We start from the raw sequence: 55,409 nt of genomic DNA, 5'->3' as shown, positions 1-55,409 counted from the left end.
TCGTCGATCCTCTCCGGGCCCGCCGCTGCGCCCACGGGCCACCCGGCCAGTGTGACGGGTGCCGATAAAACGGCGGCTAAGCAACGGAAAGGCGATGCCTCACATCTTGACAGCATAATTGCGGCTGGTTAGCCTCGAAATTGATTGATGCGATTCCACGTCCCGGAAGGTGTTTCAGCATGCCCGAAAAAAGCCAGCAGGAAAGGAATAAGGAAATCCTTGTCCGCTCGCTGGACATTCTCCGCGGAAAGGCCGACCCGGAGATGGCCAAGAGCCTTTACACGGCGGACTACGACGACCACAGCGGCGCCCCGCAGCGCGGCCCGGACCGGGTCCTGGCGGTGGGCGAGGCGGCGCGTACGGCCTTCCCCGACCTCGACTACGACATCGAGGAGATCATCGCCGAGGGCGACATCGTCGCCTGGCGGATGGTGATGAAGGGGACGCACGAGGGTCCGCTGCCGGGATCCGGGCTGCCCGGCACCGGCAAGCGCGTCAACGTCCGGCAGCAGCACATGGTCCGTTTCGAGGGCGAGCGGATCGCCGAGCACTGGGCGATCCGCGACGACCTGGGAATGATGCAGCAGCTGGGCGTCATCCCCGCCCCCGGCGGCCCGCCTCCAGGCAGATAGCCCCACGGCCGTCCCACGTCGACCTGCGGCGTGCCGCCCTCATGAGGCCGGTGGAAAGGGCGCCACGCCGCAGGTGCGCGGACGTTCACCGGGCTTGCCAGCGTGGGCGGCGCGCGTAGCGGGGCAGCCACACCCTCGCGTAGAGCAGGCGCACCGGCGGCGGGACGCGGCGGAGCACGGCGGCGCGGTCGGCCGGCAGCGCGTCGCCGAGCAGCCAGGGGAAGAACTCCGGCGCCGACTTCAGCGCCGCGAGCCCGTTGCCCCGCATGTCGGCCAGGCACCTCTCCCACGCGGCCGCCGGCATCGCCGCCCGTACCAGCGGCAGCGCGTCCCGCTCCTCGTGGTCGAGGTGCCCGCCGACCTCGCCGGCGAACGCGTGCGCGGCCTTCGCCAGTGCGTCGCCGTCCCCGCCGTCCCCGCCGGACGGGCCGGACGGGTTCGCGAGCGCGGCGTCCACATCGGCGATCAGCGGGTCAATGCGGGCGTGCTCGTCCTCCATCGCGGCCAGCACGGCCAGGTCGTCGGGACGGTCCCGCAGGCCGGCGCGCATCCGCGGCCACATGTGCCGGTCCTCGCCGTCGTGGTGGCTGCCCAGCATCGCCTTCAGCGTGCCCCAGCCGAGGAGCATCGCCTCGTGGCCGCGCGCGTCGCCGGGGCGCAGCCGCTCGGCCGCCCGCGCCAGGTGGTCCAGGTCGCGCCGTAGCGCGTTGTGCGTGGCCTGCATCAGGGCCATGTCGTAGTCGGCGGGCATTTCGGTCCCCCTCAGTACTGGCAGTTGGTGATCAGCGTGTGCGCCGCGGCCAGATAACGGTCGTCCGGATTGAGCGCGTGCTCGCGCAGGCACGCCTCCGTGAGCTTGATGGCGTGCTCCTCGCCGAGGTCGACCGCGTCGGCGGCCAGCGCGCCGCCCGGCGGAGGCCGGTACCCCTCGGCCGCCGCCGGCCCCACGCCCGGCATCGAGGGGACGGCCTTCCACACGGCGGTGGCCACGGTGGCGACGGCCCGGTAGGAGCTCAGCGCGAGATCGTCCGGCAGGACCGGCAGCACCAGGCGCAGCGCGGCGGGCGCCGTGATCGCGTGCACCTGCGGGACGGGCGGGTGCGGCGCGAGCCGGGCGTAGGTGCCGGCGTGCAGGGCGGTGAGTTCGCTCAGCGCGGCCGGGACCTCCGCGGCCGTGGCGACCGAGGGCCCCTCGGCCCGCAGCTTCCGCGGCACCGGTGTGTGCCGCGCCGCCCAGTACGCCATCCCGCGCGCGAGCTCGTTGAGCTGGAGTTCGCTCGGTTCCTTGACGGTGCTCAGCGTCCGCACCGCGTGCGCGGTGCGGATCAGGCCGTGGGTGAACGCCGACAGCGCCCCCTCCATCAGCGACGGCCACCAGCTCACCAGCACCTCGCGCCACGGCCGCTCGCTGAGCCGCCACTCGAAGTACTGGACCCAGTCGGCGACCCGGCGGTAGTCGCCGAGCGCCACCCGGCGCGCCTCCACCGGATCCTCCGGAAGCAGCACGCCCGCGGCGGGCGGCACGTGGTGGCCGCGCCGCCGCTCGTTGGTCTCGATCCAGCGCGGGATGACGTCGTGGCATCCGAGGACCGCGAGCGTCTCGGCGACCATGGGCGCGTGGACGGCGAAGTCGGGGCCGAACTCGAACCCCGTCTCCCAGAGCCGGTCGAGCGCGTCGTTCACGGAGTCGGCATAGCGCTCTGCGCTGGAACCGGCGGGACGCTCGGCGCCGGAGTCGAAGTCGGAGTCGGTACGGCGCTCCGTGCCGGGGTCGGTGCAGCGTTCGAGGCCGGACCTCATTCGGCTCTCCTTCCCTCCGCCAGGACCATCGCCCCGTACATCTGGAAGCCGCCCTGGGTGTCGCGCAGGGAGGCCTCCTCGCGCATGGAGCGGGCGCGGTCGGCCGGGACGACGCCGAGTTCGCCGGCGCGGCGCAGCGCGTCCATCAGGCCGGTGAGCCCGTCGGCCTCCGCGACGGTCCGCAGGACGACGGGCATGACGGTGACGCGGACGTCCCGCAGCCCGACCGCGCCCAGCAGGCCGTGCAGCCGCCGCCCGATCCACGGGTTGCGGATGTTGTTGAACCACCAGGTGAGGACGGTGCGCGCCGCCTCCCGGTCGGTGAGGTCCGGGGCCCACATACCGTGGTCGGGGTCGGCGATGAGGACGCGCCCGCCCGGTTTGACGACGCGCAGCATCTCCCGGACGGCGCCCGCCGGGTCGTCCAGGTGCTGGACCATCCGCTCCGACCGGACCGCGTCGAAGTCGCCGTCGGGGAACGGCAGCGAGTACGCGTCGGCGACGTGGAACAGGGCGTCCACGCCGGCCACCCGGCTCCGGCGGACGGCGCCCGTGACGGCCTCCTCCTGCACGTCGACGCCGACGGCCACGCCGCTCGGGCCGACCCGCCGGGCGATCTCCAGGACGTCGGTTCCGTTGCCGCACCCGATGTCCAGGACCCGGTCGCCCGGCCCGCACGCGAGCCGGCGCAGGATCGCGGCCTTGACGGCCTCCAGTGAGCCGGCCGCCTCGTCCAGGTACTCCTCGGCGGGCCGGCCGAGCAGCGTCGTGGTGTTGCCCGGTTCACCGCCGTTGTTCTCGGTCATGGTCGGTCAAGCCCCCTTCTCCGGCTGGAGCTCACGCTCCGGCACCGGGCCCGGCGCGCTTCGCCGGGCCAGGCCGCTCGGCCACCAGACGCGGTCACCGATGTCGTAGGTGAGCGCGGGAACCAGCAGCGAGCGGACGATCAAGGTGTCGATCAGCACCCCGAACGCGATCACGAATCCCTGCTCGGCGAAGCCGACGACGGGCAGGGTCACCAGGACGCTGAACGTGGCCGCCAGCACGATTCCGGCGGAGGTGATCACACCGCCGGTGCTGGTCAGGGCCTTGAGGGTGCCTTCGCGTGTGCCGTGCGCCCGGGTCTCCTCGCGGACGCGGCTGGTGAGGAAGATGTTGTAGTCGACCCCGAGCGCCACGAGGAACACGAAGCAGAGCAGGGGGAGCTGCGCGTCCTGGCCCGTCCAGTCGAAGCCGTACTCGAACACGAGCGTCGAGATGCCCAGCGTCGCGCCGAACGACAGCGCCACCGTCAGGATCAGCAGGACCGACAGCGTGATCGCGCGCAGCAGGCAGAACAGCACCAGGAGGATGACCACCAGGACGAGCGGGATGATCAGCCACGCGTCCCGCACGTTGGTGTTGAGCTGGTCGAGCCCGATCGCGGCGGGCCCGCCGACCTGCGCGTCGGCGCCGGCGACCGCGTGCACCCGGTCGCGGAGCGTCTCGACGGCCTGCCGTTCCCCGGAGGTACCGGGCTCGGCCTTCAGCGTGACCGCCAGCTGCACCTTCCCGCCGACGCGTCCGACCTCCTCGGCGGTGCCGGCGCCGGCCGCGAGCGCCGCCGCCTTCACCTCCTCCGCCCGGTCCGCGTTGGCGATGAGCGTCGCGGGGTTGCTGTTGCCGGCGGGGAAGTGGGCCGAGATCAGGCTCTCCCCGTGCTCGGATTCGGAGGTCGTGGTGAACATCGTCTGCTGCGGGACGTTGAAGGCGAGCAGCCCCAGGATTCCCGCCGCCAGCACGAGGGAGGTCAGCGTCCAGACGCGGCGCGGCCGGGACGAGACGAGGGCGGCGGTGCGGGTCCAGATGCCGAGGACGCGCTTGGTGTCGCCGAGGTGCGGGACCTTGGGCCAGAACACCCAGCGGCCCAGGATGACCAGCAGCGCGGGCAGCAGCGTCAGCATGGCGAGCACGGCGGAGACGACCGCGATGATCCCGACGGGTGCGAGCGCGAGGGTGGCGTTCAGGTCGGCGACGCCGAGGCACAGCAGCCCGAGGCCGACCGTCCCGCCGGAGGCGATGATCGTGCCGGAGGAGCGGCGCAGGGTCTCGGCCATCGCCTCGTGCCGGTCCTCGTGCCTGCCGAGTTCCTCCCGGTATCTGGCGATCAGCAGCAGGGCGTAGTCGGTGCCCGCGCCGTAGATGAGGATGCTCAGCACACCGGTCGACATCGAGTTGATGACCAGGTCGGTGTTCTTGATCAGGCCGTAGATGAACGCGCTGCCGAGCTGGTTGGCGACCCCGACCGACACGAGCGGCACCAGGAACAGGAACGGGCTGCGGTAGATGACCAGCAGCAGGACGGCGACCACGATGACCGGGATGACGACGAGCGTGAACTCCATGTCCCTGAAGATCAGGAACTGGTCGGCGTCGCGGCCGGCGGGTCCGGTCACCTTGATGTCGAGTCCGGCGGCCGGCTCGCCCAGCTGCTCCCGCATCGCGTCGACCGAGTCGAGGATGTAGGCGCCCTCCTGCTTGTTCTCCGGCGCCACGAGCGGGATCTGGTAGAACAGCGCCTCACCGTCGCGGGCCGTGGCGAGCTGCTCCGGCTTGACCTCCGGGGTGTACGTGCGCATCAGCGCCTGCTGGTCGGCGGCGGCGCGCTGCCGGTCGGCGTCGGTCAGCCCGCCGTCACGCTCGTACACGATGATGGCCGGGTTGACCCTGCCCTGCGGGAACTTCTGCTGCGCTTCGAGGACGGCGGTGGACTCGGCGCTCTTGGGCAGGTAGCCGAGCCGGTCGTTGTTGACGGCGTCGAACAGCTGCCCGGCGAACGGCGCCGCGGCCATCAGGATGATGATCCAGGCCACCAGCACGAGCCATTTGGCCCGCCGGCCCGCTGGAAACGCCAGATATCGAGACATCCCTACCTCCGAAGACGACGCCGAACGAGATCATATACATGGCTATTATTGTCATGACTATCGTCGAATGGGAAGGGCCCGAGGTCTGGACGGGACCCGCGGTGGCACGGCACCCGCGGCGACGCCCGTCGCGGCTGCGGTTCAGTCCGGTTCGGTCCAGTTCAGCCCCAGACCAGCGCCGCGCCGAGGATGGCGACGCCGAATCCGGCCAGCGCGAAGAGCGTCCGCACACGGTTGGCGGCGGCCCACCTCGCCCGGACGCCCTGCCAGCCGTCCGGCGGGGCCTCGGCGTCCCAGCGGTCGACGACGCGGTTGAACCGGACGTTCCACCGCTCCGACACCACCGCGACCCCGACGATGCACAGCCCCGCGAGCGCGATCGCGACCCGCGGCCACAGCCCGCCGGCCACGGCCACCAGCAGCACGCAGACCGCCAGCGCGACCTTGTTCACCCTCGGCATCAGCGGGTCGAACCGCCGGTCCAGCAGCCGGTGCACCTGCACGTAGCGCTCACCCGGCAGCGCACCCACCGCCGGGACGATCGCCACCTCCACCGCGAACAGCACCCCGGCCAGGGTCCCCGACAGCAGCAGGAACACCGCGAGGAGGACATCGAGGAGCACGCCGCCGGCCATCAGAACCGCACGTCCATCATCTGCTGGTAGCTCTGCTTGCGGCCCACCCTGTCGAAGAAGGCGCGCATGAACAGGTCGCGGCCCGCGCACACCGGACGGCTGCGCCAGCGCCCCATCGCACCGATCGTCCACGCGGTCTGCACCATGCCGGCCACCCGCTCATGGCGCAGTTCCTCGTAGGCGGCCACCGCGGCGGGCACGTCGTCGTGCTCGGACAGCATCCGGACCAGGCCGACCGCGTCCTCGATGGCCTGCCCGGCGCCCTGGCTCAGGTTCAGCGTCATCGGGTGCGCGGCGTCGCCCACCAGCACCACCCGGCCGCGGCCCCACCCGCCGCAGCGGTCCGGCGGACGGTCGAAGATGCCGATCGGGAGGATCGCCTCCTCCGCCGTGGACGCGATGATGCGGGGGACGGGGTCCGGCCAGTCGCGGTACGCCTCCGCCATCACCTCGCGCCGGCTCTTCGCCAGCATGTCGAACGAGGCGCCGGCGCTGTCGGCGGTGATGGCGTCCCAGTACACCTCGTCCTCGTTCAGCCGCATGTACAGGAAGCGCAGCCCTCCCCTGCCCCAGAGGTTGAAGAACGTCCCGGTCGGGACGACGTCCTCGCCCGGCAGCCGGGTGATCGCCTGCCAGGCCGTGTAGCCGGCGTACCGCAGCGGAAGGTCGTGGCCCTTGCGGAGGTCGTCGCGGACGGTGGAGCGGACGCCGTCCGCGCCGATCAGCACGTCGGCGCGCAGTTCGGCGCCGTCGTCGAGGCGCACCGTGACACCGTCGCCGTCCTGGGTGAAACCGGCGCAGCGGGTCCCCAGCCGGACGCAGTCGCCCGCCGCCTCCATCAGCACCGTGTTCAGCGCCGACCGCCGCAGCCCGAGGGCGGGCGCACCGTGCCGCCCGGCCTCGGACGCGACGTCCCAGCGGGCGAGCCGCCGGTCCCGGTCGGAACGGAACTCGTGGTGGACGATCTCGACCCCGGCCTCGGCGACCGGCTCGTCGAGCTTCAGTTCGCGCAGGGCGAGCAGCGCGTTGTGCCAGAGCATGAACCCGCCGCCGGTCAGCAGCCGGTCCGGGGTCGAGCGGCGTTCCAGGACGACGGTGTCGATCCCCGCCCGGCGCAGCGCGATCGCGGTCGTCAGACCGCCGATGCCCGCGCCGGCGACGATCGCGTTCCGCACGGCGGCCATGCCGGTCCCTCCCTGTTCGGTGTCGGGTGTCAGGTGACCCTGTGGTGGTGGTGACCCTGGTGACGCTCGGTCACAGGTTGTCGAGCCGCGCGCGGACCTCGTAGATGCGCCGCTCCACGCCGCCGTCCCCCCAGTACGGGAGCATTGGCGCAGCCATCTGCAGGTGCTCGGGAGCGTCCTCCCACGCCCGGAACTTCTCCTCGCTCTCCCACTCCGCGAGCAGGATGTAGCTGTCGCCGTCGCGGAGCAGCTCGTCGTCGAGGTGGCCCGGCGTGCCGCGCACGGTCGCGGTCACCGTGCGGTACGCCTCCTCGAACAGCTCCCTGTCCTCCGCACGCGGGGTCGCTCTGACCAGGACCCGTACGGTCATCGCCGTCGCCTTCCTCTCCGGTCGCAATGGTTCTCCTGCCGCAATGCCTGTCCTGCCGCAGTGCCTGTCCTGCCGCAATGCCTGTGGTGCCGCAGTGCCCGTCTCGCCGCAGTGATCAGATTCGCCGGGTGCCCGGCCGTGCTCAGGCGCGGGCGATGATCTCCAGTACCTGCTTGCTCGCCGACTCGCGGAGCGGCTCGAACGCGGCGGACATCGCGCGCCGGCCCGCGCTCCGCTCGAACGCCCGCAGGGCGTCGCGGCTCTCCCAGTCGCCGGTGATGACGTACAGCCGGCGCTGCTCGGCGTCGCACATCATGGCCTGGCCGAGGCTGCCCTGGACAGGGGCGGCCATCGCGTTCCTCCAGACCTCCTCGAAGGTGCTCTCGCAGCCTTCGCGCACCATCATCGTGAGCACGGCGCGAATCATGGTTCTCCCTTCTCCGGCGGGACGACGCCGTCGAAACGACCCGTGTAATTCGGTTGGCGCGGAATCGGCGTCCCAGGTCATCGGTCCCACGCGCCCCACTGGGGCAGGTCGCGCCCGTCCGCGGCGAGGATCGCCTGATGCAGCGACTGCAGATCGGGACCGGGCTCGACGCCGAGTTCGGTGACGAAGTCGCGGCGGAGCTCGCGGAACACCTGCAGCGCGTCCCCGCGCCGTCCCGCCTCGCTCAGCGCGACCATCAGCTGGTAGTGGATCCGCTCGCGAAGCGGATGGTCCGCCGCGAGAGCGCGCAGGTCGGAGACGACGTCGGCGTTGCCGCCGAGCCGGGTCTCCAGCTCCAGACGCCGCTCGAGCGCGGTGACGCGGGACTCGTCGAGGCGGGCCGCGACCCCCTCCAGCAGCGGAGACGACCGGACGTCCGCCAGGGCCGGGCCCCGCCACAGGGCGGTGGCGCTCCGGTAGTGCCGCAGCGCGTCCGCGAGCTCACCGGCGTCCCGCGCGGCCCGGCCGAGATCGCACAGCCGGCGGAACCGGGACAGGTCGAGGTCGGCGCCGCCGATCTCCAGCCGGTACCCCGGCGACCGCGTCACGATCGCCGGCCGCGCGCCGGGGGCGGCGCCCAGGCCCGCGAGGACCTGGCGCAGCTGCGTCATGTAGACGCGCAGCGCCTTGAGCGCCGTCCGCGGCGGGCGGTCGCCCCACAGCTCGGCGATGAGCGCGTCCGTCGAGACGACGGTGTCCCGGCGGGCCAGCAGGATCGCCAGCAGCACCCTCGGCTTGTGCGCGCGCGGCGTCCGGACGCGCTGCCCTTCGTAGATCTCCAGCGGGCCGAGCACCGCGAACCGCGGCCCCGCCGGGATCAGCGGACCTCGCGCCGGCGGTACCGTATCCGCGCCCACACCGGCGTCCGCGGGGGAGACGGCGGGTGGTTCGGTGATGGCGGCTGAGGTTCTCATCGTTTCCGCCCCCTGCTTCGCCGATGCCGGCCCGGCTCAGTGCCCGGCCGGATGGGTCTCGACGGAAAGCTCCGAGACGCAGCGCATCAGGGCGTTGCGGAAGTTCTCCTGGAACTCCTCGGGCGACGAGGCCGCCTTCCGGTCCGTGAGGTAGGGCGCCAGCTTCTCCTCCAGGTTGTGGACGCCCTGCTGGCGCGCCATGTGCTTGGCGATCGCGATGAAGTCGCCCTCGTAATGGATGATGCGCACCATGAACTCGTCCTTGACGAAGACCGCGGTGCCGAGCAGCCGGCCGACGTCCTCGCCCTTGTCATCGCGCATGTCCGGGGTGTCCACCCGCTGGAAACCCTCGAAAATCTCCGCCAGGGCGTCCTCGCTGCCCACCTTGACCCGGTAGCGGATCGCTGCGTACGGCATCGGAACCTCCAATGTCCGAGGTGTTCTGTCGGTCTTCATCGCACACGGGCCCGCTTGAGGCTCGCTGGACGGGCGGGCACGTCCCGGCGGGGTCAGCCGCGGCCGACGTGCTCGGCCAGGACGGCCAGGTCCCGGTCGCCGTCGCCGCGCTCGACGGCACGCGCGACGATCTCCAGGACGCGTTCGGCCAGCGGGAGCTCCGCCCCGGCGCCGTCCGCCAGCTCGATCGCGTACCGCAGGTCCTTGGCCATGAGGCTGCTGCGGAACGCCGCGGGGGTGTAGCGGCGCTCCCGCATGATGGCGGCGCGGAACGTCATCACCATCGAGCTGACCCCGCTGCCGCCGATGCAGTCGAGGATCTCGTCGCGGTCCAGCCCGCCGCTCTCGCCGAGCGACACCGCCTCCGCCAGCGCCGCGATCTCGGCGCCGATCAGCACGTTGAGCACCAGCTTCATCGTCGCCGCCGCGCCCGCGCCGCCGAAGTAGCGCACCTCCCGGCCGAGATCGGAAAGGACGTCCTGCACCGCGTCCACGTCCGCCCGGTCGCCGGCGGCCATCACCCGCATCTCGCCGGACCTGGCCTGCAGCGGGTTGCCGAGCACGCACGCCTCGACCCGGCGCGCCCCCAGTCCGGCGAGCCGGCCGGCGGCCTCCCGGGCGAACGCGGGGGTGACGGTTGAGGTGTCGATGACCGGGGTTCCCGGGGCCAGCCCGTGGACCGCGTCCCCGAACAGCACCTTCTCGACCGCGTCCTCGTCGGCGAGGCTGACGATCACCACGTCCGCGCCCCGCGCCGCGTCGGCCGCCGTCCGCGCCGCCCGCGCCCCGGCCTCGACCACCGGCGCCGCCTTCTCCGGCGTGCGGTTGTAGACGCGCACCGAACGGCCGGTCTCCAGCAGCCGGGTCGCCATCCCGGCGCCCATCACCCCCAGCCCGATGAACGCGACCTCATGGTTCTTTCCCGGCTTTCCGGCGGGGTTGGCCGGCGCAGGGTTGGTCGGCACAGGGTTCGTCGGCACAGGGTTCGTCGGCGCAGGGTTGATCGGCGCAGTGCTCATCGGCTCGCTCCTCTGTTCAGGCCACCACTGTTCAGGCCACCACTGTTCAGGCCACCACTGTTCAGGCCACCACGGCCAGGGCGTTCAGCAGCAGGGCGGCGATCGCCAGCCCGGTGCGCAGCAGATGCCACCGGCGCCACTCCGCGCGGGGGTCCCGCCAGTCCGCGGGCAGCGGCTCGTCCGGGTCCAGCCCCTTGACCTGCCGGTTCAGCGGGACGTTCAGCAGGTGAGACACCCCGGAGACGGCGACCAGCAGCGCCGCGGCGCAGCCGAACAGCACCCGGGACCCGTCACCGCCCGCGACGACCGCGAGCGTGACGCACGTCAGCGCGGACGTGAGGACGATCGCGGGCATCGTCGGGTCCCAGTTGCGGCCGAGCAACTGGTGGAAGCGCACGTACAGCGGCGGCGACACCGCCGCCATCGCCGGCACCACGCTGATGGCGACGGCCAGCAGCACGCCCGCGGTGAGCCCGCTCCCCGTGAGGCCCACGACGATCAGCGCGTTCTCGAGCACGGCTTCCTCCGATTCGGCTCACCCACCGCGGACCCGGGCGGCATCCGCACCTACGGGCACCCTGCGCCGGTGCCCTCGACGCGTGATCGAGAGCGGCTGGGCGGCCCGGACGCGCCGTCGAGGCGAGATCGCGCGGCCGTCGAGGCCACGCCCGGGGGCGGACAGGCGTCGAGGCCGGGCGCGGTTCGCGCCCGGCCTCGTCCTCGATGAGGTGCCGTCAGGAGCCGAGCCTCCACGGCGGGAACCCGAACCGGGTCCCGGTCGCGGTGGCCTCATGGGTCAGCACCACGTTGCCGGCGGGGTCGAGGAACTGCGCCGTCCCGCTCTCCTCCAGCCGTGTGGTGGACGTGACGGTCCCGGTCATCGCGACCACGACCATCCCGCCGATCTGCCCGTCGGCGATCACGTAGTGCCGGTACTCGATCTCGAACGTCCGCGTGCCGGTGGCCCGCCAGGTGCCGAACCCGGTGACCATCGACGCGTCGGTGCCGGACACGAGGCCGTCCTGCCCGAAGGAGAACATCCCCTTCTCCGGCGGCCGGCCCGACCCGGCGACGGTGACCTCCGTCAGCCACGTCCCCGCCAGCGGATGCGCGTTCCAGGTCTGCGCGTCCGCCCGGCTCGGGGCCACCGCGGAGGCCAGCACGGCGGTCGCACCGGCCGCGGGCAGCCAGCGGCCGCCCTTGCGCAGCATCTCCCTGCGGTCCACTCTCCCCACCTCCCGGTTACGGCCGTACCGGCTCGGCGGCGGTCGCCTGGCCGGTCATCTCGAAGACCACCTGCATCGTCACCATCGACGCCGAGGCCCGGAACGGGTGCAGTTTGGTGCGGTGCTCCAGATGCTGCGCGCTCTGCTCGAACTCGCGGAACCCCGGCTCGTCGACCCAGTCGCTGACGACGAAGTAGGCGTTGTCGTCCCCGTCCTCCCGCGACAGCCACTGCCGGATGTTCGCGGGATGCTCGGTGATCGCGTGCCCGACCCGGTGCCAGGTGTCCTCGAACTCCCGCTCCATGCCCGGGTGAATGCACATCCGGAGCATGACGCGGAAGATGCCCGCCTCGTCCCGCATCTCAGATACCTCCGTCGACGTTGATCGTCTCTCCGGTGATGAAGGCGCCCAGGTCGCTGGCCAGGAACAGCACCGGTCCCGCGACGTCGCCGACCACCCCGAGCCGGCCCACCGAGGTGAGCCGCTCGTACCGCTCGCGGATCTCCGGCGTCACCTCCTCCTCCGTCTCGATCGGCCCCGGCGCGACGAGGTTGACCCGGTACCCCTTCGGGCCGAGCTCCTTCGACAGCGAGCGGGTCAGCCCGATCAGGCCCGCCTTGGACGCGGTGTAGTGGGCCCGCAGCGGGATCCCGACCGTGGCCACCTTGGAACCGATGTTGATGATCGAGGCGCCCGGCGACAGGATCGGCAGGGCCTTCTGCACGACCAGGAACGTTCCGGTGAGGTTGACGTCCAGCACCCGGCGCCATTCGGCGACGTCCAGCTCGCCGAACGGGATGTGGCTGATGCTGCCGGCGTTGTTGACGATCACGTCGATGGTGCCGAGGTGCTCGCGGCACACCGTCATCAGCCGGTCGATGTCGGCCTCGTCGCCGACGTCGGCCTTGACGACCCGGTGGTCGCCGTCCGTCTCGCTCAGCTCCTTGACCAGGCTGTCCACCAGCGGCCCGTCGGTCCGGTGACAGGTGACCACGGTGGCGCCGGCCCGCGCGAACGCCAGCACGATGCCCCGGCCGATGCCCCGGGTGCCGCCGGTGACCAGGACGCGCCGGCCCGAGTGGTCGAGGCGCACACCGCCCCCGGCCCGCGCCGCCGCCTCCTCCACGATCCGCTTGATCCGCCGCATCTGGACGGCGGTGTTGCGGTTGAGGCGCGCGGTCATGCCCTCGTCGTCCAGCGGGGCGGAGGCCTTCATCGTGAAGTCCTGCTGCCAGCGCATCCGCACGCCGCCGTCGACGTGCTCGTACTCCCAGAACAGGTTCATGTACTCGAACACGCCCGTCTCCACGCGGTGGGACCGGACGGTCCGCGTCTGCGGGTCGGGCGTCCGCTCCGACACCCAGCTCCAGACGGTGCCGTTCTCGTCGGGGTGGAGCGAGAGGCGGAACCGGATCGTGTCCCCGTCCCGCTCCACGATCTCGGCGGCGGCGTACTCGCTGAACAGGCCGGGCCAGGACTCGATGTCGTTGGTCATGTCCCAGACCAGGTCCATCGGCGCGTTGATGACGATCTCGTTGTCGGTGTGTCCAGCCATGCTGGTGTCCCTCCATGGACGTGGTCGTGGTGGCTCGAATGCTGCCGACCCGGCCTAGAACCGCTCTGGTGGACCGCTGGTGTCCCCGGTCCGCGCCCGCCGGTCGCCGGTGCCCGGCCGCCGGTCCCCGATCCCGGCCCCGATCCGATCCCGATATATCCGTCAGACGCCGTCAGACGCCGTCAGACGATCTCCGCCTGCGCCATCATCCCCATCGACGAGTGGTCGATCAGGTGGCAGTGGTACAGGTAGCGGCCCAGGTGGCGGTCGTACCGGACCTTGATGCGGACGGTGCTGCCGTGGCCGACGTACACGGTGTCCTTCGGCCCGGTCTCGTGGGCCGCCACCGCCTGCCCGTCGCGGTCCAGCACCTCGAACGACGTGCCGTGCAGGTGCATGTTGTGCGGCACGGACGGGCCGGCGCCCGTGTTGTGCACGCGCCAGATCTCGGTGTCGCCGCGCCGGATCCTCATGTCGACGCGGTCCATGTCGAACGTCTTGCCGTCGATGAGCCAGCCCCCCTTCTGCGGGTCGAAGCCGAAGTGCACGTCCCGTGTCACCTGGGCCTCCCCGAGGTCGGGGGCGTCCACCGGCGACACCGGGATCCGGCTGGGGTCCCAGACCCGCCGCCCGACGTCGAACCGCATGATGTTGCGCGTCGCGTCGTCCGTCCCGAACTCGTTGACGAGCACGATCCGGGTCCCGGGGTCGTGGGCGCCGAAGTCGACGACCACGTCGGCGCGCTCGCCCGGCGACAGCATGACGTTCGTGACCGGACGCGGCGCCGGCAGCAGCCCGCCGTCGGACGCCACGACGGTCATCTCCGTGCCCGTGCTCAGCCCCAGGGAGAAGAACCGCAGGTTGGAGGTGTTGATGAGGCGCAGCCGGTACTTGCGCGCGGAAACCTCGAAGTACGGCTGCGGACGCCCGTTGACCAGGACCGTGTTGCGGAACTGGAAGTCGTCCATCTCGAAGAGGATCTGCCCCGCGTCGTCGAACCGGATGTCGCGCAGGGTGATCGGGACGTCGTGGCGGCCGGCGGGCAGCCCGAGCCGCAGCTCCGCCGGGTCGGTGATGATGTACGTCCCCGACAGGCCGCGGAAGATCATGTCGGCGGACATGTGGTGCGTGTGGTCGTGGTACCAGAGGGTCGCCGCGGGCTGCTCGTTCGGGTACTCGTAGTCGCGGGACGCGCCGGGTTCGATCAGGTCGGACGGATAGCCGTCGCTGCTCACCGGGTTGTGGCCGCCGTGCAGGTGCACGTTGGTGGGCATGTCCAGGGCGTTCGTCTGCCGGATCACGACCCGGCGGCCCTTCAGGGCGTGGACGACCGGGCCGGGGAACCGGCCGTCATACCCCATGATCTTCGTCTGGACGCCGGGCAGGATCTGGGCCTCGGCCTCCCGGACGGTCATCTCGTAGTAGTCCGTCGTCCACGTCCGCCGCACCGGCGTCGCCCGGTGCGGCAGTGCCAGCGGCACCGAGAACGCCTCCGGCGCCGCCGTCTCGCGGATCCGGCGCAGGGAGGCCGCTCCGAGGCCGCCCGGCACGGCCAGTCCCGTGACACCGACCGCGCCCAGTTTCAGCGCGTCCCGTCGCTTCAGCATCCCGTCCAATGAGCGGCCCTCCAGATGGGTTCTTGATCGGATCGGCCACACCGTGCCCCGGCCCGCTTGAGGACGGCTGGTGTCCCCGGCCACCCGGGAAGGCCGCCCAGGTCGCGGATGGGCTCAGTAGGCGGATGGGCTCAGTAGGCGGATGGGCTCAGTAGGCGGCGACCACCTCGTACACGCCGAACGTCGCGGCCGCACCGGCGGCGGCGTTCTGCAGGGGGCGCAGCGGGGCCGTCGTGTCGCGGTGGGAGGCCGTCCTCTCCCACTCGCGGAACGCCGCCGCGTCGCGCCATTCGCTCATCACCGCGAAGGAACCCGGGTCGGCCAGCGACCGGAGCAGGACGTTGCCCAGCAGCCCGGGCGTTCCTTCGAGATCACGGCTGATCGTGTGGTAAGCCTCCTCGACCGCCCGCGCGTCGCCGCCCGGCGCGCTCGCGTAGACCAGGACGTGCACCCGGCCGAGAGCGTCGCCGGCCCGGCGCTCACGCGGCGAGGCGGGGACCGACATAGCCGACGACGGCGTCGGGGGTGGGGAGCTCGGAGACGGTCTCGTCGGGAATTGCCACCAGGAATTCCTGCTGGATCCGCGCCGCCATCTCCAGCACGGCCAGCGAGTCGTAGCCCATCTGCTCGAAGCTGATGGCGCCGATGTCGTCCTCCAGGCTGACGGAGTCCGGCTCGCCCGCGCAGTCCCGCAGGATCCTTCTGATGTCATCCACCGTGAATCTGGACACTGTCCTCACCTTTCCGGAGCCGATACGGCCACTGTCGCGGTGAGGACTTGAACCCCGCTGGATCCGGCTTGGAGGCAGGGCCGGATACAGCTCGAGTCCGATCGGCGGGCGCCCGATCGGCGGGCGCCCGGCCGGCTACCCGGCGCCCTGGCCGGCCAGCCCGTTGGCGTGATGGGACCGCGGCTCCCCGTTGCGCTGGAGCCGCCGGCGCAGCTGCTGCTCGTAGCCGTCGTCGCGGGGCGGCTCGTGGCCGTCCCCGCGCTGCGGCTCGCCGGCCTCGAGCGCGGGGACCTCACCCGCTCGCGGGCCGGGCAGCGACCGGCCGAGGGGGATGCCCTCGGTGTGGGCCTGCGCGCGCATCGGCTCCAGGAAGTCCTGGTCGAGGCGTTCGCGGGCGTAGAGGCGGATCAGCTCGTGCATCCGGTAGCGGATCTCGCCGGCGCTGGCGTCGGCCACCGACAGCAGGTTGCAGCTCGCCAGCCGGACGAGCTTGGCCTCCACCAGATCGGTTCCGGAGCCGACCAGCCGGGCGGCGACGTCGGCGGTGAACTCCGTGGGCGGCAGCAGGCTGACCAGCCGGAAGATGCTGCGGTCCTGCGGTTCCAGGCGCAGGTAGCTGGCCGCGTAGCGGGACCGGACGTCCAGGTCGGCGAAGGCGAGCAGGTCCAGCCGCCCGGCGTCCGGCTCCAGCCGCTTGACCAGCTTGCCGATCGGCCAGTTGCGGGTGGCCGCCAGCCGGGAGCCCAGGCTGCGCATCGCGACCGGCAGCCGGCCGCACAGTGCGGCGGCCCGCTCCGCGAAGCGCCGCTCGGAACCCGCGTACCGCCGTCCGCTCGCGGCCTCGATCAGCTCGACCGCCTCCTCCTCGGGCATCTCCTCCAGCAGCACGTGCCGTACCCCGGGCAGGCTGTACAGGCCCCACCGGCTGGTGACGAGGACCGAGCTGCCCGGCGACGCCGGCATCAGCGGCGCGACCTGCGGAACCGAGGACGCGTCGTCGAGCACCACCAGGATCCGGCGGCCCATCGTCCAGGTGCGGAAGAGGTTGGAGCGCTCCTCCAGACCGTCCGGCATCTCCCGGGCCGGCACCCCGACCGCGCGGAGGAAGCCCTCCAGGATCGGGCGCGGGTCGGCGGGATGCTCAGCGGTGCCGCGGAGGTCGGCGTACAGCTGGCCGTCGGGGAACTCGGCGCGGATCGCGTGACCCGTGCGCAACGCCAGGGTGGTCTTCCCGGCGCCGGGCATGCCGGACACGCACACCGTCCGGCCGGCCGTGCCCTCCCTTCCCGCGGCGAGCAGGCCGGTGCAGACGCTCTCCAGTACGTCCGCCCTGCCGATGAAGTCCGGGATGTCCGCGGGGAGCTGCGCCGGTGACGGCAGCGAACCGGACGACACCGCCACCACCGCGGACGGTCCGGAAGGCGCCCTGTCCTCCGGCTCCTCCGCCTCCTCGGAGTTGAGCAGGGTCAGGTGCAACCGCTGCACCGTCGCCGAGGGCTCCATGCCGAGTTCGTCGACGAGCATCCGGCGCAACCCCTGATACACCTCAAGCGCCTCGTAGCGGCGCCCCGACCGGTCGAGCGCGACCATCAGATGACCGTGGAAGCGCTCGTTCAGCGGCTGCTCGGACACCAGCATCTTCAGCTCGCTCACCAGCTGCTGGTGCCGCCCCAGTTCGAGGTCGGCGGTGATCCGCTGTTCCAGGACGCGCAGTCGCTCCTCTTCAAGGCGTGTCACATGGGCCGACAGGATGTCCCCGACGGAGACGTCGGCGAGCGCCGGACCGCGCCACACGGTCAGGGCCTCCGACAGCAGGGTCGAGGCGCTGGCCGCGTCCCCCTCCTCAAGCGCCGCTCGTCCCTCCTGAGCCAGGCGCTCGAACCGGAGCAGGTCGCCCAGCTCGGCGGGGACGTCGAGCAGGTACCCGGAGATCCTCGTGTGCAGCTCGGCCGAGGGACAGTGCTCCAGCACGTCCTTCCGCAGCTTGTATATGTACGTCTGCAGGGTCGTCATCGCACTGTTGGGCGGCTCCTCCCCCCACAGCTCATCGATCAGTTCACCCACCTGGACGAGCTTTCCGGACCGCACCAGCAGGAACGCGAGCACTTGCCGCACCTTGGGCGCGGTCGGAGTTATCTCCACCCCGCCACTGGCCACCCACATTGGGCCGAGAATCCGAAAATGCATGCGCCATTCACCTCCTGATCCCGTTCATCATGGACACCCTCTAACCCCAGAACGATCAACACGCAAGGATTGTCAGCGCGATCAGTGAATCAGGCAATAAGTCACCGCCTATACGACTGGCCATAGATATCTCACTCAGAAAAGAAGCGGAGCACCCTTGATTTCAAGACGATCACTCCATAGGCTTATCAGTCCACGTCGCACATCATGCGACTAGGCGGCTACTCAGTGCGTTCCCAGGAATCGCCGGCCTGGCGGCCGCCTGCCTCAATGACCGCCACACCATGCACAGCGGCGCCTTGGGGTGCACTCGAAGATTGCTCGCGCAGCGACCAGGCGAAGCCATCTGCGACCCAATAGCTGGCACCAGATATATTCCAGCGCGCTACCTGCGGCGCGGTCTTGCCGGTAAGCCTGGCGATCATTGACAACTGAACCCCCAGTGTGATTCATCGACCGCTCGATCGTAGTTAACAATGCACGGCGCTTGTATGGCCGGATCTGGACCGACCATGACAGACTCCGGTAAACCCGAGACTTTCGGCAACTAATGCTAATCGGCCAGGACGAAATCTGCCGGAAACGAAATGTTGTCCGAAACGGCGCTGGCCGGTCATTTCACCGTCATCCGGCGGAGCACGCCCGCGCGGCGGCGGCGCCGGCGCCCGCGGTCCAGCGGCCCTCGACCGGCCGGAGAGCGCCCCGGGCGACGCTCGGACGCACGATCGAGGGCGGAGGGCCGGTATGCACAAGACAAGCCGCACGGTCGCGGTGCTGCGACGAATCATGAGTCACCTCTTCGTCGGCCTGATGTACTGCGGGACGCACGCCTGGCCGACGGCCGAGCTGATAGCCGCGGTGCGGGCCGCGTCCGCCGAGTCCACCGCCCGGGCGGCGGGGCGCGCTCGACGCGGGGGGCCGCTGCGGGCGTCCCCGGAGAAGGTCACGCCCTTCAACGATCTGCCCGACACGGAGCGCCGCCTCCTCCTGGAGCTCGAGCAGCAGCTCAAGCGCGAGAAGGAGGAGTAGGAGCCGCACCCTGCCGAAGCGAGCCACCGCCACCCTCAGACAGTAATCTCTAAAGTAGAGTTACTCATATTTAGTGTTCCTCTACAAGGGAGGGAAGCAAGGTGATGGCTCGCCCCGGGTACGAGGACATGTGCAGGGACATGCGCACCGAGATCATCCGGCACACTCTGTGGAGCGTGCTGCTCTACCAGGCCCTCGCCGACCGGCTGGGACTGTCCCTGAAAGACGCGCTGGGCGGCGCCGCACTGGCGCTCGACGGCCCGCGCACCCCCGGCGCCCTCGCCCGGCTGCTGAGCGTCACGACCGGCGGCGCGGTCACCGGCGTCGCCGACCGCCTGGAGGACGCCGGCCTGGCCCGCCGCACCCGGGACCCCGACGACGGGCGCCGCGTCATCCTCGAACCCGTCCCGGAGAACCTGGCCGCGCTCCTCGCCCACCTCGACCGGGCCGCCAGGCTCGCGGCACGCACGGACGGCCTGTCCGACGACGAACTCGCGCTCGTCCTCGGCTGGCTACGCGAACAGAACACGTCCGCCGCCCGCCACATCACCGGCTGAACACCCACCGTTGACCACCGGTTCGTGAACACCGGTTCGGCACCGGGCGCGGGCCGTCGGCTCAGGGCAGCAGCGCGGGCCGGGAACGCGCCGGCCGGCGCAGCAGCCACTCCAGGAAGCTCCTGCGCGGCCCCCGCACGATGACGTTCCCATGCCGGACACTGCCCGTGACACCGACACGGAGCCGGGCCGGGGCACCGGTCGCACCCCGCGCCCGGTACGGCCGCACGTTGCCACTGCGGACCGTGACGCTGCCGATGTCGACCTCGACCTCCGGCGGCACGATGAGCCGCACATTGCCGTGGCTCACCGTGACCTCGATGTCCAGAACCGGATGGGCGAGCGTGGCCCTCGTGAAGTCGATGACCACGTTCCCACTGTGCGCCTCGACCTCCAGGCGGCGCGGGACGACCCAGCTCCCGGCCCGCTCGATGTTGCCCTGGCGGGCCTCCAGCCGGAGCAGCTCCGGCACGTCGGGTGCGGTGGGCGCCGGAAGATCGCGCAGCAGCGCCCGCAGCTCGCCGTGCGTGCGCGCCGTCAACGCCACCTCAAGCCGTTCGTCGAGGTCCTGCGCGGTCAGGCGGCCGTCGCCCGCCGCGTCCCTGAGCCGCTCGACGACGTGATCGCGGTCCTCGTGGGACGCGCGCAGCTCGGCATGACCCGGCTCCAGACCTTCACCCGGCTCCAGACCTCCACCCGGCTCCAGACCCTCACCCGGCTCAAGACCTTTGCTCATACCCCGAACCCTAATCACCGGAGTCTCGGAACGCGAGATTCTTCCGGATTGGAGCACCGGGCCCGCCTCAGTCGGATGGTGCGAGCACGAACAGCGGCTGGCCGTACTCGACCGGCTCGGCATCCTCCACCAGGACCTCGACGACGCGGCCCGCCTGCTCGGCCGCCACCGCGTTCATCAGCTTCATGGCCTCCACGATCGCCACCTGCTGCCCCGCCTCCACCTTGTCGCCGACCTCGATGAAAGGCCCGGCGTCGGGCGACGGCGCGCGGTAGAACGTCCCCACCAGCGGGGCGTGCACCACGAAGGTGCCGTCCTCGCGTTCCGGTGCGGGTTCCCCGGCGCGTACGCCCGCCTCCGCCGGCTCGCCTCCGGCGCCCGTCCCCACCGGCTCGCGTCCGGTGGCCGGCGCCTCGGGCCATTCGACCTCGACGCTCATCTCGCCCGCCCGCAGGCGCACGCTCTTCAGCGGCCCGCGCGTCGCGCCGATGAGTTCGGCCGCCCGCCGACACAGGTCGTCCAGGACGGTCTGTTCTTCGTTCATCGGCACCCGGCCCTCCCGCTCGTCACATCGTCGAGCGTGGCGGAGCCGGCTCAATCCCCGCTGGAGTCCGGCTGAAGGTCGGGCACCGCCGCGCCCTTCAACGCGTCGGCGTGCTCCAGCAGCGCCTGCAGCCGGCGCCTCAGCTCAAGGTTCTCCGGACTGTCGGCGCCACCGAGGGGCTCAAGGTAGCGGTCCTCCAGTTCGCGGACGACGGCGAGCGCGGACCTGACCGTCTCGACGCCCTTGTCCGTGAGCGTCACCTGGACGGCGCGCGGATCGGCGGGGTTGTCCTTGCGTTCCACCAGCCCGTTGCCTTCGACCTGGCGGGCGAGCCGGGAGACGTACATGGGCTCCAGCCCGCTGTAGTCGGCGAGCTGCCGCTGGCTCGGCCGTATCCCGCTCTGCTCCATGCTGTAGAGCGACGCGACCACGGCGTACTGCGCATGCGTCAACCCCAGCGGCCCGAGCACGCGGTCCATGGCCACCCGCCACCGCAGCGAAACGTGCCACAGCAGGTAACCGCTGCTCGGGGGGCCGTCGAACTGCTTCGCCATGCGAACAGTGTACTTGTTTACTATTCGTCCCTGCCGAATCGTCCGACGTGCCTGGTACACCTCGGGTATGAGCGTTGAGGAGTTCCTGACCATCGTGCTCGGGCTGCCGGAGGTGACGCAGAACGACCGGCATCCGAAGCTGACCGGCTTCCGGGTACGCGACAAGGGCTTCTGCTACCTCAACGAGGCGGAAGAGACCCTCATGCTCAAGGCCACCCGCGAAGAACAGGCCGCCCTGGTCGCCGAGGCCCCCGAAGTCTTCGCCCCCTCCTGGGCGGGCGGCCGCTTCGCCTGGATCGAGATCGACCTCGCCAAGGTCGACCCGGAGGAGCTGGCCGAACTCGTCACCGAAGCCTGGCGCCTGTCAGCCCCCAAACGCCTCTCGAACACCAAACGCCTCAGAACACCATCGACGCGCCCTGAGACGAACCCCTGAAAACGACCGGGCCCCAAGACGTCCTCGGGCATGGCGCCTGACCGACGCGCAAGGAGGCCGCACAGATCATCGACCAGCCGGCCTGCCGGAGTCCCGCCGGCCCTGAGCATGCAGGGTGAGCGTCGCGGGGAGCCCGGACCGGGAGAGCACCTCGCCGTCGAGGAAGCGGGTGACGGCGAGGTTCGGGCCGACACCGGTGTCTCAACTCACATCGGTACCACGCCATGGAACATCAGAGAGGAACACCGATGGACAGCTCCGCCCTGAAGACAGCGCTGGCGTACCACGACTCGTGGACCGGCAAGGACTTCGAACGAGCCATGACCTACATCGCCGACGACATCGTCTGCGACGCCCCGGCCGGGCGGATCGAGGGCGCCGCCGCGTACCGCGCGTTCATGGGCCCGTTCGTGGAGATACTCGTCCACGCGGAAATGATCGCGGCCTACGGCGACGACGAGACCGCCCTGCTCATGTACGACACCGAGACGATCCCGGTGAAACGAGCGCCGGGCGCCGAATGCGTCACCGTCAAGAACGGCAAGATCACCTACAGCCGGTTCCTCTTCGACCGCGCCCCCTTCGACGCCGCCCGCCGAGCGGCGACCTGAACCGCCCGCCCGCACGGCCGCGTTCCGCGCCCCTTGCACCCCGGCGAACCACCCAGCATGCTGAAACCACACCCATCCCCTTCGAGGCAACACCGGTGGAATCCTCGGCATGACAGCGCAGGACGGCAAGGACGCTGAGCCGGATCAGGCACCGCGCCCCGGAAACGGCCTCCTCGCCGTCCTCCTGCTGAGCACGTTCATCGTGGTGTTCGACACCGCCGGCATGGTCATCCCCCTGACCGCGATCTTGGGGGACCTCGGCGGAGCGCTCGACATGGCGACGTGGGCGTACGGCGCTTTCATCCTGACGTTCGCGGTGTTCCTGCTTCCCGCAGCCCGGCTCGCCGGCGGGCATGGACACCGCCGGTTGCTCCTCCCCGGCATGGCGATCTTCACGGCGGCGTCTCTGACGTGCGCCCTCGCTCCGTCGATCGAAGTCTTGGTGGCCGCACGCGCGGTCGAGGGGCTCGGCGCGGCGATGGCCGAACCGGCGGCCTTCGCCCTGATGAAGACGGCCTTCGCAGGGCGGGCCGGAGAACGCGCGGCCACGGCGCACAGGGCGGCGTTCGCCGTCGCCGCGCTCACCGCGCCCGTCGTCAGCGGGCTCATCACCTGGGGCCTGTCCTGGGAGTTCATGTTCTACCTGAACGTGCTCACCGGCGCGGCCGTGCTCGTCGCGGGCAGCAGGCTGATCCCGGCGTCATGGGAAGGCGGTCCCCCACGCTCCCCCAACGTCCCCGGCGCCCTCCTCGGGGGCCTCGCCGTGTTCGCCCTGGCCTTCACCGTCATCGAGGGCACCCGGTTCGGCTGGGATTCCCCGCTCATCATCAGCTTCGCCACCGCCGGGATCGCGCTCCTGGGCCTCTTCGTCCTCAACGAGCGACGCGCCGACGACCCGTTCGTGCCTCGCACCCTGCTGAAGTCACGGCGGTTCCGCCTCGGCAACCTCGCCCGCGGGATCGGCGAGTTCGCCAGCCTCGGCTTGTTCTTCGCCCTGTCACACGTCCTGCAGGTCCAGCACGGCTACTCGGCTCTCGCAGCCGGTGCCCTGCTGATGTCGATCATCGTCGGCGCGGTCATCGTGGCGCCCGTCTCCGAATCGCTCACCGGCAGGGTCGACGTCCGGCTGCTGGTGATCCCCGGCTTCCTGCTCATCGCGGCGGGCACCTTCTGGGTCACGTTCGCATCGCCGGGTTCCGGCTGGCTGTTCTTCCTCGCCCCACTGGCCGTCGCCGGCGCGGGATTCGGACTCCAAGAGGACCCCACCGCCACCACCGCCCTCAAGGACGTTCCGGCCACGCACACGATCACAGGACGCAACATCTCCTATGTCGGCTACCTGCTGGGAATCACCGCCGGAGTAGCCGTGGTCTCCGGCGTCTGGCAGAACCGTTTCGTCACCGACGCCCGCCACACGGAGACCGGTCTGACCGGCAGCCAAGTCAGCGGCGACCCCGCCGCGCACATCACCGGACCGGACGCGCACCACCTGCGCGAACTGGCCGAAGCGACGTTCAGCGACGCGGCCGGCACCGCACTTCTCAGCTGCGCCGCGATGGCCGTACTCGGCGCCACCGTCGCACTGTTCCTCCCCTCATCCCGAACCGGACGGTCCGGCCCGGAGACCGGACGGCAGCGATGACACCGAGCTCGCAACGCCGACCGTCCCCGATACCGTCCCGATCGTGAACGCCCGCGTCGGAGGCGGTGTCACGTGGCGGGGGCTCGTGTGATCGGGCGGCGCCGCGGCCGGTGGGCACGGTCCTCGGATGCGTCGGCGTGGGCGCCCGCCGGTGGGACGCGAACCTCGATGCGTCCGTTCTGGATCCGTGCCTCGTAGCAGGGCTGCGGTGTGCTGGCCGGGCCGCGGACGATGCCGCCGTCGGCGAACCGGAACGTGCTGCCGTGCCACGGACAGGTGACGCAGCCCTCCTCGAACGTCCCCTCGCCCAGCGGGCCGCCCATGTGGCTGCAGGTCGCGGCCAGGGCGTGCACCTTTCCGTCCGTCCGGTGGAGCAGGACCCGGACGCCGTCCGCGTCCGCCGTGCGGTGCTCGCCCTCGGGCAGTTCGGCCGCCGCCAGCACCGGCGTCCACTCTTCCGGGCCCTGCTGCCAGGCGGTGCGGTTGACGTTGACGCCCTTGACGAACGTCAGGTGACCGCCGAGGTAGGCGCTGATCGCCATCACGCCGAGCCCCGCGAACCCCAGGGCCTTCCCCTTGCCGCGGTGACCGCGGACCCGCGCGGCGAGGGACGCCGCGTACAGCGTCAGTGCCGCGCTGTTCACGGTGGCGTGGACCAGCCCCACCCGCCGCTCGGCCCCGAGCGTGTCGGACCAGTCGTTCATCCCGGTGACGGCGGTGGGCACGGCCGCGACCACCCCGGCCGTCACCAGCAGGTCGGCCGCCGGTTCGGCGTCGCATCCCCCCACGGCGTCCAGGAGCCCGGCCATGGTCCACGCACCGATCGGCACATCGGTGAGCGGCGGATGCAGCGGATGCCCGATATTGGTCCCGCTGAGCAGATTCCGGACGAACCGTGGCCGGACCACCTTCTGAGCCACGGAACTGACCGGCTTGGCGACCCTGTCCAGGGCCTCCGCCTTCTCCAGCCGACGCACCGCCCTGTGCGGCATGTTCATAACGCCTCCCCCAAGGCACGACTTCACTCGTCCGCTCTCTTCCCCCCGACACCCCCCGAAACCGTCCGCGCACCGATCACCCGGGCCCGGCCGCGTCACCACCGGGACAAACCGGTCAGGAATCGAGAAGCGCCGCCCATGGAGCCGCGCCTAGCGTCACCGTCATGACTTCCATCGAATCCATCACCCTTGAGGCGTCCGACCTCGACGCCGCCCGCAGCTTCTACACCACCGCCTTCGGTCTGGACACTCAGGTGCTCCTGCGGGCCTCGGACGCGCCGACGACCGGATTCCGCGGCTTCACGATGTCTCTCACGGCGTCCCAGCCCGGAAACGTCAACGCCCTCATCGACGCCGCCCTCGACGCCGGCGCCACCACCCTGAAGCCCGCCGCGAAGTCGTTCTGGGGCTACGGCGGTGTCGTGCAGGCCCCGGACGGGGCGATCTGGAAGGTCGCGACCTCGAACAAGAAGGACGCCGGCCCGGCGACCCGGGAGATCGACGACGTCGTGCTCCTGCTGGGCGTCGCGGACGTGGCCGCGACCAAGCGGTTCTACGTCGACCGCGGCCTCACCGTGGCGAAGAGCTTCGGCCGCAAGTACGTCGAGTTCGCCGCCTCGTCGAGCCCCGTCAAGCTGGCGCTCTACGGGCGCAAGGCCCTCGCCAAGGACGCCGGCGTCACTCCGGACGGCACCGGATCGCACCGCCTCATGATCGGCACCGACGCCGAGTCCTTCACCGACCCGGACGGGTTCGTGTGGGAGACCGCATCGGAGACCGCGACCCTTTGACCCGCTCGCGGCCGCACCCCTGACCCGCCCGCGGCCGTGGCCCCCGACCCGCCTGCGGCCGGCTCGCCCGGCCGCGGACATCGAAGAACGGAGTCATCCCCGTGTGCCACCCCTCGTGGGGCCGCGCCCTCACCGCGGCGCAGCGCCAGAGCGACCTCGCGCGGCTGCGCCGCGTCCGCGACCGGATCGACCGCGAGTACGCTCGGCCGCTGGACGTGGAGGCCCTCGCCCGCGGCGTGAACATGTCGTCCGGGCACCTCAGCCGCCGGTTCCGCCAGGCCTACGGCGAGTCGCCGTACTCCTACCTGATGACGCGGCGCATCGAGCGGGCGATGGCGCTGCTGCGCCGCGGCGACCTCAGCGTCACCGACGTCTGCTTCGAGGTCGGCTGCCAGTCGCTGGGCACCTTCAGCACGCGCTTCACCGAACTGGTCGGTATACCACCCTCCGTGTACCGGCGCCGGGCCGCGCGCGCGAGGGCGGGAATGCCGCCGTGCGTCGCGAAACAGGTGACCCGGCCGGTCAGGAATCGAGAAGCGCCGATTGCCGAGCCGCAACTAGCGTGATCGTCATGGACCTCAGCATTCACACCACCGTTCTTCCGCACGACGACCCGGAGGCGTCCCTGGCCTTCTACCGCGACACCCTGGGCTTCGAAGTCCGCAGCGACGTCGGAAAGGGCACGATGCGCTGGATCACCGTCGGCCCCGCCGGCCAGCCCGGCACGTCGATCCTCCTGGCGCCCCCGGCCGCCGATCCCGGCATCACCGACGACGAACGCCGCACCATCACGGAGATGATGGCCAAGGGCACCTACGGCTGGATCCTGCTGGCCACCCACGACCTCGACGACACCTTCGAGAAGGTCCAGGCCGGCGACGCCGAAGTCGTCCAGGAACCGACCGAGCAACCGTACGGCGTCCGCGACTGCGCCTTCCGCGACCCCGCGGGCAACCTGATCCGCATCCAGCAACTGCGCTGAGCCGGCAAGCCCGGCTCTCCCGCCTCCGGGGGCCCGGTGGCCTGCGGGGCCTGCGCGGTCAGCCCTTGCCGCGGGCGTCGCGGATCATGTCGCGGACGCGGTCCATCATCGCGGCGGGCGGGCCGACGAGCATGTTCTTGGTCGCGCTCTCGGTGCCGGGGTGTGGGCGGGTGGGGGCGATCGCCTCGGCGGCACGAACCGCGGCGGCGAAGCCCTTGAGCTGGGCCGGGCTGAACTGGGCGCCGAGCCGGTCGAACTCGTAGCGTTCCTCGGCGCGGGCGTGGGTCAGCACGTCCATGCGCAGCTTGTCGAGCGTCTTGAGGAACGCCGGGTCGTCCGTGTCCATGCCGTCCAGTTCGGACAGCAGTTCCTTGGCCTGGCGTTCCTCGGCGAGACGGTCGTCCACGATGCCGTCGCCGCCGGGCAGGCTCCGGGCCACCGGATGGACGATCTCCTCTTCGGCGGTTTCGTGCACGGCCAGCAGCCGCACCAGCGCCCGGAACGCCTCCTTGCGCTCCTGCCCTTCGGAGTTCATCACCTGATCGAACAGGTCGCGGATCTGGCCGTGCTGCGCCTTCAGCAGGTCGATCAGATCACTGGTGGACGAGTATTGCGTCGTAGTACTGCTCACAGCGTCTTCCCCACTACGTCTGATGTCCCGACTACTTGATCTCCCGACGTACCCGACGTACCCGACGTACCCGAGGGTCCGGTTACTGGTACCGGTCCCGGCGCAGGCTCGGAACGGGATGGGGCCCTTCGGTCTCCAGGCGGTACTCCTCGCCGAACTTGTGCTGGTGGTCCTCCATCACCTGGTCGCTGGGCGGCCGCTCGGCGTTGATCTTGTCCTGGTACTCCTCGAACCGCTGGTGGGCCTCCTGGACGTACCCGGTGCCGAGCGTGGTCCAGTCGATCTGGGTGGCCACCAGCTCACGGACGAGCTCCTTGTTCGGCTCGAAGGTGACCGGCTCGGGCAGCGACGGCGCCAGAATGCTCTCGGGGTCGCGGCCGTCGTGGCGGCGCATCAGGTCGCACGCGATGCGGAGGTGCTCCAGCTCCATGTTCAGGTGCAGCTCCCAGATCCCCTTAACGCGCGGGTCGGTCTCGGTCTGCATGAACGAGTAGTACAGGTAGCACTCGTTGTACTCGTGGTTGACCAGCCGCTCCCACCACGTCTCCCCCGGGTCGACCAGCGACTCGTAGTGGGTGACGTGCTCCTCCTCCACCAGCCCGATCTCCTGGTAGAGCTGCCGGGCGATCGGCTCCATGTACATCGGGCCGACGTTCATGTAGAAGTTCATCGTCTGCTGCTCGGCCGACATGATCGTCAGCGCGTGCAGCTTCGAGATCGGCGCGGCGGCCTCACGGTCGTAGGGCTCGCGGACATTGTCGACCGGGTGGCGGTGATGCAGCCGCGTGGGCCGTCCCGGCATCGCCTCGGTGAGCTGATCGATGATCTTCTCCGCCTTGCGGTGCTCGATCATCTCGTACAGGTTGGCGTACCGGTACAGGTGGTCGAAGTCCTCCAGCAGCCCGAACTGGTAGGCCTTCTTGAGATACGGGTCGGGTTCCTGCCGCGCCACCCAGCCGGTCAGGTCGACCGCGACCTGCTCATAGGCGATCGTGGTCTCCAGCACCGACGCCTGCCCGGGCAGCAGCCAGTTGACGACCTTCTGCTGCTGCTGCTCGATGTAGCGGACCTGCGCGAGCTGCTGCTTGACCTCCGGATCCGGGCAGACCCGGTTGAAGTGGTGGCTGAACATGATCGCCTCCACCTCGATGCCGTTCATCGCGATGATGCGGCACCGGGTGTAGGGATCGGCATGGTCGGGATCGACGGGCGCGACGTCCAGCTGGCCCCAGTTGCGGAGTTGGTCTTCCAGCGGGATACCGCGGTGTTCGAGCGGGTTGAACGCCACCAGGCTCACCTTCCCGTGAGTTCGTATCGGCCTGACGCCAGGTGCGCCTACCCCGCACGATCCGAACCGCACCCCCACCACCGACCAATTTCAAGATCTTTATCTCGCCTTAGCCCCCCACGGCCCAACCCCGATCGCCTCTCGCATTCCGGCCGGACGGCGTAGGGTCGAAACTGTAGATCTTTAAGGCCCTGCGGCCCTGGCGAGAAACGGGACTGGGAGACATGGACGACGCGCAGCAACCCGCCACAATCGATACGACCGTGCCGCACTCGGCCCGCATCTGGAACTACTGGCTGGGCGGCAAGGACAATTACGAGGTCGACCGGGAGATGGGCAGGACGGTCGAGCAGATCTTTCCCGGGTTCGTGCAGTCGGCGAGGATGACCCGCCAGTTCACCGGACGCGCGGTCCACCATCTCGTGGCCGAGGCCGGGATCCGCCAGTTCCTGGATGTCGGCACCGGGCTGCCGACGGCCGACAACACCCACGAGGTGGCGCAGCGCGTCGCGCCCGAGTCCCACATCGTCTACATGGACAACGACCCGTTGGTCCTCGCCCACGCCCACGCGCTGCTCACCAGCACGCCGGAGGGCGCGACCACCTACGTGGACGCCGACCTGAACAAGCCGGACGAGATCCTGCAGGCAGCGCGGCAGAAGCTGAACTTCGACCGGCCTATCGCGCTGATGCTGATGGGGATCCTCGGCCACATCGACCCCTACGAGCGGGCCCGCGACATCGTCGCCACCCTCGTCGACGCGCTGCCGTCCGGTTCCTACCTCGCCATCGTGGAAGCCGACGACACCCACCCGCCGTTCGTGGAATCCATGCGGGCCTACGCCGAGTCCGGTGCGATCCCGTACCGGCTGCGGAGCCCCGAGCAGATCCGCGGGTTCTTCGACGGCCTGGAGCTGGTCGAGCCGGGACTCGTCCCGCCGTACACCTGGCGGCCGCTGCGGGAGAACGACATCGGCTCCACCGAGCCCATCCCCGGTACAGGCCTGGCCGCGGTGGCCCGCAAGCCCTGACGGGGCGAAGGCCGAATTCTGGCACCGCGTCCACAACCGGCTTGACGTCTCAGTTCCCGAGCCTTGGCGGGATCGTCAACCGCTCCGGGTGCGGAGGCCCCACGCCAGGGTCGGGATCATCACCGCCGCAGCGACGGCGAGGAGCCGGCGGGTGTGGCCGGTCCGGGCCGGTGCCGGGCCTGCGACGGTCCCGGCGGTGTCATTCGTGCTGTTCATGTCGTCCTCCATCGTTCGGTGACCGGCGCAGGGGTGTGCTGACCGGCATGTGGCGTGCCTGGGCGTGATGATGCGCACCCTCGCCGTGCGGCGGCCGGGGTTGCGCAGGGCGCGGACGCCGGTGCCGCGGAGCCAGAACCCGGCGTCGCGTCCGAGGACCGGCCCGGGTTCGCCGTCGCGCAGCTCCAGTTGCACGCGCCCGCGGGTGACGACGCCGAACGCGTCGGACCATTCGGCAGCGTCCACCGCGGCACGCTCACCACCGCGCAGTGCGAGCGTCCGCACCGGACTACTCCGTGCCGTCCGCCGGGAGGCGCTCGGGCAGCCCGAGCCGCGGGAACCGGTCGTCGTGGAACGTGACGATCTCGGTGATCGCCCCACCGGTGACGCGCAGGACGTCGATCGTCAGCGGCAGGTACGCGCCCTCGCGCTCCCGCCACTGGTAGAAGGCGACGGCGGGCTGCCGGTTCACGGAGGTGGGGACGGCGCGCAGGCCCGTCATGCCCTCGAAGCCGCTCTCGACCCAGTCGTTCACCACCGCGTCGCGGCCGACGTACAGGCCCGGCGTGGGCGGCATCGAGCACCGGACGTCGTCGCGCAGCAGTGCGGCGAGCCCGTCGACGTCGGTGGCCAGGCTGGCGTCGGTATAGCGGCGCACCACCTCGCGCGCCTGGGCGTCCTCCTCGCCGCCGGTCCAGTCCTGCCGCTCGGCGGGCAGGTGCTCGCGCATGCCGGCCCGGGCCCGCTGCAGGGCGCTGTTCACCGAGTTGACGGAGTCCCCGAGGAGCTCGGCGACGTCCTTCGCCGGCCAGCCGAGGACGTCCCGCAGGATCAGCACGGCCCGCGGACGCGGCGCGAGATGCTGGACCGCGACCAGGTACGCCAGCTCGATCGTCTCCCGCGCGACGGCGACGGTCTCCGGCTCGTCCGCGTCGCCCGCGGGCACCTCGTCGAGCAGCCGGTCCGGGTATGGCTGCAGCCACCGCACCTCGCCGCCGGTCGCGGGCTCCGGGCGGCGCTTGGCGAGCAGGTCCAGGCAGGCGTTGGTGGCGATCCGGTACAGCCACGCCCGGAACGTCGACCGTCCCTCGAAGGTGTCCCGCCGCCGCCAGGCGCGCAGGAACGTCTCCTGCACCGTGTCCTCGGCGTCCTCGGACGATCCGAGCATCCGGTAGCAGTGCACGTGCAGCTCCCGCCGGTGCCGTTCCGCCAGCCCCGAGAACGCCGGCTCCCCGACCTCGCCCAGCCCGCCCACGCCCAGCCCGCCCACGCCCAGCTCCTCCGGTCGCGTGTCCGCACCCATCACGTCATCCCTCCGTCTCGTCATGTCCCGTCGCAGGTATGACGGGTACGGACGCGACAACTCATCACCATTCACCAGAAACAGCCCTGATCAAGATCTGCCCTGATCTGCCATCTGCCATCTGCCCTCATGACCGAGGACTCACGTATCGAGACCGTGACACATGACCCGGCCAACGGCGTCTATGCCACCACCGACGACTATGCACGCCATGGAGGTCCGCAACGCGCAGCGACTGCTCTTCCTCTCCGGGACGATGGGCGATGACCGTGGACAACATCGTCCGGCTCACCAGCTATCTGCGTGACGCCTCCACGACCGGCCCGACGGATCGTTCACTCCACCGTGCAGTGCGGCGAGACCGGCACGCCGACGCGGAAAACCACGGACCGAGACCAAGTAAATCCGGAGAGATACTTCATGCTTACCTTCACCTGAAACGTGCGCACCCACTGTGCATGTTCGATAACATTGGGTTATGTGTTCGAGTGGGTTCGATCCGGCGTCGATGTCCACCAGTGAGCTGGTGGACGCGGCGGCTGCGATCGCGTCCGAACTCGCCCAGCGTCCCGGACCCGGCTCTCCGGCGGTGTGCATGCGGGACGCCGAGACCCTCGCCCGCGCGACCGACCTGCACGAAAGCGTCCTGGCCGGGCTGATCGGGCGGGTGGACGCCTCCGGTGAGATGCGCCGCTGGGGGTACCCGTCGGTACGAAGCTGGCTGCGGACGCGGCTGGGCATGCGAGAGGCCCGCGCCAAGGAACGCATCGCGCTCGCCCGCGAGCGCCACCGCCTTCCCCAAGTCGCTCAGCGTCTCGCGGCCGGGGACCTGTCGTACGGGTACGCCGCCACCGTGGCCGCTGCCGTGACCCGCCTGGACGATGAGGACTGCGCCAGGGCCGAGGAGATCCTGCTCGACCTGGCCGAGCAGGGGTTCTCCGCAGGAAAGGTCGCCGCGTTCGCCAACCGGATCACTGACCTGATCGCCGAACGCGACGGCACCGAAACCCCCGACCCCGACTCGCGGCGCGGGTACAGGCGGTCCTGGATCGACTCCACCCGCTCCCTGGACGGCGGCCGGTACGTGAAGGGCTGGCTGACCGCCGAGGACGCCGCCATCTGGGACGGCACCCTGGGCCCGCTGGCCAAGCCGGCCGGGGCCGACGACCACCGCGATCTGGCCGAACGCACCGCCGCCGCGCTCACCACCGTCCTGTCCGGCGGGCACCGCGCCACCAAGGTCACCGTCATCTGCGACCTGGACACCCTCACCGGCGGCACCGCCCCCGCACGCCTCACCGACGGCACCCCCATCCCCGCCGAACAGGCCCGGCGCATCGCCCTGGCAGCCGGAGTGTCACCGCTTCTCCTCGGACGCGGCCACATCCCCTTGTACCTCGGCCGCACCACCCGCTTCGCCACCCCGGCCCAACGCCGAGTACTCGAAGCACTCAACCCGACGTGCGCCGTGCAAGGCTGCGAGGTCCCCGGGACGTTGTGCGAAGTCGACCACGTGGCCGGCTGGGCCCTCGGTGACACCCCCACCGACATCGACAACCTCACCTTGACCTGCGGATTCCACAATCGCTTCAAGGCCGCCAGCCCCGACCAGATCCACGTCACCCGAGACCACGACGGCCGCTACACCTACCGGCTCCTACCTCCCGGCGACAAACCCGACCGGCCCCCACCGCCACCCGGCACCCCAACCCCCTGGGATCAACCCGCATCCCACGCTTCGCGCCAACCACCCCGCCACCCACGACACCGGCACAGAACCCGCCCCCCGCGAACCAGCACCGGCGCGCCGGACCCGGGCCGAGCCACCGACACGCACGCCATCGGCGCGCCTCCCACCCGAGGACGCCGCCAAACCGCAGGCCCTTAGTGCGTGATTTCATTCCCAGCGGCTTGATGACCAGGACACCAAGTCGTAGCGTCCACTGGAAGTCGCTACCGCTCGATGGCAGACTCACGGCCCATGCCTGCGCAAGATCCACGCATCCACCTGCTGCAGGCCGGACAGTCGCTCGCCGAATGCGAGTTCCTGCTTCGGCAGTTCAGCGGCGAACCCGCGATCCCTGACCTGATAGCCCAGGCTCGCCACCACTGCGACCAGGCCGGGCAGGGACCGCACGAAGACACCGAGACCGCCGCCACCCTCGCGATCCTGCGTGCGGTCGCCTCGACCTTCGCCCTACGGCACGTGGCGCTGTCCGACGTGTGCTGCGATTTCGACGACGTTGACGGAACCCTACTCAACGGGTTGGAAAAGCACGACGGTAACGGCGTCAGCCGTCCACTCGCCGAGGAAGCCATCCGTACCGCAAAGGCAGCCTTTGACGCGGACCCCCACGACGCCCTCATGCCGCTCTACCTCGGCCATGCCCTCACCTGGACGGGCGACCAGGACGCCGCCATCGCCGCCTACCGGGAAGCCCAACGCCGCGCCCCCGACGACAATTGTGTCCGTTCCGCCCTTTCCTACCTTCACGCTCCGCCCACCAAGAAGCCTCAGAGCGAGAGGAGTCACCCCCGCCACGCCTTCGCACTACTGCGCAGCGCCTACTGGATCAACAACAACGAATGGGAGGACGCCCTCGTCCTATTCGCCTCCGTCGCCGACGTCCGCACGCATCTGGCCACTCTCCTCGGCCCTGGCCCCAACGACTCCCGACCCGGCTGCCTGACTGGTGAAGACCTGGACGATGAGGGCGCGGAGTTGACCTTGCACATCCACCGCCCCGGCCGTCCCATTGCCATGTACGACCTGGACGCCCGTCTCCATGAGAACACCGAGACCACGTCCATCGACTGGACCGACGTGCCGGTGGACGAGTTGCTGGAACCGCCCCTCCCACCGGGCCGCCCCCTTCGCCTTCACTCCAGGGTCTGCTTCCCCACAGGCCGGTAACCGAAGAAGCGCCGTTAGGTGTCGGCCGGCACCGGTTTCCTCGGCCAGTTGGGGGTGGCGCCCTTCCTCGCGAGGCACCTGGTCATGAGGGTGATGGCTGCCCAGGTGATCAGCGTTTCGGAGTGCTGGACGAGGCGTTCGTAGTCTCGGGCATGCTGGCGGGCGTGCATCATCCAGGCCAGGCTCCTCTCGACGACCCAACGACGAGGCAGCACGACGAGAGCAGCACGACGAAGCCGGACGCGTCTTTGGGACGGCTGACGGGCTTGATCGTCAGGTTGAGATGCTGCTTGGCCCAGTCGACGAGCTTGCCCGCGTAGGCGGAGTCGGCCCAGACGATGGTGATCTCTGGGTCCATGAGGCGGAGTCGGAAGAGGACTTCCTTGGCCGCGGCCGCGTCGTGGAGGTCGGCGGGAGTGACCATGACCAGCAGGGGCAGGCCGCGGATGTCGACGACCATGTGGCGCTTGCGGCCGTTTGTTTCTTGCCGGCGTCGTAGCCGCGGGAGTCGCGGCCGACGGTCTCGGCGGCCTTGACCGACTGGGAGTCGAAGACGGTGGCGACCGCGCGGGGTCCTTAGCCCATCTCGCGGCGGATCCGGCCCTGGTGGGCTCTCACGAGGTGATGCGCGAGCAGATCGAGCACCTGATCGCCTCAGCGAGCTGCCCAACGTCACCATTCAAATCGTCCGCAACAATGGGCGTCCGGCGGGCACAGGCGGCGCCTTCGTGGTGGCTACCTTGGAGGGCCGGAGCGAGGTCGCCTACATGGAGACGACCGTACGAGGCATCACGACCGACAACCCCTCGGACCTCGCCAGGCTCTCCGAATCGCTTCGAGAGTTGCGAGCGGGGGCGCTCCCCGAAGACATGTCCCGGGACATGATCAGAGAGGCATTGGAGAAATGGACCTGAGCAACGCCACCTGGCGCAAGTCAAGCCGCAGCGGTGAGAACGGCGGCGACTGCGTCGAGCTGGCGGACGTGGCCGGTGCGGTGGTGGCGGTGCGGGACAGCAAGGACCCGGACGGGCCCGTCCTCCTGCTGACCCGCGCGGCCCTGCGGACGGCCGTCGAGTCCGCCGCCAAGGTGCACTGACCGTCCAGAAACATCCGCCCCGGCGGCCCCCAAATCGTTATGTCGCGGCGAGTCATCCCGTCCCCCCGGGCACGGACGATTTGCCGCAACCACCGAGCCCAACCGCCTGCGGCCAGGGGTGACCACAGCGCGCCCGGTGGCCTTCGGGGTATCAGTCCGCCTCGGTCAGGCTTTTCAGCTGTCCAATCTGTTCCTCTATCTTCTTCTTCTGGATAATGAACACATCCAGATTCTTCCGCATCTCGCTCTCAAGGCTGATCAGGTTCTTTTCGCTCACCGTCGCCTGCTCGTAGCGTTCTGCGATGCCTTCAGCCTCGGATCGCCCCTTCAGGGTTTTCAGCTGGTCTTCGAGCTGACGGCGGGTTGAGCCGGCGTCAGCGACCTTCCGCTGAGCTTCCGCCAGCTCCGCAAGCAGCTCATCGTGCCTCTTCTGGAGTTCCTGGAGCTTCGCACTCAGCGATCCACTGGCGTCTGCGGGCTGCTCGCGACGTTTGCGGCGGCCTCTGCCGAATCTCATGTGACCTGCCTGTCTGTGCCATTCTGTGCCATCGCTCGCGAGATCAGGGCCCCCATCACTCGCGAGCAGGGCTAGGGGAATTGCGGGGGTTCCGGCACTCAGTCCGCCGGGAGGCCGCCGTCCGAGTTCTCGGACGGCGGCGGTGTGCTGTCCGTCATCCCTGGCCACGACGTCGGGGGTGCGCCGAATGCGCGACGACCGGCCCTCACGGTCAGAGTCGCGAGGGCGGCGTTGGCGCCGCCACCGATCACGGCGCCGATACCGAACGGCGTCACTCGGCCGAGAACGATGATTCCCTGCTTGGTCCCGTACTTCGTGACGAAGTTCTTCCCCAAGATCTTGTTGATCTGGCGCAACGTTTCGACCGGCACCTTCGCGACGACCTGACGTCCCCAGTGTTGCCCCGTACGCTCGGCGACCTTGCCGATGGTCTTGGAGCCGGACCCGCCGAGCATTATCCCCATCACGATCGTTCGGCGGCGTTCGATCTCGTCGATGGGGATTCCGTGGACTTCGGCGATCGAGAGCGCGAAAAGGGTGCTCAGTTCGAGAGACGAGAAAACCTCGCCCGCCGACAGCGCCAGTGCGACTCCTGTGCCGACGCCGGGCGCGGCCGCAGTTCCTCCGACTGCGGCACCCGTCCCGGCCAATGCGCTCACGTACATCCGCTCCAGATTGCGGATCACCTGCGCTGGAGTCGCCTCCGGGTCCCGTTGGCGGGCCCGAGCGATGTTCTTGCGCACGAGCGGGCTCTGGATGTCGATTGCCTTGTCCAGTAGGTCGAGAACTCGCTGCCCACGGACGGCTTCTGCCGGAACCGGTCCTTCGAGGTCACCTGATGCCATGCCTTGAACTCCTCGTGGAAGGACGCCTTGTTGTCGGACGGGACGGGGTATCGAGATCGGGTCTACACCAGTTCGCGCGTTGACTGAGTACACATGACCGGAATCGGACTCTCGGGCGGGCCTGCCAGGTAGACGGCGCTCGCGACGGGCGAGCGACCTCGTTCCTTGGCACGGGCGCACCGGGAGGCCAACAACGCCATCTGGCGCGATCTCTGGGGCCGGTGCTGACCGGCGGCGGGCACTCCCGGTCCTTCAGCGGGCGGCTGGGGACCTTCGTCCACTGCCCTGGTGAGGGTGCGGGGCGGACGCTGAAATCCCACGGAGGGGTTGAAGTTCCAAAAGGAGAACGCCGGTGACGCAGATCGTCAAGGACGGCCACGTCGCCTCACCGGCGGCCGGGGACGGCGGCAAAGGGCGGGGGCGTCTCCGGGTGTGGCTCGGCCGCGTCATCGGTCTGCTCATCGTCGCTGCGATCTTCGGGAAGGTCCTGCCGGGCCTGGTCGACCTGGAGCGGGTCGCCGAGATTCTGCGGACCCGGGTGGAGCCGATGGAACTCGTCCTGCCGGCGGCGTTCACGGTCCTGTCGGTCCTCGCCTCGGCGGCCGGTCTCAGCGCGGCGCTCCCGCGGCTGAGGATCGTGCACGCGGCCGTCATCAACGTGGTGACCACCGCGCTGTCCTACGCCCTGCCGGGTGGAGGCGCCGCCGGGGCCGCGCTGAACGTCGCGATGTGCCGGCAGCTCGGGTTCCGGGCGGCCCCGATCGCGTTGCAGGTCCTGGTGACCGGGGTGTGGAACCTCGTCTCACGGCTGACGTTGCCGCTGCTCGCGCTGGGCCTGCTGGCCATGGTGTCCGACGTTCCCGAGAAGGTGCGCGGGGCAGGGGGCCTGGGGTTGGGTGTGGCCGCCGTCCTCGTCGCGCTGACGGGCATCATGCTCTGGAACGATCGCGCGGCGTCCGTCGTGGTGGCCGCCGGGTACCGCCTCGCCGGGCCGTTCCTGCGTTTGCTGCACCGTCAGGTGGGCGACCACGCCGGCGGTGTGGCGCGGTTCCAGGGGGAGGCCCGCGAGCTGATCCGCAGCCGGTGGCCGGCGCTGACCCTGTCGGCGGCCGGCTACCACGTGTCGGTGTTCGCGGTGCTGTATCTGTCGCTTCAGGCGGCGGGCGTCTCCCGGGTGGGTGTCCTGGAAGCCTTCGCCGTCTACACGATCGCCCGGCAGGTGACCGCCATTCCCCTCACGCCGGGCAGCGCGGGCGTGCTGGAGCTGGCGCTGATCGGCGGGCTGGACCTCACCGGGGCGGACTTGCCGGCGGCCACGGCGGGCGTGCTGCTGTTCCGGTTCTTCACTTACCTGCTCTACCTGCCGGCGGGCGGGCTGTTGTGGCTGTGGTGGCGGTGGGTCCGCCCGGTTACGGCGGCGCGGCCGCGCGAGGCCGCGTTCCGCCACCCGATGGACGCCGTCCGGCTGGTGCTCGCCCTGGTTTCGCTGGCCGTGCTGGTCGTGGTGAGCCGGGGCGTGCCCAGCTGGGACGTCGATCTGCTCCGGCTGGTGAACGACCTACCCGACGCGATCGAGCTGCCGGTGTGGCTGGTGATGCAGGCCGGCTGGCTCGGCGCGGTCGTGGCCGCCGCCGTGGCCGCCGTCTGTTTCCGCAAGTTCCGCCTTGCCGTCACGTTGGGCGGCAGCGGGGCGCTCGCGTGGATCCTGGCGAAGGTCGTCAAGGACGTGTCCGGACGGCCGCGTCCCGCCGCGCTGCTGGACGATGTCGTGCTCCGGGCCGACGCGACACCGTGGGGCACGGGTTTCGTCGCCGGTCACACGGCCGTGGCCGCCGCCCTCGTCACGGTGGCCGGTGCTCATCTTCCGCGCCCGTACCGGCGCGTCCTGTGGCTCGTCGTCGCCGCCGCCGGGGCCGCCAGGGTCTACATGGGGGCGCACTTCCCCCTGGACGTGCTGGGAGGAGCGGCGCTGGGCTGGGCCGTGGGTGCGGCGGCGCTCGTCATCCTCGGGACGCCGGGGCATCGGCCTCGGCTCACGGCGGTTCACAAAGCGCTCACCGCGCATGGGCTGACGGTGGCGGACGTGCAGCGGATACCGGGCGACCTGCGGCACGCGGTCCCCTTCGCCGCGACCACGTCCGACGGGCGGCTCTTCGTCAAGGTGATCGGCCGCGACCAGCGCGACGCCGACACGCTTCACCGGCTGGGACGTCTGTGGCGCCGCAGACCGGGCGAGCCGCCGTTCGCCACCGCCAAGCACCTGGCCGAGCATGAGGGCTACCTGCTGATGCGCGCCCGGCGGGCCGGTGCGCGGGTCCCGGCCGTCCGGTTCGTGACCGAGATCGGCCCGGGGAGCTGGGCCCTGGTCATGGACCACGTCGACGCACGTGCCCTGACCGAGGCCGGCGACCCGGACCCGGAGGTCCTGGACGACCTGTGGCGGCAATGCGCGGCGCTGCGACGCGACCGCATCGCCCACCGCGACCTCCTGCCGGAGAACGTCCTGATCGACGGGCGGGGACGTCCCTGGATCGTCGGGTGGGGACGCGCGGAGACGGACCCGGCGGCGGAACTGCTCGACGACGACGCGGCCCGGCTGCTCGCCATGACCGCATCGGTCACCACGCGTGCGCGGGCGTTGGCGGCGGCGCGGCGCGTCCTCGGCCCGGCCGCGACGGCCAAGCTCACCGCCCCGCCCCGAGACCACCGAGACCGAGACCACCGAGACCGAGACCACCGAGACCGAGACCACCGAGACCGAGACCACCGAGAGCGAGATCACGGAGAGCGGGGCCATGGGGGGAAGGCGTCCTCGCGGGCCTTTCGCAGGCGGCTCGGTGTCCCCGGTCTGTCGTCGGCCCGGTTCGGCCTGTTCCCTCCGAGGGCGCCCGCCACGGCGCGGCATCCCGCCGATGTGATCCGTCTCGCCATCGGGCTCGGTGCCTGCCTGTCCCTGGCCATTTTCGCCGCGGACGGTTTCCTGCTGGACGCGGAGGCGGACGTCTTCCGCCTCGTCAACGACCTGCCCGGCTGGTTGTTCTGGCCGGTCAACCTCGTGATGCAGACCGGTGCCCTCGGCGCGGTCGCGGTGACCGCGGCGGCCGCGCTGGCGGTGCGGCGGGTCCGGCTCGCCGTCGACCTGGCCCTGGGCGGCACCCTGGCGTGGCTGCTCGCCAAGCTGATCAAGGACCTCGCCGACCGCGGCCGTCCCGGGGCGCTGCTGTCGGAGGTCGTGCTGCGGGGCGCGCACGAGGGCGGCCTCGGGTTCGTGTCCGGCCACGCCGCCGTGGCCGCCGCCCTGGCCGCCGTCGCCGCCGCGCACGTCCGCCGCCCGGTCCGCTGGGTGCTGTGGGCGGTCGCGATCACGGTGCCGGTGAGCCGCGTCTACGTCGGCGCCCACTTCCCGCTCGACGTCGTCGCCGGGACGGCGCTCGGCTGGGCGGTCGGCGGCGCCGTCCACCTCGTCCGCGGCACTCCGAACCACGTCCCGGTACCCGCACAGGTCGCCACGGGGCTCACCCGCTGCGGGCTGGCCGAGCCGGACGTGGCACCGCTCAAGGCGGACGCCCGCGGCTCGGTCCCGTTCACCGCCGTCACCGCCGACGGCCGCGCCGTCTTCGTCAAGGCGCTCGGCCGCGACCACCGGGACGCGGACCTGCTGTTCAAAGCGGCCCGGTTCCTCCTGTACCGCGAGGTCGAGGACGAGACGCCGATGGCGAGCCCCAAACGGCAGGTCGAGCACGAGGCGTACATGCTGATGCGGGCGTCGGCCGCGGGCGCGCGCGTCCCCGCCGTCATCGGTGTGGCGCCCGCCGGGCCCGGCACCTGGATCCTCGCCGAGGAGGCCATCGACACCGGCGGCCGCCCCGTCCACTCGCTGGACGACCCCTGCCTGCGCCGCCTGTGGTCGCAGGTCGCGAAACTCCACGCGGCGCGTATCGCCCACCGCGACCTGCGGCTGGCGAACGTCCTCATCGACACCGGCGGCCGTCCCGTCCTCGTCGACTTCGGTTTCGCCGAGGACGCCGCCGGCGACGGCCGGCTGGCCCAGGACGTGGCCGAACTCCTCGTCTCCACGGCCCTCGTCACCGGCCCGCGGCGCTCCGTCCGGGCGGCGGTCGACGTGCTCGGGCTTCCCGCCGCCGAGGCCGCCGCGCCCTACCTGCAGCCCCTCGCCCTGGCGGGCGCCACACGGACGATGCTGCGGGAACACCCGCTCCTCCTGGATGAGCTTCGCACGGCGTTGACCGGTGCGGGCGCCACCCGCGTCGCTCCCCGGCCGCTGTCGCGGATCCCGTCCCGGCCCTGGTTCCTGCTGCTGCTCGTCCTCGTCGGATACGTCACCTACCACGCGCTCATCGGCATCACGGGCCCGCGTTCCCCGATGACCGTCCTCGCCGACGCCCACATACGCTGGCTCCTCGCGGCAACATTGCTGGTGGCGGCCTCCTACGCAGCGGGTGCGCTCTCCTTGATGGGCGCCTCCCCGCGCAACCTGGCCTTCGGACGCACCTACGTGCGCCAGGTCGCCGCGTCCTACGCCTCCCGCCAGCATCCGACCGGACGGGGCGGCGCCGTCGTTCTGGGCGGCTACCTCCGCGACCATGGAGCCGGACCACACGAAGCCACCCAGACCGTCGCGCTCACGAGACTGACCGGTGCGCTCGTCCATCTGATCGCCCTGGCGCTGGCCCTGGCATCCGCCGCCGCACAAGGGTGGGGGACGCTGCGCTCTCCGGCATGGTCCGGGCCGCTGATCCTCGCGGTTTCGGCGGTCGCGTTGCTCGGCACGGCCCTCCTGTGGCGCCGCCGGGCCGAGATCATCCTGCCGCTGAGGGCCGTCGCGGCGGGACCGTCCCGGCGGTCGCACAGACCCAGGCGCCTCATCGCGCTCCTCGCCGGCAGCTCCATGGTCACCACGTGCTCGGTGCTGACCTTCGTGGCCGTGGGCCACGCCATGAACGTGCCGCTCTCCGCCGCAACGCTGGCGTCGGTGTATCTCCTGCTGATCCCGCTGCGCCTTCTCGGTCCCCTCCCGGGAGGCCTGGGCATCGTCGAACCCCTCTTCGCGCTGGCCCTGGTCGCCCTCGGGACCGGCCCGACCGAAGCGGTCGTGACCGTCCTGCTCTACAGGATCCTCAGCTTCTGGCTCCCGATCCTGCCCGGCGCCCTGATCTCCCACGCCGCTGCGCCTGGCAGCCCGCGAGGCCCTCGGCCGTCACGCGCGGCCGGACGTCGTCCGCGTCCTGGACGCGGGTGACGCCCCGGCGCCCTGCCCGCTGCGCACCGAAGGCGGCGTGGGCGTGAGCTCCGGCGGCTTTCGAGGCTCGCCGCCCCCAGGCGCGGCGTTCAGGGGGCTTGGGTCCGCCGATCCGGGGGACCTTCGCCCCTGGGGGTACGCGGACGGAGATCACAAGCTGAGGGTGAACAGGAGGTGTGGCCGTGAACATCGGATGCGCCCAGGTGGTCGCCGATCCCGGCGACGGCCGGGGATACGCGGGCGACGGCGGCCGGTCCGGCCGGATGCGGCTGCGGGTGGCGGCTTCGATCGGCACCGGGGAGTACGACGAGCGGTCGGCCGAACTTCGATGACGACGGATCTCGCGCCCTACCGCAGAACCGCCGCCGAGATCGTGCGCGACCTCGGCGGCGACATGTCGCACGGGTTGACCTCGGCCGAGGCCGCCGCCCGGCTGGAGCGCGAGGGTCCCAACGCGCTGCCCGCCGCGCGGGGCCGCGGCCCGGTGGTGCGGTTCCTGCTGCAGTTCAACAGCCCGCTGATCTACGTCCTGCTGGTGGCGGCGGTCGTGACGGCGCTGCTCGGTGAGCACGTGGACGCGGTCGTGATCCTCGGCGTGGTGATCGTGAACGCGGTCGTGGGGTTCGTCCAGGAGTCGCGGGCCGAGAAGGCGCTGACCGCCCTGGCCGCGATGACGCAGACGATCGCGACGGTCGTCCGCGACGGTGCGGCGTCGCGGGTCCCGGCGGCCGGGCTGGTCCGCGGCGATCTGGTCGAGCTGGAGGCGGGCGACAAGGTCCCCGCCGACCTGCGGCTGCTGCGCACCGACGAACTGGCCGTGGACGAGTCGACGCTGACCGGCGAATCGGTGCCCGTCACCAAGGACCCGGCGGCGCTACCCGAGGTCTCTCTCGCCGACCGCACCGCCATGGCCTACTCCGGGACGCTGGTCACCGCCGGCCGGGCCGCCGGAGTGGTGGTGGCCACCGGCGCGGACACCGAACTCGGCGACATCCACCGGCTGGTGCACACCACCACCGCGGTGCAGACGCCCCTCACCCGCAAGATCACCCAGTTCAGCAAGATCGTCACGGTGGCGATCCTGGCGCTGGCCGCGCTGACCTTCCTGATCGGGGTGCTGTACGGCCGGGACAGGGCCGAGATGCTGACCGCCGCGGTCGCGCTCGCGGTCGGCGCGATCCCCGAGGGCCTGCCCGCCATCGTGACGATCACGCTGGCGCTCGGCGTCGCCCGGATGGTCCACCGCGGCGCGATCGTGCGGCACCTGCCCGCCGTGGAGACGCTCGGCGGCACCACCGTCATCTGCACCGACAAGACCGGCACCCTGACCCAGAACCAGATGACCGTCACCGCCGTCACCGCGGGCGGCCGGGACTACACCGTGACCGGCACCGGCTACGCCCCCGCCGGCGAGGTGCGGCTGGACGGCCGGGCGGCCGACCTCGCCGGGCATCCCGTGCTGCGGGAGACGCTGCTGGCCGGCCTGGGCTGCAACGACGCACGGCTCGTCGACACCGGCGGACAGTGGACGATCACCGGGGATCCGACCGAGGGCGCCCTGCTGACCAGCGCCGCCAAGGCCGGCCTCGAACACGCCCCGCACCGCGCCGCGACGCTCCCCTTCGGTTCCGAGCGCCGCTACATGGCCACCCTGCACGAGGACGGCACCGTCTACGTCAAGGGCCCCGTCGAGCGGATCCTGGAACTGTGCGGCGACGCCGCCGGCCCGGACGGCTCCCCGGTCCCGCTGGACCCGGCCGCCGTCACCGCCCGCGCCGAGGACTACGGCGGGCAGGCCCTGCGGGTGCTGGCGTTCGCACGCGGGCACACCGACGCCCCCGGCCTGGACGAGCTGCCCCGGCTGACGTTCCTGGGCCTGCAGGCCATGCTGGACCCGCCGCGCGCCGACGCCGCCCGAGCCGTCCGGACCTGCCACGACGCGGGCGTCCAGGTCAAGATGATCACCGGCGACCATGCCGCCACCGCCCGCGCCATCGGCACCCGCGTCGGGCTGCGCGGCGACGTCATGACCGGCGACGAACTCACCGCCGACCTCTCCCCCGAACGCGTCCAGGCCACCACCGTCTTCGCCCGCGTCTCCCCCGAGCAGAAGCTCCGCCTCGTCCAGACCCTCCAGGGCGCCGGGCACGTCATCGCGATGACCGGCGACGGCGTCAACGACGCGCCCGCCCTCAAGCAGGCCGACATCGGCGTCGCGATGGGACGCACCGGCACCGACGCCGCCAAGGAGTCCGCCGACATGGTCCTCACCGGCGACGACTTCACCTCCATCGAGCAGGCCGTCGAGGAGGGACGCGGCGTCTTCGACAACCTCGTCAAGTTCATCGTCTGGGCGCTGCCGTCCAACGTCGGGCTCGGCCTGGTGCTGGTCGCCGCGATCGCCGTGAACACCGCGCTGCCGATCCTGCCGCTGCAGGTGCTGTGGCTGAACATGACCGCGGTGCTCGTCCTCGGCCTGCCGTTCGCCGTCGAACCCAAGGACGAGCACATCATGCTCCGTCCGCCGCGCGACCCCGGCCTGCCGCTGATCTCCCGCGCGCTGACCGCCCGGATCCTGCTGGTCTCGGCGATCCTGCTCGCCGGCTCCTTCGGCCTCCAGCACTGGGAACGGGCCCACGGCGCGACCCCCGAGACCGCGCAGACGATCGTCGTCAACGTCTTCGCGCTGACCCTGCTGACCTACATGTTCAACTGCCTGTCGCTGGACCGCCCCCTGCTGTGGCGCGGCATCCGCCGCAACCCCTGGGTGGCCGTCAGCGGTCTGGCCCTCATCGCGATCCAGCTGATCTACACCTACACACCCGCCATGAACGACGTGTTCCACTCCGCGCCGCTCACCGCCGCCGCCTGGGCACGCATCATCGTCATCGCCGCCGTTTCCTACATGGCGGTGGAAGCCCTCAAGTACGTCCAACGCGCCCGCTGACGCCGTCCGTGCAGCGAGACGGGACGTTTCGAGACAGGACGTTCGCCCCTAACACCGCACCGGTCCGGCAGCGAAGCTGGACGTGAGATGACAGGCCAGATTGCCAGCCAGACCGCCAGGAGGAGCCATGATGACGCGTCCGCCGCTGGAGCAGCGCACCGCCGGCGAGATGATGACCAGGGACCTGCTCACCATCGCCACGAGCGAATCGGTCCTGATGGCCTGGGAGCTGATGTGCAAGGCCGGGGTGCATCACCTGCCCGTCGCCGATGACGAGGGCGGCTTCGTCGGAGTCGTCGACGCCCAGACCCTGACCGCGACGTGGAACGCCGCCGTCCCCCAGCACGCCCGCCGGCCGGTGACGTCGCTCCTGCCGTCCCCGCCGCCCATGACGGTGCGGCCGTCGGCCACCATCCCCGAGGCGGCACGCGCCATGCTCGAAGCCGGCAACGACCATGTGGCGGTGACCGATGACCACGGCTGCCTGGTCGGGCTGATCACCGCACGCGACCTGATCACCGCCCTGGCCGGAGCCGAGCGGGACATCGCGCCTCCCAGCGGAGGCATGCCGTCCCTCTACCGGATCGAACCCGTCCTGCCGAGCACCGCACCGGCCCACCCGGGTCGAAGCTGACCGCTGCGAGTGCCGTCCGGCTGCGAGTGCCGTCCGGCCGGCATGGCTCAGCGGAGGCGGCGCAGGTAGGGGTCCCAGGCCCGGCGGGGTGCGAGGCGGACGCGTGCGTCGACGGCCACGGTCCCGTCCGGGCGGACGATGGTGGGGTTGAGGTCCAGCTCGGCGATCTCGGGGTGGTCGGCCGCCAGCCGGGAGAGCCGGAGCAGCACCTCGCGCAGCCCCACCAGATCGCCGGGCGGGCGCGCCGGGTGGCCGAGCAGCAGCGCCGACAGCCGGGGGGCGCGGATCAGGTCGTCGGCCTCGCGGCCGGTCAGCGGCGCGAGCCGGGCGGCGCGGTCGGCCAGGGCGTCGGTGTCGACGCCCCCGGCCCCGAAGATCACCACCGGCCCGAACACCTCGTCCTGGACGGCGCCGCACAGCACCTCGACGCCGTCGTCCGCCATGGCCTGGACGAGCGTCCCCTCCACATCGCCGCCGAACCGTTCCGACAGCCGGCCGAACGCCGCGCGGACGGCCTCCTCCCCGTCCAGGCCCAGTTCCAGCGCGCCCGCCGCGGTCTTGTGCACCACACCTGAGACGTGTGCCTTCAGCGCCACCGGCACACCCAGGTCACGTGCCGCCGCGACCGCCCCGTCCTCGGTCCGGGCCCAGCGCCACCGGGCCACCGGCAGCCCGTAGGACCCCAGCAGCCCGAACGCGTCGGCGGGTGGCAGCCAGCCGCCGTCCGGTGCACGGTCGAGGTATCGGGCGATGACGGCGGCCGCCTCGTCCGGGTTCAGGCCGGGCAGCGCAGGCGGCGCCTGCTGCGGAAGGTTCCGACGCCGCGCGTAGGACCAGGCGTGGGCGAGCGCGCGGGCGGCGCCCTCCGGGTAGGCGTAGCACGGGATCGCCTCATCGGTGATCGTGACCGTCTCCGCCTGTCCGAGGACCACCGCCGCCAGCGGCTTTCCGATGCCGCCGAGCGCGCCCCGCAGGTCGCCGAGCGCGGTCGGCGCCACCAGCGCCAGGACGACGTCCACGGCGTCGTCGGCGGCGACCGCCTCGATGGCGTCGCGGAACCGTTCGGCGGACACGGCGGCGGTGGTGTCGACGGGGTTGGCGACCGCCGCGCAATCTGGCAGCAGGCCGGCCAGGACGTGCCGCGTGGCCGCGTCCAGGACCGGCACGACGAGCCCGGCGTCGGCGCAGGCGTCGGCGGCCAGTACCCCGGCGCCGCCCGCGTTGGACACCACCGCCACCCGCGGCCCGGCCGGGAGCGGCTGGGTCGCCAGCAGCGCGGCGGCGTCGACCAGCTCACCCAGATCGTCGGTCGCCACGATCCCGGCCTGCTCGAACAGCGCCCGGCGGGTCAGTTCCGGGGTCGCGGCCGCCGCGGTGTGCGACACGGCGGCCCGGGTGCCCGGCGCGGACCGTCCGGCCAGGACGGTCAGCAGCGGCATCCGCGCGGCGACCCGGCGCGCCGTCCGGGCGAACTTGCGGGGGTTGCCGAACGACTCCACATGGACGATGCCCAACCGGGTCGTCTGGTCCGACTCCCACCACATCAGCATGTCGTTGGCGCTGACGTCGTACTTGTCCCCGACGGACGCGAACGTGGAGACCCCGACGCCCAGCCGCGACAGCTCCTCGATCAGGGCGATCCCCACACCGCCCGACTGCACGACGACGCCCGCACTCCCCAGCGCGGGACGGTGCGCGCCGAACGTCGCGTCCAGCCAGATCCCGGTGTTGGCGATGCCCAGGCAGTTCGGCCCGACCAGCCGCATCCCGTACTCGCGGCAGACGGCCAGCAGGCCGTGCCCCTGCTCGGCGGTCAGGCCGGAGCTGACCACCACCAGCGCGGACGTCCCGAACCGCCCGCACGCCGCCGCCACCCCGGGCACCGCGTACGCGGGCACCGTGATGACAGCGAGATCGGGCGGCTCGGGCAGGTCGGCGAGCCTCGCCACGCAAGGGACACCGTGCATGTCCGTCCCCGCACCGTGCGGGTTCACCGCGTACACCGCGCCCTTGAACCCGCCCGAAACGATGTTGTGCAGCAGTTCGGCGCCGACCGTCCCGCGCCTGCGGGACGCCCCGATGACCGCGATGACCCGGGGCCGCAGCAGCGGCTCCAGGCTCGCCACGTCCGCGCTGCGCTCCCGTTCGGCGACCGCGTCCAGATATCCGTCGTCGGACACCAGCGGGATCGTCACCTCGACGACACCCCCCGACATCAGCTGCCGGACCGGCATCCCAGCGTCGGCGAACACCCGCAGCATCGCGTCGTTCCCCGGCAGCGTGTCGGCTCGGAACGCGACGATTCCGCCGGCGCGGGCAAGCGACCCCAGATGTTCCAGGAGAAGCGTCCCGACACCGCGGTGGTGCATCCGGTCGGCGACCGCCATCGCGATCTCCGCCTCGCCCGGCACACCGGTCGGTTCGTACTCCGCCACCCCGATCAGGTCACCGCGCAGCCAGGCGCCGAGCGCCGCATGATCGCGGCCCTCCGTCCGGCAGACCCGCTCGGCCACATGCCCGGCCATGGCCCGGTTCAGGCCGAAGAACCGCAGATACAGGCTTTCCTCGCACAGCCCCTGATGCAGCTCGCGCACCGCGTCCAGGTCCGCCGCGCCGAGCCGCCTGATCTCTATCTGCGTCCCATCGGTCAGCAGCGCGAACGCCCGCGCGCCGGAAAGCTGCTCTGTCATGTCTCCAGCCTCTGACCGTGCGGGTCGCGGATCAGCGTCCCAAGGTCACCTGCGGCCGGGACTTTGGTCCCGTTCTCACCGGACGGGCCGGGGCGTTCCTCACGCCCGGTGCCGACGGTTTGGGGACCGCCCCGACCTCGATCATGGGACGCCGTCCATGCGTCTGCAGTCCCAGTTGCACTTTCCACATGGCCACGGCCAGGGCATGGAACTGATAGAGCATGCGTCGCAGTACGGGGAGGTCGCCGGCGTCGGCCGTCACCGCGGCATGTTCGGCGATGACCGTGAGCCGATTGACGCGGCAGGCGAGAAAATGCGCAAGAGCATCGCGGCGAACGCTTCCCGATAAGGCATCGAGCAGAATCGATTCGGCGGCGTCCAGTTCGACCATGACCTCCGCGGTGGCGGCTCGCACGTCGGTGGCCGTCTCCCAGCCGTCCCTCGCCAGCAGCTTGAGCCTGCTCAAAGCAGGTAGGCAACGCCTGTGATGCTCCCGCAGCCGACCTTCCAGAACGGCCGCATCCACCATTCCGACGCCTGTACCGGTCATGTTTCCTCCCTGGCCCGCCGTGCCCGGCGTTCTGTATGTCCTCGGCCGCCCGAGCGTCTGCGTCCTAGTCGCCCGCGTTCCGCCGAGGCGCGTGCGCGACCGCTACGGGGCAGGGGGCGTGCTGAACCAGGGCGTGGCTGACCGATCCGAGCAGCAGACCGCGGAAGCCGCCCAGCCCTCGCGAGCCGACGACGAGCAGACGCGCGTCGTCCGAGGCGTCCAGCAGAACCTGACGCGGCGGCCCGGCCACGACCTCGGCCCGCACATCGACGCCGGGGTGACGTTCACGCAAGGGGATCATCAGCTGATCCAGGCGCGTGCGGGCCGCCTCACGCATGCCGTCCTCGTCGGCCAGCGGCGGCAGATCGTCCACGGGCACCGACTCCCAGGCGACCACGGCGTGCACGGACGACCCGTGCAACTCGGCCTCGGCGAACGCCATCGCCAGCGCGGCCCGGGAGGCCGGCGAACCGTCCACGCCGACCACGACGCGTCCCGGCTTCGTCCCCGGGTGCCGGTCCACGTCACCTCGGGCGATGACGACGGGGCACGTGGCGTGCGCGGCCACCTGGGCGCTGACCGATCCGAGCATCAGTCCGGCGAACCCCCCGAGGCCTCGCGGCCCCAGCACGATCAGATCGGCGCTCTTGCCCGCCTCGATCAACTCGGCGGCCGCCTGCCCGCATACGAGCACGCCCCGCACCGGCACATCGGGGGCGTGCTTGCGGAGGTGCTCGACGCCGCCGTCCAGGGTCTCCTGCGCCATGGTGCCCAGGTCAACCATGGGCATGGCCACCGGGCTCCCGATGTAGACCTGCCACGCGTGGATCACGGTCAGCGGCAGGCCCCGAGCCCGGGCCTCGCCGGCGGCCCAGTCCAGGGCACGGATCCCCTCGGGGGAGCCGTCATAACCGACAGCGACACCAATGATCTGCTCGGCACTCATACCTGCTCCCACCTCATGCATCGGGTTCCTGCACCAGCGTTTCTCGTGGCGTCCTTCCCACATAGAGGGCATCAGTCCGGAACTGGAGGGACCTTCGGCCTTCCAGCGGGGCGGGGCGGAGCCGGGACCGGTGGATCGCCTGAGAGGGGACGTTGGTCCACCGGTCCCGGGACCGATGCCCGGCGACCGTCACAGGAGCACGGTGATCAGCTGAGATCGCGGCGAGTCCGCCGCTGATCCAAGGAGACGCTCATGAGCGCGCAACCCTCCCGCCGGAGGCTGGGGCTGTGGATGGCCACCGCCCTCGTGGTGGGCAACATGATCGGATCGGGTGTCTTCCTGCTGCCCAGCGCGCTGGCCGCGTACGGGCCGATCAGCCTGGTGGCGTGGGTGTTCACCGCGGCCGGGGCGATCCTGCTGGCGCTGGTGTTCGCCCGGCTCTCCCGGGCCTACCCGAAGACGGGCGGCCCGTACGCCTACGCGCGGCGGGCGTTCGGTGACTTCGTCGGATTCCAGACCGCGTGGGGCTACTGGATCGCCATATGGGCGGGGAACGCGGCGATCGCCGTCGCGTTCGTCGGGTACATGGCGCACTTCTGGCCCGAGCTGGCCGATGACAAGGTGCTGGCCGCCGGTGTGGGGCTGGCGGCGATCTGGCTGCTGACGGCCGTCAACGGCTACGGGATCCGGCAGGGCGGCGCCGTCCAGGTCGCCACCACGGTCATCAAGCTGGTGCCGCTGCTGCTCATCGCGATCGGCGGGCTGTTCTTCGTCAAGTCCGGCAACTTCGGCGAGTTCAACGCCAGCGGCGGCAGCGCGTTCTCCGCGGTGACCGCCGCCGCCGCACTGACGCTGTGGTCGTTCATCGGATTGGAATCGGCCACCGTCCCCGCCGAGGACGTCGAGGACCCGCAGAAGACCATCCCCCGCGCCACCGTCGCCGGGACCGCCGTGACCGCGCTGATCTACATCCTCGGCACCGTCGCCGTCCTCGGCCTCGTGCCCGCGGCGGCGCTGGCGACCTCGACCGCGCCGTTCGCGGACGCCGCCGACGCCGCGTTCGGCGGATGGGCCGCCGACCTCGTCGCGGCCGGTGCGGCGATCAGCGCGTTCGGTGCCCTCAACGGCTGGATCCTGCTGCAGGGCCAGATCCCGCTCGCCGCCGCCCGCGACGGCCTGTTCCCCCGCGTGTTCGCCCGCACCGGACGCGGCGGCACCCCGATCGTCGGGCTGGTCGTCTCCAGCGTCCTGGTCACCGGGCTGATGGTCATGAACTACAACGCCAGCCTGGTCGACCAGTTCACCTTCATCATCCTGCTGGCCACCCTCACCACCGTCATCCCCTACGCCTACGCCTCCCTCGCCGAACTGGTCCTGCTGGCCACCGACCCGGCCGCGTTCTCCGGCCGGCGCCTGGCCCGCGACGCCGTCATCGCCCTGCTGGCGTTCGGCTACACCGTCTGGGCGATCGCCGGCGCCGGCTACGAGGTCGTCTACAAGGGCACACTGCTGATCTTCGCCGGGATGCCGGTCTACGCCTGGCTGAAGTACCGCGACCAGCGCGCCCCCGTCCAGGCCGCCCAACCCGAACCGCCGGCCAAGGCCGCCTGAAAGGACACCGCTCGTGTTCACCGTCTCCTCCGAGGTCGGGCGGCTGCGGCAGGTCCTGCTGCACCGCCCCGACCTGGAACTGCTCCGCCTCACCCCCGCCAACAAGGACGACCTGCTGTTCGACGAGGTGCTGTGGGCCAAACGCGCCCGCCAGGAACACGACGTGTTCGCCGACGCCCTCCGCGAACGCGGCGTCCGCGTGCACTACCTCGCCGACCTGCTCGCCGAGACCCTCAAGATCGACCAGGCCCGCGCCCAGGTCCTCGACCACACCGCCTCACAGATCACCCTCGGCCCCACCCTGGCCGCCCCCGTCCGGTCCGCGCTGGACGACATGGACCCCACCACACTCACCCGCCACCTCATAGGCGGGCTCACCAAGGCCGAACTGGGCGTGCCCGCCCACAGCCTGCTGCTGTCCTCGCTCGACGACGGCGACTTCGTCCTGCCGCCGCTGCCCAACCACCTGTTCACCCGCGACCCATCCGCGTGGATCCACGACGGCGTCACCTTGCATCCCATGGCCAAACCGGCACGGCGGCGCGAGACCGTGCACCTGAGCGCCATCTACCGGCACCATCCGCTGTTCAGCGGGCGGGACGTCCCGATCTGGTATCCCGGCGCCGACTTCACCCTGCCCTCCCTGGAAGGCGGCGACATCCACGTCCTCAGCGACGACCTGGTCCTGATCGGCATGAGCGAGCGCACCACCCCGCAGGCCATCGAACTGCTCGCCCAGCGGCTGTTCACCGCCGGGAGGGTACGCCGCGTCATCGCCGCGCAACTGCCCAAGCGGCGCGCGTTCATGCATCTGGACACGGTCATGACGATGGTCGACCACGACGTCTTCACCGTCTACCCCGGGCTGCCGCCGCTGCGGTCCTACACGCTCACCCCCGGAAGCGACGGCGGGGTGCTCGTCCATGAGAACGACGCGCTGTTCCCAGCGATCGCCCACGCCGCCGGCGTGCCGCAGATCCGCGTCCTGACGACCGAACAGGACGTCCGCGCCGCCGAACGAGAGCAATGGGACGACGGCAACAACGTCCTGGCCGTCGAACCCGGCGTCGTCATCGCCTACGAGCGCAACGTCACCACCAACACGATGCTCCGCCACCACGGCATCGAAGTCATCACCATCCCCGGCGGCGAACTCGGACGCGGACGCGGCGGCCCCCGCTGCATGAGCTGCCCCCTCCACCGCGACGAGGTGACTCGACGATGACCCCGCGCCGCCTACCCGAGCGCGCATCCCGGCACGGGAGAGGCGCTCACGGCGCCGCCACCCTCCGGCCCGGCCACGGTTCAGGCGGCGCGCTCGGCGACGTGCCGGGGCGGCGGGACGATCGCCACTGCGCACGGGGCGTGATGCAGCATCGCCGAACTCGTCGCCCCCAGCAGCAGCGGATCCAGGCCCCCCGTGCCACGATCTCCGACCACCAGCAGATCGGCGTCCCCGGCCGCCGCCGACAGGGCCTCGCGGGGTCGCTCAAGCAGCAGCGACGTTCGCACGCGGACCTTCGGGTAGCGCCGCTTCCACGGGTGGACGGCCTTCTCCAGCATGGCGGCGCGCGTCTCCAGCAGCTTGTTCTCATCGGTGAACAGGGGCAGCTCGAAATCGGGCACCGCCCCGGGTTCCCAGGCCCCGTGGACCACACGCAGATCGGCGTCGCGAAGGGCGGCCTCCTCGATCGCGAAGCCCAGCGCCGTGTCCGCGGCCGCCGATCCGTCGACCCCGGCGACGACGAGCCCGCGCCGCCGGCCGGCGCCGCGGACGGCGATCACCGGGCGATGCGTGCGCGCCGGCAGCTGCACCGCCGTCGACCCGTCGAGCAGCCGGTCCCGCTCATGCGAGCCGACCACGATCAGCTCCGCGTCGTCGGATTCGCGCACGAGCGTTTCGCAGACGGGTTCGCGCCTCAGCCGGGTGTGCACCTTCCCGCCCGCCCCCAGGTCCCGTGCCCGCTGCACGCCTTCGCGCAGAAGATTCTCTCCCGCCCGCTGGATGATCGCCTGGACGTTGCCGTCCACGTGCCCCGGTGGATACGGCCAGTGCCAGCAGTAGCACATCATCAGGTCGAGCCCTCGCAGGCGGGTCTCCTCGACCGCCCAGCGCAGCGCGACATCGTTCTCCTCGGTCCCGTCGTAGCCGACCAGGACGTTCGGCCGCTGAGGCCGTGTCAGCGCGACCATCCGGCCGCCCCCCTTCCTCTGGCCAAGGTCTCAGTTTCAGTTTCGGCAGGCCGCGCGCTCCTTTTCAGGGGCCGAAGGTCCCCGGTCGGCCAGGTCGTCCGGCACTGCCCGGTGTGTACCGGCCGGTGAGAACGTGGCGATGCCGGGAATGCCCTGCCGACGGCCTCGGACGACACCGTGAGGGGACACCATGAACCGGTGGATCCTGTCCTACGACGACTACGACCCTGACACCGAAGGGCTGCGGGAAGCCCTGTGCACACTCGGCAACGGATACCTCGGCACCAGGGGAGCCGCCCCGGAGTCGTCCGCCGACGGCGTCCACTACCCGGGGACCTACATCGCGGGCTGCTACGACCGTCTGCCGGCGGAGATGGCCGGGCGGCGCACCGACAACGCCGACCTGGTCAACATGCCGAACTGGCTTCCGCTGGCCTTCCGCGCCGCCGGGGGCGAATGGTTCGATCCCGACCGTGCCCGGCGGGAGGGCGGGCTTCCGTCCTACCGGCAGGAACTGGATCTGCGCCGCGGTGTCCTGACCCGCCTGGTGCGCGTGCGCGACGCGCAGGGGCGGACGACGCGGGTGGCCCAGCGCCGGATCGTGTCCATGGACGACCCCCACCTGGCCGCGCTGGAGACCACCATCGTGGCGGAGGACTGGAGCGGCACCGTGGAGATCGTGTCGGCGCTGGACGGACGCGTCGTCAACGCCGGTGTGGAGCGGTACCGGAACCTGCCCGAGGTGCACCTGACTCGTGAGAAGAGCCCCGAGCAGAGCGATCCGGAACTGCTCCTGCTGCGCGCTTCGACGGTCTCGTCCAAGATCGGGATCGCGGTGGCGGCACGCACCCGGGTCTCGGTCCCGGCCGAGCGCACCCACCGGGCCGAAGACGGTTGGACGGGCCAGAACCTGACCGTGGACGTCCACGAGGGGGTACCGGTCACGATCGAGAAGGTCGCCGCCGCGTTCACCTCACGCGACCGCGCCATCGAGGAGGTCGGCCAGGCGGCACTGGCGGCCGCCGCGGGCGCCGGCGACTTCGACGCTCTGCTGGAGAAGCACACGCTGGCGTGGACCCGGCTGTGGCGGCGCTGCCAGCTCAGCGTCGACCACGTCGAGGTGCAGCGAATTCTCAACCTGCACATCTTCCATCTGCTGCAGACGGTGTCGGAGCACAGCGTGGACTTGGACGTCGGCGTCCCCGCCCGCGGCCTGCACGGAGAGGCGTACCGGGGCCACGTCTTCTGGGACGAGCTGTTCATCCTGCCGTTCCTGACCATGCGGTTCCCCGAGATCGCCCGCGCGCTGCTGATGTACCGGTGGCGGCGCCTCCCGGCGGCGCGCCGCGCGGCGGCCGATGCGGGGCGCCGCGGCGCGATGTACCCGTGGCAGAGCGCCGCCGACGGGCGCGAGGAGACCCAGCGCGTCCACCTGAACCCGCGTTCGGGCCGGTGGCTGCCCGACCACTCGCATCTGCAGCGGCATGTCGGGCTGACCGTCGCCCACAACGTGTGGCGCTACTACGAGGCGACGGGCGACATCGGCTTCCTCGCCGAGTACGGCACCGAGATCATGCTGGAGGTCGCCCGGTTCTTCGCGGACCTGGCCGCCTACGACCGCTCAACGGACCGGTACGAGATCCACGGCGTCATGGGGCCCGACGAATACCACGACGCCTATCCGGGACGCGACGAGCCGGGCCTGGACAACAACGCCTACACCAACGTCCTCGCCGTCTGGGTGCTGCGGCGCGCGCTGGACGCGCTCGCCGCGCTGCCCGAGGACCGCCGCACGGAACTGCGTGAACGGCTCGCCCTGACCCGTGAGGAGATCACCCGGTTCGAGGACGTCGCCGGCAAAATGTACGTCCCGTTCCACGACGGGGTGATCAGCCAGTTCGACGGCTACGCCGACCTGGAAGAACTCGACTGGAACGGCTACCGGGACCGATACGGCGACATCCGCAGGCTGGACCGGATCCTTGAGGCCGAGGGCGACTCCCCCAACCGCTACAAGGCGTCGAAGCAGGCCGACGTGCTGATGCTCTTCTACGTGCTCGCACCCGGCGAACTCGACGATATCCTGCGGCATCTCGGCTACGAGCACGGCGCCGCCCTGGCCACCAGGACCATCGACT

55 protein-coding genes and 1 pseudogene (2 of these 56 only partly in view) are annotated in these 55,409 nt (G+C 71.1%); 21 read left to right on the top strand and 35 right to left on the bottom strand.

Annotated elements, in window-relative coordinates; genetic code table 11:
* Window position 1 carries a 1-nt sliver of an oxidoreductase gene (locus tag ACGFK0_RS32000; protein ID WP_392911669.1) on the bottom strand. Its footprint begins 950 nt before the window's first position, so just 1 of its 951 coding nucleotides falls inside the window; its start codon straddles the left edge of the window (only 1 of its three bases is visible, at window position 1); its stop codon lies beyond the left edge, outside the window.
* A 178-nt stretch (window positions 2–179) separates the two neighbouring features.
* Here ACGFK0_RS32000 and ACGFK0_RS31995 point away from each other — a divergent pair, with 178 nt between their 5' ends.
* The gene (locus ACGFK0_RS31995) at window positions 180–632 is read left to right on the top strand and encodes an ester cyclase (protein ID WP_392911667.1); all 453 of its coding nucleotides are present in this window, start codon (window positions 180–182) and stop codon (window positions 630–632) included.
* Window positions 633–717: 85 nt separating this feature from the next.
* Here the strand turns inward: ACGFK0_RS31995 and ACGFK0_RS31990 are convergent, their stop codons facing one another.
* The 19 genes from ACGFK0_RS31990 to ACGFK0_RS31900 form a co-directional block, all read right to left on the bottom strand.
* Complete coding sequence (locus tag ACGFK0_RS31990; RefSeq protein ID WP_392911665.1) at window positions 718–1,383, bottom strand: hemerythrin domain-containing protein; 666 nt, start codon at window positions 1,381–1,383, stop codon at window positions 718–720.
* A gap of 11 nt (window positions 1,384–1,394) precedes the next feature.
* Window positions 1,395–2,432: a hypothetical protein gene (locus ACGFK0_RS31985; protein WP_392911663.1), complete on the bottom strand. Its 1,038-nt coding sequence runs from the start codon at window positions 2,430–2,432 to the stop codon at window positions 1,395–1,397.
* Window positions 2,429–3,238, bottom strand: a complete 810-nt coding sequence (locus tag ACGFK0_RS31980) for a methyltransferase domain-containing protein (protein WP_392911661.1) — start codon at window positions 3,236–3,238, stop codon at window positions 2,429–2,431. The genes ACGFK0_RS31985 and ACGFK0_RS31980 overlap by 4 nt, the downstream gene beginning before the upstream one ends.
* Before the next feature lie 6 nt (window positions 3,239–3,244).
* Entirely contained in the window at window positions 3,245–5,338 is a 2,094-nt protein-coding gene (locus ACGFK0_RS31975; protein ID WP_392911659.1) for an MMPL family transporter, read from the bottom strand.
* Window positions 5,339–5,499: 161 nt separating this feature from the next.
* Window positions 5,500–5,973: an anthrone oxygenase family protein gene (locus ACGFK0_RS31970; protein WP_392911657.1), complete on the bottom strand. Its 474-nt coding sequence runs from the start codon at window positions 5,971–5,973 to the stop codon at window positions 5,500–5,502.
* Window positions 5,973–7,157: an FAD-dependent monooxygenase gene (locus ACGFK0_RS31965; RefSeq protein WP_392911655.1), complete on the bottom strand. Its 1,185-nt coding sequence runs from the start codon at window positions 7,155–7,157 to the stop codon at window positions 5,973–5,975. The genes ACGFK0_RS31970 and ACGFK0_RS31965 overlap by 1 nt, the downstream gene beginning before the upstream one ends.
* Window positions 7,158–7,227: 70 nt before the next feature.
* Window positions 7,228–7,527, bottom strand: a complete 300-nt coding sequence (locus tag ACGFK0_RS31960) for an antibiotic biosynthesis monooxygenase family protein (RefSeq protein ID WP_392911652.1) — start codon at window positions 7,525–7,527, stop codon at window positions 7,228–7,230.
* A 142-nt stretch (window positions 7,528–7,669) separates the two neighbouring features.
* The gene (locus ACGFK0_RS31955) at window positions 7,670–7,954 is read right to left on the bottom strand and encodes an antibiotic biosynthesis monooxygenase family protein (RefSeq protein WP_392911651.1); all 285 of its coding nucleotides are present in this window, start codon (window positions 7,952–7,954) and stop codon (window positions 7,670–7,672) included.
* Between the two features lie 77 nt (window positions 7,955–8,031).
* Entirely contained in the window at window positions 8,032–8,928 is an 897-nt protein-coding gene (locus tag ACGFK0_RS31950) for a BTAD domain-containing putative transcriptional regulator (protein WP_392911648.1), read from the bottom strand.
* Window positions 8,929–8,964: 36 nt separating this feature from the next.
* Window positions 8,965–9,345 carry a SchA/CurD-like domain-containing protein gene (locus ACGFK0_RS31945; RefSeq protein WP_358468118.1) on the bottom strand — a complete coding sequence of 127 codons (381 nt, stop codon included), beginning with the start codon at window positions 9,343–9,345 and terminating at the stop codon, window positions 8,965–8,967.
* Window positions 9,346–9,437: 92 nt separating this feature from the next.
* On the bottom strand, window positions 9,438–10,403 hold the full coding sequence (locus ACGFK0_RS31940) for an NAD(P)-dependent oxidoreductase (protein ID WP_392911645.1): 966 nt from the start codon (window positions 10,401–10,403) through the stop codon (window positions 9,438–9,440).
* A gap of 61 nt (window positions 10,404–10,464) precedes the next feature.
* Window positions 10,465–10,920 carry a DUF1772 domain-containing protein gene (locus ACGFK0_RS31935; RefSeq protein WP_392911643.1) on the bottom strand — a complete coding sequence of 152 codons (456 nt, stop codon included), beginning with the start codon at window positions 10,918–10,920 and terminating at the stop codon, window positions 10,465–10,467.
* A gap of 217 nt (window positions 10,921–11,137) precedes the next feature.
* Window positions 11,138–11,629, bottom strand: a complete 492-nt coding sequence (locus tag ACGFK0_RS31930; protein ID WP_392911641.1) for a hypothetical protein — start codon at window positions 11,627–11,629, stop codon at window positions 11,138–11,140.
* A 16-nt stretch (window positions 11,630–11,645) separates the two neighbouring features.
* The gene (locus ACGFK0_RS31925; RefSeq protein WP_392911639.1) at window positions 11,646–11,990 is read right to left on the bottom strand and encodes an antibiotic biosynthesis monooxygenase family protein; all 345 of its coding nucleotides are present in this window, start codon (window positions 11,988–11,990) and stop codon (window positions 11,646–11,648) included.
* Window position 11,991: 1 nt separating this feature from the next.
* Window positions 11,992–13,185 (bottom strand): SDR family oxidoreductase, encoded by a 1,194-nt coding sequence (locus tag ACGFK0_RS31920; protein ID WP_392911637.1) that lies wholly within the window; start codon window positions 13,183–13,185, stop codon window positions 11,992–11,994.
* A 182-nt stretch (window positions 13,186–13,367) separates the two neighbouring features.
* Window positions 13,368–14,792 (bottom strand): multicopper oxidase family protein, encoded by a 1,425-nt coding sequence (locus ACGFK0_RS31915; RefSeq protein WP_392911635.1) that lies wholly within the window; start codon window positions 14,790–14,792, stop codon window positions 13,368–13,370.
* A gap of 157 nt (window positions 14,793–14,949) precedes the next feature.
* Window positions 14,950–15,306 (bottom strand): antibiotic biosynthesis monooxygenase family protein, encoded by a 357-nt coding sequence (locus ACGFK0_RS31910; RefSeq protein ID WP_392911633.1) that lies wholly within the window; start codon window positions 15,304–15,306, stop codon window positions 14,950–14,952.
* Window positions 15,281–15,532 carry an acyl carrier protein gene (locus ACGFK0_RS31905; protein WP_392911631.1) on the bottom strand — a complete coding sequence of 84 codons (252 nt, stop codon included), beginning with the start codon at window positions 15,530–15,532 and terminating at the stop codon, window positions 15,281–15,283. The genes ACGFK0_RS31910 and ACGFK0_RS31905 overlap by 26 nt, the downstream gene beginning before the upstream one ends.
* 135 nt (window positions 15,533–15,667) lie before the next feature.
* Window positions 15,668–17,695: a BTAD domain-containing putative transcriptional regulator gene (locus ACGFK0_RS31900; RefSeq protein ID WP_392911629.1), complete on the bottom strand. Its 2,028-nt coding sequence runs from the start codon at window positions 17,693–17,695 to the stop codon at window positions 15,668–15,670.
* A gap of 768 nt (window positions 17,696–18,463) precedes the next feature.
* Here ACGFK0_RS31900 and ACGFK0_RS31895 point away from each other — a divergent pair.
* Both ACGFK0_RS31895 and ACGFK0_RS31890 read left to right on the top strand, forming a co-directional pair.
* Window positions 18,464–18,748, top strand: coding sequence for a hypothetical protein (locus tag ACGFK0_RS31895; RefSeq protein ID WP_392911627.1), 285 nt, complete (start codon window positions 18,464–18,466; stop codon window positions 18,746–18,748).
* Between the two features lie 104 nt (window positions 18,749–18,852).
* Entirely contained in the window at window positions 18,853–19,305 is a 453-nt protein-coding gene (locus ACGFK0_RS31890; RefSeq protein ID WP_392911625.1) for a MarR family winged helix-turn-helix transcriptional regulator, read from the top strand.
* A 61-nt stretch (window positions 19,306–19,366) separates the two neighbouring features.
* Here the strand turns inward: ACGFK0_RS31890 and ACGFK0_RS31885 are convergent, their stop codons facing one another.
* From ACGFK0_RS31885 to ACGFK0_RS31875, 3 genes are all read right to left on the bottom strand, one after another.
* Window positions 19,367–20,041: a DUF1707 domain-containing protein gene (locus ACGFK0_RS31885; RefSeq protein WP_392911623.1), complete on the bottom strand. Its 675-nt coding sequence runs from the start codon at window positions 20,039–20,041 to the stop codon at window positions 19,367–19,369.
* A gap of 67 nt (window positions 20,042–20,108) precedes the next feature.
* A complete protein-coding gene (accB, locus tag ACGFK0_RS31880; RefSeq protein WP_392911621.1) occupies window positions 20,109–20,585 on the bottom strand; it encodes an acetyl-CoA carboxylase biotin carboxyl carrier protein in 477 nt (158 codons plus the stop codon).
* A gap of 50 nt (window positions 20,586–20,635) precedes the next feature.
* Window positions 20,636–21,139 (bottom strand): MarR family winged helix-turn-helix transcriptional regulator, encoded by a 504-nt coding sequence (locus tag ACGFK0_RS31875; protein ID WP_392911619.1) that lies wholly within the window; start codon window positions 21,137–21,139, stop codon window positions 20,636–20,638.
* Window positions 21,140–21,206: 67 nt separating this feature from the next.
* Here ACGFK0_RS31875 and ACGFK0_RS31870 point away from each other — a divergent pair, with 67 nt between their 5' ends.
* From ACGFK0_RS31870 to ACGFK0_RS31860, 3 genes are all read left to right on the top strand, one after another.
* The gene (locus ACGFK0_RS31870; protein WP_392911617.1) at window positions 21,207–21,575 is read left to right on the top strand and encodes an MmcQ/YjbR family DNA-binding protein; all 369 of its coding nucleotides are present in this window, start codon (window positions 21,207–21,209) and stop codon (window positions 21,573–21,575) included.
* Between the two features lie 248 nt (window positions 21,576–21,823).
* Window positions 21,824–22,186, top strand: a complete 363-nt coding sequence (locus ACGFK0_RS31865; RefSeq protein ID WP_392911615.1) for a nuclear transport factor 2 family protein — start codon at window positions 21,824–21,826, stop codon at window positions 22,184–22,186.
* Window positions 22,187–22,295: 109 nt separating this feature from the next.
* Entirely contained in the window at window positions 22,296–23,828 is a 1,533-nt protein-coding gene (locus ACGFK0_RS31860; protein WP_392911613.1) for an MFS transporter, read from the top strand.
* Between the two features lie 68 nt (window positions 23,829–23,896).
* On the opposite strand, the gene ACGFK0_RS31855 is transcribed toward ACGFK0_RS31860, so the two are convergent.
* A complete protein-coding gene (locus tag ACGFK0_RS31855; protein ID WP_392911611.1) occupies window positions 23,897–24,826 on the bottom strand; it encodes a Rieske 2Fe-2S domain-containing protein in 930 nt (309 codons plus the stop codon).
* Window positions 24,827–24,990: 164 nt separating this feature from the next.
* Between ACGFK0_RS31855 and ACGFK0_RS31850 the strand changes: the two genes are divergently transcribed.
* The 3 genes from ACGFK0_RS31850 (at window position 24,991) to ACGFK0_RS31840 (ending at window position 26,599) form a co-directional block, all read left to right on the top strand.
* Complete coding sequence (locus tag ACGFK0_RS31850) at window positions 24,991–25,617, top strand: glyoxalase (RefSeq protein WP_392911609.1); 627 nt, start codon at window positions 24,991–24,993, stop codon at window positions 25,615–25,617.
* A 101-nt stretch (window positions 25,618–25,718) separates the two neighbouring features.
* Window positions 25,719–26,183 (top strand): helix-turn-helix transcriptional regulator, encoded by a 465-nt coding sequence (locus tag ACGFK0_RS31845; RefSeq protein ID WP_392911606.1) that lies wholly within the window; start codon window positions 25,719–25,721, stop codon window positions 26,181–26,183.
* A gap of 5 nt (window positions 26,184–26,188) precedes the next feature.
* A complete protein-coding gene (locus tag ACGFK0_RS31840) occupies window positions 26,189–26,599 on the top strand; it encodes a VOC family protein (RefSeq protein WP_392911604.1) in 411 nt (136 codons plus the stop codon).
* Between the two features lie 58 nt (window positions 26,600–26,657).
* On the opposite strand, the gene ACGFK0_RS31835 is transcribed toward ACGFK0_RS31840, so the two are convergent.
* Together ACGFK0_RS31835 and ACGFK0_RS31830 are read right to left on the bottom strand one after the other, a co-directional pair.
* Window positions 26,658–27,230, bottom strand: coding sequence for a hemerythrin domain-containing protein (locus ACGFK0_RS31835; protein ID WP_392911602.1), 573 nt, complete (start codon window positions 27,228–27,230; stop codon window positions 26,658–26,660).
* 82 nt (window positions 27,231–27,312) lie between these two features.
* A complete protein-coding gene (locus tag ACGFK0_RS31830; RefSeq protein WP_392911600.1) occupies window positions 27,313–28,518 on the bottom strand; it encodes a hypothetical protein in 1,206 nt (401 codons plus the stop codon).
* Between the two features lie 224 nt (window positions 28,519–28,742).
* On the opposite strand from ACGFK0_RS31830, the gene ACGFK0_RS31825 reads away from it, so the two are divergent.
* Entirely contained in the window at window positions 28,743–29,549 is an 807-nt protein-coding gene (locus ACGFK0_RS31825) for an SAM-dependent methyltransferase (protein ID WP_392911598.1), read from the top strand.
* 75 nt (window positions 29,550–29,624) lie between these two features.
* Here the strand turns inward: ACGFK0_RS31825 and ACGFK0_RS31820 are convergent, their stop codons facing one another.
* Entirely contained in the window at window positions 29,625–30,050 is a 426-nt protein-coding gene (locus ACGFK0_RS31820) for a hypothetical protein (protein WP_392911596.1), read from the bottom strand.
* Window positions 30,051–30,054: 4 nt separating this feature from the next.
* A complete protein-coding gene (locus tag ACGFK0_RS31815; protein WP_392911594.1) occupies window positions 30,055–31,068 on the bottom strand; it encodes an RNA polymerase subunit sigma-70 in 1,014 nt (337 codons plus the stop codon).
* 478 nt (window positions 31,069–31,546) lie between these two features.
* Here ACGFK0_RS31815 and ACGFK0_RS31810 point away from each other — a divergent pair, with 478 nt between their 5' ends.
* Window positions 31,547–32,956 carry a DUF222 domain-containing protein gene (locus ACGFK0_RS31810; protein WP_392911592.1) on the top strand — a complete coding sequence of 470 codons (1,410 nt, stop codon included), beginning with the start codon at window positions 31,547–31,549 and terminating at the stop codon, window positions 32,954–32,956.
* 93 nt (window positions 32,957–33,049) lie between these two features.
* On the top strand, window positions 33,050–33,982 hold the full coding sequence (locus ACGFK0_RS31805; protein WP_392911589.1) for a tetratricopeptide repeat protein: 933 nt from the start codon (window positions 33,050–33,052) through the stop codon (window positions 33,980–33,982).
* A 32-nt stretch (window positions 33,983–34,014) separates the two neighbouring features.
* Here the strand turns inward: ACGFK0_RS31805 and ACGFK0_RS31800 are convergent.
* Window positions 34,015–34,582 (bottom strand): annotated as a pseudogene (locus ACGFK0_RS31800) (transposase); the annotation flags it as partial.
* A gap of 62 nt (window positions 34,583–34,644) precedes the next feature.
* Here ACGFK0_RS31800 and ACGFK0_RS31795 point away from each other — a divergent pair.
* Both ACGFK0_RS31795 and ACGFK0_RS31790 read left to right on the top strand, forming a co-directional pair.
* A complete protein-coding gene (locus ACGFK0_RS31795; protein WP_392911816.1) occupies window positions 34,645–34,896 on the top strand; it encodes a Scr1 family TA system antitoxin-like transcriptional regulator in 252 nt (83 codons plus the stop codon).
* Window positions 34,887–35,078: a DUF397 domain-containing protein gene (locus ACGFK0_RS31790; RefSeq protein WP_392911587.1), complete on the top strand. Its 192-nt coding sequence runs from the start codon at window positions 34,887–34,889 to the stop codon at window positions 35,076–35,078. Before ACGFK0_RS31795 ends, ACGFK0_RS31790 begins: the two co-directional genes overlap by 10 nt.
* A gap of 151 nt (window positions 35,079–35,229) precedes the next feature.
* Here ACGFK0_RS31790 and ACGFK0_RS31785 read toward each other — a convergent pair whose 3' ends face one another.
* Complete coding sequence (locus ACGFK0_RS31785) at window positions 35,230–35,595, bottom strand: hypothetical protein (protein WP_392911585.1); 366 nt, start codon at window positions 35,593–35,595, stop codon at window positions 35,230–35,232.
* Between the two features lie 98 nt (window positions 35,596–35,693).
* A complete protein-coding gene (locus ACGFK0_RS31780; RefSeq protein WP_392911583.1) occupies window positions 35,694–36,440 on the bottom strand; it encodes a hypothetical protein in 747 nt (248 codons plus the stop codon).
* A 352-nt stretch (window positions 36,441–36,792) separates the two neighbouring features.
* On the opposite strand from ACGFK0_RS31780, the gene ACGFK0_RS31775 reads away from it, so the two are divergent.
* The 4 genes from ACGFK0_RS31775 to ACGFK0_RS31760 all read left to right on the top strand — a co-directional run bounded on the left by ACGFK0_RS31775 (window position 36,793) and on the right by ACGFK0_RS31760 (window position 45,281).
* A complete protein-coding gene (locus tag ACGFK0_RS31775) occupies window positions 36,793–41,700 on the top strand; it encodes a lysylphosphatidylglycerol synthase domain-containing protein (protein ID WP_392911581.1) in 4,908 nt (1,635 codons plus the stop codon).
* Window positions 41,701–41,882: 182 nt separating this feature from the next.
* Entirely contained in the window at window positions 41,883–42,032 is a 150-nt protein-coding gene (locus ACGFK0_RS31770) for a hypothetical protein (RefSeq protein WP_392911579.1), read from the top strand.
* The gene (locus tag ACGFK0_RS31765) at window positions 42,029–44,647 is read left to right on the top strand and encodes a cation-translocating P-type ATPase (protein WP_392911577.1); all 2,619 of its coding nucleotides are present in this window, start codon (window positions 42,029–42,031) and stop codon (window positions 44,645–44,647) included. Before ACGFK0_RS31770 ends, ACGFK0_RS31765 begins: the two co-directional genes overlap by 4 nt.
* 127 nt (window positions 44,648–44,774) lie before the next feature.
* Window positions 44,775–45,281 (top strand): HPP family protein, encoded by a 507-nt coding sequence (locus ACGFK0_RS31760; RefSeq protein WP_392911575.1) that lies wholly within the window; start codon window positions 44,775–44,777, stop codon window positions 45,279–45,281.
* 47 nt (window positions 45,282–45,328) lie between these two features.
* On the opposite strand, the gene ACGFK0_RS31755 is transcribed toward ACGFK0_RS31760, so the two are convergent.
* The 3 genes from ACGFK0_RS31755 to ACGFK0_RS31745 all read right to left on the bottom strand — a co-directional run bounded on the left by ACGFK0_RS31755 (window position 45,329) and on the right by ACGFK0_RS31745 (window position 49,467).
* Entirely contained in the window at window positions 45,329–47,971 is a 2,643-nt protein-coding gene (locus tag ACGFK0_RS31755) for a GNAT family N-acetyltransferase (RefSeq protein WP_392911573.1), read from the bottom strand.
* A gap of 31 nt (window positions 47,972–48,002) precedes the next feature.
* Window positions 48,003–48,521, bottom strand: a complete 519-nt coding sequence (locus tag ACGFK0_RS31750; RefSeq protein ID WP_392911571.1) for a hypothetical protein — start codon at window positions 48,519–48,521, stop codon at window positions 48,003–48,005.
* A 64-nt stretch (window positions 48,522–48,585) separates the two neighbouring features.
* Window positions 48,586–49,467 (bottom strand): universal stress protein, encoded by an 882-nt coding sequence (locus ACGFK0_RS31745; protein WP_392911569.1) that lies wholly within the window; start codon window positions 49,465–49,467, stop codon window positions 48,586–48,588.
* Between the two features lie 252 nt (window positions 49,468–49,719).
* On the opposite strand from ACGFK0_RS31745, the gene ACGFK0_RS31740 reads away from it, so the two are divergent.
* Both ACGFK0_RS31740 and ACGFK0_RS31735 read left to right on the top strand, forming a co-directional pair.
* Window positions 49,720–51,078: an amino acid permease gene (locus tag ACGFK0_RS31740; RefSeq protein ID WP_392911567.1), complete on the top strand. Its 1,359-nt coding sequence runs from the start codon at window positions 49,720–49,722 to the stop codon at window positions 51,076–51,078.
* 13 nt (window positions 51,079–51,091) lie between these two features.
* Complete coding sequence (locus ACGFK0_RS31735; RefSeq protein WP_392911565.1) at window positions 51,092–52,303, top strand: arginine deiminase; 1,212 nt, start codon at window positions 51,092–51,094, stop codon at window positions 52,301–52,303.
* Window positions 52,304–52,383: 80 nt separating this feature from the next.
* Here the strand turns inward: ACGFK0_RS31735 and ACGFK0_RS31730 are convergent, their stop codons facing one another.
* Window positions 52,384–53,271 (bottom strand): universal stress protein, encoded by an 888-nt coding sequence (locus tag ACGFK0_RS31730; protein WP_392911563.1) that lies wholly within the window; start codon window positions 53,269–53,271, stop codon window positions 52,384–52,386.
* A gap of 190 nt (window positions 53,272–53,461) precedes the next feature.
* Between ACGFK0_RS31730 and ACGFK0_RS31725 the strand changes: the two genes are divergently transcribed.
* Window positions 53,462–55,409 carry the 5' portion of a glycoside hydrolase family 65 protein gene (locus tag ACGFK0_RS31725; RefSeq protein WP_392911561.1) on the top strand. 485 nt of this gene lie beyond the right edge of the window, so 1,948 of the gene's 2,433 nt are visible here — the first part of the coding sequence; it begins with the start codon at window positions 53,462–53,464; its stop codon lies off the right edge, out of view.

This window comes from Spirillospora sp. NPDC048823, assembly GCF_043198445.1.
Lineage (GTDB): Bacteria > Actinomycetota > Actinomycetes > Streptosporangiales > Streptosporangiaceae > Spirillospora.
This window is presented reverse-complemented; position numbering and strand designations above follow the sequence as displayed.

What these genes read in the sequence shown, in the direction of transcription:
- ACGFK0_RS31995 (WP_392911667.1), top strand. Translation starts at nt 180, where the DNA reads ATGCCCGAAAAAAGCCAGCAGGAAAGGAATAAGGAAATCCTTGTCCGC.
- ACGFK0_RS31990 (WP_392911665.1), bottom strand. Translation starts at nt 1,383, where the DNA reads ATGCCCGCCGACTACGACATGGCCCTGATGCAGGCCACGCACAACGCG.
- ACGFK0_RS31985 (WP_392911663.1), bottom strand. Translation starts at nt 2,432, where the DNA reads ATGAGGTCCGGCCTCGAACGCTGCACCGACCCCGGCACGGAGCGCCGT.
- ACGFK0_RS31980 (WP_392911661.1), bottom strand. Translation starts at nt 3,238, where the DNA reads ATGACCGAGAACAACGGCGGTGAACCGGGCAACACCACGACGCTGCTC.
- ACGFK0_RS31975 (WP_392911659.1), bottom strand. Translation starts at nt 5,338, where the DNA reads ATGTCTCGATATCTGGCGTTTCCAGCGGGCCGGCGGGCCAAATGGCTC.
- ACGFK0_RS31970 (WP_392911657.1), bottom strand. Translation starts at nt 5,973, where the DNA reads ATGGCCGGCGGCGTGCTCCTCGATGTCCTCCTCGCGGTGTTCCTGCTG.
- ACGFK0_RS31965 (WP_392911655.1), bottom strand. Translation starts at nt 7,157, where the DNA reads ATGGCCGCCGTGCGGAACGCGATCGTCGCCGGCGCGGGCATCGGCGGT.
- ACGFK0_RS31960 (WP_392911652.1), bottom strand. Translation starts at nt 7,527, where the DNA reads ATGACCGTACGGGTCCTGGTCAGAGCGACCCCGCGTGCGGAGGACAGG.
- ACGFK0_RS31955 (WP_392911651.1), bottom strand. Translation starts at nt 7,954, where the DNA reads ATGATTCGCGCCGTGCTCACGATGATGGTGCGCGAAGGCTGCGAGAGC.
- ACGFK0_RS31950 (WP_392911648.1), bottom strand. Translation starts at nt 8,928, where the DNA reads ATGAGAACCTCAGCCGCCATCACCGAACCACCCGCCGTCTCCCCCGCG.
- ACGFK0_RS31945 (WP_358468118.1), bottom strand. Translation starts at nt 9,345, where the DNA reads ATGCCGTACGCAGCGATCCGCTACCGGGTCAAGGTGGGCAGCGAGGAC.
- ACGFK0_RS31940 (WP_392911645.1), bottom strand. Translation starts at nt 10,403, where the DNA reads ATGAGCACTGCGCCGATCAACCCTGCGCCGACGAACCCTGTGCCGACG.
- ACGFK0_RS31925 (WP_392911639.1), bottom strand. Translation starts at nt 11,990, where the DNA reads ATGCGGGACGAGGCGGGCATCTTCCGCGTCATGCTCCGGATGTGCATT.
- ACGFK0_RS31920 (WP_392911637.1), bottom strand. Translation starts at nt 13,185, where the DNA reads ATGGCTGGACACACCGACAACGAGATCGTCATCAACGCGCCGATGGAC.
- ACGFK0_RS31915 (WP_392911635.1), bottom strand. Translation starts at nt 14,792, where the DNA reads ATGCTGAAGCGACGGGACGCGCTGAAACTGGGCGCGGTCGGTGTCACG.
- ACGFK0_RS31910 (WP_392911633.1), bottom strand. Translation starts at nt 15,306, where the DNA reads ATGTCGGTCCCCGCCTCGCCGCGTGAGCGCCGGGCCGGCGACGCTCTC.
- ACGFK0_RS31900 (WP_392911629.1), bottom strand. Translation starts at nt 17,695, where the DNA reads ATGTGGGTGGCCAGTGGCGGGGTGGAGATAACTCCGACCGCGCCCAAG.
- ACGFK0_RS31895 (WP_392911627.1), top strand. Translation starts at nt 18,464, where the DNA reads ATGCACAAGACAAGCCGCACGGTCGCGGTGCTGCGACGAATCATGAGT.
- ACGFK0_RS31890 (WP_392911625.1), top strand. Translation starts at nt 18,853, where the DNA reads ATGGCTCGCCCCGGGTACGAGGACATGTGCAGGGACATGCGCACCGAG.
- ACGFK0_RS31885 (WP_392911623.1), bottom strand. Translation starts at nt 20,041, where the DNA reads ATGAGCAAAGGTCTTGAGCCGGGTGAGGGTCTGGAGCCGGGTGGAGGT.
- accB (WP_392911621.1), bottom strand. Translation starts at nt 20,585, where the DNA reads ATGAACGAAGAACAGACCGTCCTGGACGACCTGTGTCGGCGGGCGGCC.
- ACGFK0_RS31875 (WP_392911619.1), bottom strand. Translation starts at nt 21,139, where the DNA reads ATGGCGAAGCAGTTCGACGGCCCCCCGAGCAGCGGTTACCTGCTGTGG.
- ACGFK0_RS31870 (WP_392911617.1), top strand. Translation starts at nt 21,207, where the DNA reads ATGAGCGTTGAGGAGTTCCTGACCATCGTGCTCGGGCTGCCGGAGGTG.
- ACGFK0_RS31865 (WP_392911615.1), top strand. Translation starts at nt 21,824, where the DNA reads ATGGACAGCTCCGCCCTGAAGACAGCGCTGGCGTACCACGACTCGTGG.
- ACGFK0_RS31860 (WP_392911613.1), top strand. Translation starts at nt 22,296, where the DNA reads ATGACAGCGCAGGACGGCAAGGACGCTGAGCCGGATCAGGCACCGCGC.
- ACGFK0_RS31855 (WP_392911611.1), bottom strand. Translation starts at nt 24,826, where the DNA reads ATGAACATGCCGCACAGGGCGGTGCGTCGGCTGGAGAAGGCGGAGGCC.
- ACGFK0_RS31850 (WP_392911609.1), top strand. Translation starts at nt 24,991, where the DNA reads ATGACTTCCATCGAATCCATCACCCTTGAGGCGTCCGACCTCGACGCC.
- ACGFK0_RS31840 (WP_392911604.1), top strand. Translation starts at nt 26,189, where the DNA reads ATGGACCTCAGCATTCACACCACCGTTCTTCCGCACGACGACCCGGAG.
- ACGFK0_RS31825 (WP_392911598.1), top strand. Translation starts at nt 28,743, where the DNA reads ATGGACGACGCGCAGCAACCCGCCACAATCGATACGACCGTGCCGCAC.
- ACGFK0_RS31815 (WP_392911594.1), bottom strand. Translation starts at nt 31,068, where the DNA reads ATGGGTGCGGACACGCGACCGGAGGAGCTGGGCGTGGGCGGGCTGGGC.
- ACGFK0_RS31810 (WP_392911592.1), top strand. Translation starts at nt 31,547, where the DNA reads ATGTGTTCGAGTGGGTTCGATCCGGCGTCGATGTCCACCAGTGAGCTG.
- ACGFK0_RS31805 (WP_392911589.1), top strand. Translation starts at nt 33,050, where the DNA reads ATGCCTGCGCAAGATCCACGCATCCACCTGCTGCAGGCCGGACAGTCG.
- ACGFK0_RS31790 (WP_392911587.1), top strand. Translation starts at nt 34,887, where the DNA reads ATGGACCTGAGCAACGCCACCTGGCGCAAGTCAAGCCGCAGCGGTGAG.
- ACGFK0_RS31785 (WP_392911585.1), bottom strand. Translation starts at nt 35,595, where the DNA reads ATGAGATTCGGCAGAGGCCGCCGCAAACGTCGCGAGCAGCCCGCAGAC.
- ACGFK0_RS31780 (WP_392911583.1), bottom strand. Translation starts at nt 36,440, where the DNA reads ATGGCATCAGGTGACCTCGAAGGACCGGTTCCGGCAGAAGCCGTCCGT.
- ACGFK0_RS31765 (WP_392911577.1), top strand. Translation starts at nt 42,029, where the DNA reads ATGACGACGGATCTCGCGCCCTACCGCAGAACCGCCGCCGAGATCGTG.
- ACGFK0_RS31760 (WP_392911575.1), top strand. Translation starts at nt 44,775, where the DNA reads ATGATGACGCGTCCGCCGCTGGAGCAGCGCACCGCCGGCGAGATGATG.
- ACGFK0_RS31755 (WP_392911573.1), bottom strand. Translation starts at nt 47,971, where the DNA reads ATGACAGAGCAGCTTTCCGGCGCGCGGGCGTTCGCGCTGCTGACCGAT.
- ACGFK0_RS31750 (WP_392911571.1), bottom strand. Translation starts at nt 48,521, where the DNA reads ATGACCGGTACAGGCGTCGGAATGGTGGATGCGGCCGTTCTGGAAGGT.
- ACGFK0_RS31745 (WP_392911569.1), bottom strand. Translation starts at nt 49,467, where the DNA reads ATGAGTGCCGAGCAGATCATTGGTGTCGCTGTCGGTTATGACGGCTCC.
- ACGFK0_RS31740 (WP_392911567.1), top strand. Translation starts at nt 49,720, where the DNA reads ATGAGCGCGCAACCCTCCCGCCGGAGGCTGGGGCTGTGGATGGCCACC.
- ACGFK0_RS31730 (WP_392911563.1), bottom strand. Translation starts at nt 53,271, where the DNA reads ATGGTCGCGCTGACACGGCCTCAGCGGCCGAACGTCCTGGTCGGCTAC.